Annotated in this window: 46 protein-coding genes and 1 tRNA gene (1 of these 47 running past the window's edge); 26 read left to right on the top strand and 21 right to left on the bottom strand. The window is 63.8% G+C overall.

Translation table 11 applies throughout. The annotated features are described in order from the left end of the window. The 7 genes from glmM to VGH98_00635 form a co-directional block, all read left to right on the top strand. Positions 1–955: the 3' portion of a phosphoglucosamine mutase gene (glmM, locus tag VGH98_00665; protein ID HEY2374458.1), read on the top strand. Its footprint begins 419 nt before the window's first position; only the last 955 of its 1,374 coding nucleotides appear in the window; the start codon falls outside the window, past its left edge; the stop codon is at positions 953–955. A gap of 63 nt (positions 956–1,018) precedes the next feature. Then, positions 1,019–2,848 carry a glutamine--fructose-6-phosphate transaminase (isomerizing) gene (gene glmS / locus VGH98_00660; protein HEY2374457.1) on the top strand — a complete coding sequence of 610 codons (1,830 nt, stop codon included), beginning with the start codon at positions 1,019–1,021 and terminating at the stop codon, positions 2,846–2,848. A gap of 90 nt (positions 2,849–2,938) precedes the next feature. Beyond that, positions 2,939–3,766: a hypothetical protein gene (locus tag VGH98_00655; GenBank protein HEY2374456.1), complete on the top strand. Its 828-nt coding sequence runs from the start codon at positions 2,939–2,941 to the stop codon at positions 3,764–3,766. A gap of 25 nt (positions 3,767–3,791) precedes the next feature. After that, positions 3,792–4,427, top strand: coding sequence for a DUF4129 domain-containing protein (locus VGH98_00650; GenBank protein ID HEY2374455.1), 636 nt, complete (start codon positions 3,792–3,794; stop codon positions 4,425–4,427). Beyond that, positions 4,424–5,824: a DUF4350 domain-containing protein gene (locus VGH98_00645; protein ID HEY2374454.1), complete on the top strand. Its 1,401-nt coding sequence runs from the start codon at positions 4,424–4,426 to the stop codon at positions 5,822–5,824. The genes VGH98_00650 and VGH98_00645 overlap by 4 nt, the downstream gene beginning before the upstream one ends. Then, complete coding sequence (locus VGH98_00640; protein ID HEY2374453.1) at positions 5,821–6,816, top strand: MoxR family ATPase; 996 nt, start codon at positions 5,821–5,823, stop codon at positions 6,814–6,816. Before VGH98_00645 ends, VGH98_00640 begins: the two co-directional genes overlap by 4 nt. Before the next feature lie 10 nt (positions 6,817–6,826). Next, positions 6,827–8,152 carry a DUF58 domain-containing protein gene (locus tag VGH98_00635; GenBank protein ID HEY2374452.1) on the top strand — a complete coding sequence of 442 codons (1,326 nt, stop codon included), beginning with the start codon at positions 6,827–6,829 and terminating at the stop codon, positions 8,150–8,152. A 17-nt stretch (positions 8,153–8,169) separates the two neighbouring features. Here the strand turns inward: VGH98_00635 and VGH98_00630 are convergent, their stop codons facing one another. Further along, positions 8,170–10,104, bottom strand: coding sequence for a stage II sporulation protein M (locus VGH98_00630; protein ID HEY2374451.1), 1,935 nt, complete (start codon positions 10,102–10,104; stop codon positions 8,170–8,172). A 66-nt stretch (positions 10,105–10,170) separates the two neighbouring features. Between VGH98_00630 and dtd the strand changes: the two genes are divergently transcribed. Both dtd and VGH98_00620 read left to right on the top strand, forming a co-directional pair. Then, positions 10,171–10,635 carry a D-aminoacyl-tRNA deacylase gene (gene dtd / locus VGH98_00625; GenBank protein HEY2374450.1) on the top strand — a complete coding sequence of 155 codons (465 nt, stop codon included), beginning with the start codon at positions 10,171–10,173 and terminating at the stop codon, positions 10,633–10,635. After that, on the top strand, positions 10,632–11,267 hold the full coding sequence (locus tag VGH98_00620) for a Maf family protein (protein ID HEY2374449.1): 636 nt from the start codon (positions 10,632–10,634) through the stop codon (positions 11,265–11,267). Before dtd ends, VGH98_00620 begins: the two co-directional genes overlap by 4 nt. On the opposite strand, the gene VGH98_00615 is transcribed toward VGH98_00620, so the two are convergent. Both VGH98_00615 and VGH98_00610 read right to left on the bottom strand, forming a co-directional pair. Then, positions 11,246–12,283, bottom strand: a complete 1,038-nt coding sequence (locus VGH98_00615; protein ID HEY2374448.1) for a glycosyltransferase family 9 protein — start codon at positions 12,281–12,283, stop codon at positions 11,246–11,248. The two genes, VGH98_00620 and VGH98_00615, sit on opposite strands and share 22 nt — an antisense overlap. After that, the gene (locus tag VGH98_00610) at positions 12,280–13,245 is read right to left on the bottom strand and encodes a glycosyltransferase family 9 protein (protein ID HEY2374447.1); all 966 of its coding nucleotides are present in this window, start codon (positions 13,243–13,245) and stop codon (positions 12,280–12,282) included. The genes VGH98_00615 and VGH98_00610 overlap by 4 nt, the downstream gene beginning before the upstream one ends. 56 nt (positions 13,246–13,301) lie before the next feature. Here VGH98_00610 and VGH98_00605 point away from each other — a divergent pair, with 56 nt between their 5' ends. Further along, positions 13,302–14,465 carry a glycosyltransferase family 4 protein gene (locus VGH98_00605; GenBank protein HEY2374446.1) on the top strand — a complete coding sequence of 388 codons (1,164 nt, stop codon included), beginning with the start codon at positions 13,302–13,304 and terminating at the stop codon, positions 14,463–14,465. Here VGH98_00605 and VGH98_00600 read toward each other — a convergent pair. From VGH98_00600 to trpE, 3 genes are all read right to left on the bottom strand, one after another. Further along, positions 14,357–15,172: a lipopolysaccharide kinase InaA family protein gene (locus VGH98_00600; protein HEY2374445.1), complete on the bottom strand. Its 816-nt coding sequence runs from the start codon at positions 15,170–15,172 to the stop codon at positions 14,357–14,359. The genes VGH98_00605 and VGH98_00600 overlap by 109 nt on opposite strands. Next, on the bottom strand, positions 15,169–16,800 hold the full coding sequence (locus tag VGH98_00595; protein ID HEY2374444.1) for an adenylate/guanylate cyclase domain-containing protein: 1,632 nt from the start codon (positions 16,798–16,800) through the stop codon (positions 15,169–15,171). Before VGH98_00595 ends, VGH98_00600 begins: the two co-directional genes overlap by 4 nt. A gap of 80 nt (positions 16,801–16,880) precedes the next feature. Then, a complete protein-coding gene (trpE, locus tag VGH98_00590; GenBank protein HEY2374443.1) occupies positions 16,881–18,473 on the bottom strand; it encodes an anthranilate synthase component I in 1,593 nt (530 codons plus the stop codon). Between the two features lie 198 nt (positions 18,474–18,671). On the opposite strand from trpE, the gene VGH98_00585 reads away from it, so the two are divergent. Both VGH98_00585 and VGH98_00580 read left to right on the top strand, forming a co-directional pair. Continuing rightward, positions 18,672–20,693: a hypothetical protein gene (locus VGH98_00585; protein ID HEY2374442.1), complete on the top strand. Its 2,022-nt coding sequence runs from the start codon at positions 18,672–18,674 to the stop codon at positions 20,691–20,693. Positions 20,694–20,831: 138 nt separating this feature from the next. After that, the gene (locus tag VGH98_00580) at positions 20,832–22,991 is read left to right on the top strand and encodes an ATPase, T2SS/T4P/T4SS family (GenBank protein ID HEY2374441.1); all 2,160 of its coding nucleotides are present in this window, start codon (positions 20,832–20,834) and stop codon (positions 22,989–22,991) included. Between the two features lie 13 nt (positions 22,992–23,004). Here the strand turns inward: VGH98_00580 and VGH98_00575 are convergent, their stop codons facing one another. From VGH98_00575 to dnaK, 9 genes are all read right to left on the bottom strand, one after another. Continuing rightward, positions 23,005–23,850, bottom strand: coding sequence for an acyltransferase (locus VGH98_00575; protein HEY2374440.1), 846 nt, complete (start codon positions 23,848–23,850; stop codon positions 23,005–23,007). A 60-nt stretch (positions 23,851–23,910) separates the two neighbouring features. After that, positions 23,911–24,549: a ribosome biogenesis GTP-binding protein YihA/YsxC gene (gene yihA, locus VGH98_00570; protein HEY2374439.1), complete on the bottom strand. Its 639-nt coding sequence runs from the start codon at positions 24,547–24,549 to the stop codon at positions 23,911–23,913. Between the two features lie 16 nt (positions 24,550–24,565). Beyond that, entirely contained in the window at positions 24,566–27,037 is a 2,472-nt protein-coding gene (gene lon / locus VGH98_00565) for an endopeptidase La (GenBank protein ID HEY2374438.1), read from the bottom strand. A 179-nt stretch (positions 27,038–27,216) separates the two neighbouring features. Next, positions 27,217–28,461: an ATP-dependent Clp protease ATP-binding subunit ClpX gene (clpX, locus tag VGH98_00560; protein ID HEY2374437.1), complete on the bottom strand. Its 1,245-nt coding sequence runs from the start codon at positions 28,459–28,461 to the stop codon at positions 27,217–27,219. A 156-nt stretch (positions 28,462–28,617) separates the two neighbouring features. Continuing rightward, the gene (gene clpP, locus VGH98_00555; protein HEY2374436.1) at positions 28,618–29,253 is read right to left on the bottom strand and encodes an ATP-dependent Clp endopeptidase proteolytic subunit ClpP; all 636 of its coding nucleotides are present in this window, start codon (positions 29,251–29,253) and stop codon (positions 28,618–28,620) included. Positions 29,254–29,264: 11 nt separating this feature from the next. Then, positions 29,265–30,503, bottom strand: a complete 1,239-nt coding sequence (tig, locus tag VGH98_00550; GenBank protein ID HEY2374435.1) for a trigger factor — start codon at positions 30,501–30,503, stop codon at positions 29,265–29,267. Positions 30,504–30,552: 49 nt separating this feature from the next. Next, a tRNA-Leu gene (locus VGH98_00545) sits at positions 30,553–30,636 on the bottom strand. A 130-nt stretch (positions 30,637–30,766) separates the two neighbouring features. Continuing rightward, a complete protein-coding gene (locus VGH98_00540) occupies positions 30,767–32,320 on the bottom strand; it encodes a Do family serine endopeptidase (GenBank protein HEY2374434.1) in 1,554 nt (517 codons plus the stop codon). A 272-nt stretch (positions 32,321–32,592) separates the two neighbouring features. Continuing rightward, positions 32,593–34,539: a molecular chaperone DnaK gene (gene dnaK / locus VGH98_00535; protein HEY2374433.1), complete on the bottom strand. Its 1,947-nt coding sequence runs from the start codon at positions 34,537–34,539 to the stop codon at positions 32,593–32,595. Between the two features lie 164 nt (positions 34,540–34,703). On the opposite strand from dnaK, the gene VGH98_00530 reads away from it, so the two are divergent. From VGH98_00530 to ppk1, 4 genes are all read left to right on the top strand, one after another. After that, positions 34,704–35,483 carry a rhomboid family intramembrane serine protease gene (locus VGH98_00530; GenBank protein ID HEY2374432.1) on the top strand — a complete coding sequence of 260 codons (780 nt, stop codon included), beginning with the start codon at positions 34,704–34,706 and terminating at the stop codon, positions 35,481–35,483. A gap of 60 nt (positions 35,484–35,543) precedes the next feature. Beyond that, positions 35,544–36,167: a DUF47 family protein gene (locus VGH98_00525; protein ID HEY2374431.1), complete on the top strand. Its 624-nt coding sequence runs from the start codon at positions 35,544–35,546 to the stop codon at positions 36,165–36,167. A gap of 13 nt (positions 36,168–36,180) precedes the next feature. Beyond that, positions 36,181–37,224 (top strand): inorganic phosphate transporter, encoded by a 1,044-nt coding sequence (locus VGH98_00520; protein ID HEY2374430.1) that lies wholly within the window; start codon positions 36,181–36,183, stop codon positions 37,222–37,224. Between the two features lie 168 nt (positions 37,225–37,392). Next, complete coding sequence (gene ppk1, locus VGH98_00515; GenBank protein HEY2374429.1) at positions 37,393–39,516, top strand: polyphosphate kinase 1; 2,124 nt, start codon at positions 37,393–37,395, stop codon at positions 39,514–39,516. 83 nt (positions 39,517–39,599) lie between these two features. On the opposite strand, the gene VGH98_00510 is transcribed toward ppk1, so the two are convergent. The 4 genes from VGH98_00510 to udk form a co-directional block, all read right to left on the bottom strand. Then, a complete protein-coding gene (locus VGH98_00510) occupies positions 39,600–41,210 on the bottom strand; it encodes a Ppx/GppA phosphatase family protein (GenBank protein HEY2374428.1) in 1,611 nt (536 codons plus the stop codon). Between the two features lie 102 nt (positions 41,211–41,312). Continuing rightward, positions 41,313–43,013, bottom strand: a complete 1,701-nt coding sequence (locus tag VGH98_00505; GenBank protein HEY2374427.1) for an ATP-binding protein — start codon at positions 43,011–43,013, stop codon at positions 41,313–41,315. Positions 43,014–43,035: 22 nt separating this feature from the next. Further along, positions 43,036–43,782: a response regulator transcription factor gene (locus VGH98_00500; protein ID HEY2374426.1), complete on the bottom strand. Its 747-nt coding sequence runs from the start codon at positions 43,780–43,782 to the stop codon at positions 43,036–43,038. Then, the gene (gene udk / locus VGH98_00495) at positions 43,779–44,441 is read right to left on the bottom strand and encodes a uridine kinase (protein ID HEY2374425.1); all 663 of its coding nucleotides are present in this window, start codon (positions 44,439–44,441) and stop codon (positions 43,779–43,781) included. Before udk ends, VGH98_00500 begins: the two co-directional genes overlap by 4 nt. On the opposite strand from udk, the gene VGH98_00490 reads away from it, so the two are divergent. The 5 genes from VGH98_00490 to VGH98_00470 are packed head-to-tail and all read left to right on the top strand — an operon-like array spanning position 44,338 to position 50,016. Beyond that, positions 44,338–44,550 (top strand): hypothetical protein, encoded by a 213-nt coding sequence (locus VGH98_00490; GenBank protein HEY2374424.1) that lies wholly within the window; start codon positions 44,338–44,340, stop codon positions 44,548–44,550. The two genes, udk and VGH98_00490, sit on opposite strands and share 104 nt — an antisense overlap. Positions 44,551–44,593: 43 nt before the next feature. Next, complete coding sequence (locus tag VGH98_00485; GenBank protein HEY2374423.1) at positions 44,594–47,857, top strand: 5'-nucleotidase C-terminal domain-containing protein; 3,264 nt, start codon at positions 44,594–44,596, stop codon at positions 47,855–47,857. Then, entirely contained in the window at positions 47,854–48,117 is a 264-nt protein-coding gene (locus VGH98_00480; GenBank protein HEY2374422.1) for a hypothetical protein, read from the top strand. The genes VGH98_00485 and VGH98_00480 overlap by 4 nt, the downstream gene beginning before the upstream one ends. Next, positions 48,101–49,174, top strand: a complete 1,074-nt coding sequence (add, locus tag VGH98_00475) for an adenosine deaminase (protein ID HEY2374421.1) — start codon at positions 48,101–48,103, stop codon at positions 49,172–49,174. Before VGH98_00480 ends, add begins: the two co-directional genes overlap by 17 nt. Next, positions 49,171–50,016, top strand: a complete 846-nt coding sequence (locus VGH98_00470; GenBank protein HEY2374420.1) for a purine-nucleoside phosphorylase — start codon at positions 49,171–49,173, stop codon at positions 50,014–50,016. The genes add and VGH98_00470 overlap by 4 nt, the downstream gene beginning before the upstream one ends. Here the strand turns inward: VGH98_00470 and VGH98_00465 are convergent. After that, positions 50,011–50,826 (bottom strand): M48 family metallopeptidase, encoded by an 816-nt coding sequence (locus VGH98_00465; GenBank protein ID HEY2374419.1) that lies wholly within the window; start codon positions 50,824–50,826, stop codon positions 50,011–50,013. The genes VGH98_00470 and VGH98_00465 overlap by 6 nt on opposite strands. Positions 50,827–50,901: 75 nt before the next feature. Between VGH98_00465 and VGH98_00460 the strand changes: the two genes are divergently transcribed. From VGH98_00460 to VGH98_00440, 5 genes are all read left to right on the top strand, one after another. Then, the gene (locus VGH98_00460; GenBank protein ID HEY2374418.1) at positions 50,902–51,690 is read left to right on the top strand and encodes an RNA methyltransferase; all 789 of its coding nucleotides are present in this window, start codon (positions 50,902–50,904) and stop codon (positions 51,688–51,690) included. Beyond that, positions 51,671–52,522 carry a prepilin peptidase gene (locus VGH98_00455; GenBank protein ID HEY2374417.1) on the top strand — a complete coding sequence of 284 codons (852 nt, stop codon included), beginning with the start codon at positions 51,671–51,673 and terminating at the stop codon, positions 52,520–52,522. Before VGH98_00460 ends, VGH98_00455 begins: the two co-directional genes overlap by 20 nt. Before the next feature lie 141 nt (positions 52,523–52,663). After that, positions 52,664–53,875: an AAA family ATPase gene (locus VGH98_00450; protein ID HEY2374416.1), complete on the top strand. Its 1,212-nt coding sequence runs from the start codon at positions 52,664–52,666 to the stop codon at positions 53,873–53,875. Then, entirely contained in the window at positions 53,863–55,113 is a 1,251-nt protein-coding gene (locus tag VGH98_00445) for a hypothetical protein (protein ID HEY2374415.1), read from the top strand. Before VGH98_00450 ends, VGH98_00445 begins: the two co-directional genes overlap by 13 nt. A gap of 11 nt (positions 55,114–55,124) precedes the next feature. After that, positions 55,125–56,375 carry a DUF445 family protein gene (locus tag VGH98_00440; protein HEY2374414.1) on the top strand — a complete coding sequence of 417 codons (1,251 nt, stop codon included), beginning with the start codon at positions 55,125–55,127 and terminating at the stop codon, positions 56,373–56,375. A 111-nt stretch (positions 56,376–56,486) separates the two neighbouring features. Here the strand turns inward: VGH98_00440 and VGH98_00435 are convergent. Next, a partial coding sequence (locus VGH98_00435) for a S16 family serine protease (GenBank protein ID HEY2374413.1) occupies positions 56,487–57,671 on the bottom strand: 1,185 nt, incomplete at its 5' end.

The following is a 57,671-nucleotide window of genomic DNA, read 5'->3' as shown; positions in this document are numbered from 1 at the left end:
TCCACGCGCGACCTGGGATCACCTCGGGCAGGTGACACTCGACGAGCGTGCGGCCGAGCGACACCTCGACCGTGTCCTTTCGATTCCCTATCTCGACGTGCAGGGCATTCGCGCGAGGCGCTTCAAGGTCGCGCTCGACTGCGTTCGCGGCGCCGGAAAGGTCATCATGCCGGCTCTTCTCGAGCGGCTGGGATGTGAGGTCACGGCGATCAATTTGGAGCCCGATGGACGGTTCCCGCGTCCTCCTGAGCCAGTCGCGGAGAACCTCGGTGAACTGGAACGGGTCGTGCTCGAGAGCGGTGCCGCGGTAGGGTTTGCGGTCGATCCGGATGTCGATCGGCTAGCCCTCGTTTCGGACTTGGGGCGGGCGGTGGGTGAGGATTACACGCTCGCGCTCGCCGCGCGGGTCGTGCTCCGGCACAGACACGGCAGGGTAGTCACCAATCTCTCGACGAGCCGGGTAGTAGACGACGCGGCGAGCACGGCGGGAGCCGAAGTCGTGCGAGCTCCAGTGGGCGAAATCAACGTCGCGATTCGCATGCGCGACGAGGGTGCTCCGATCGGTGGCGAGGGGAATGGGGGGGTGATTTTGCGAGAAGTGCATCTGGGTCGCGACGCACCAGTCGGTGCTGCGTTGACGCTGCAACTCATGCACGAAGAGAACAGGTCGTTGTCGTCAATAGTGGGGGACCTGCCGCGGTACGTGATCGTCAAAGACAAACTGGATCGGCCGGCGGCGAGTCTCGATTCCGTTTATGCGGCGTTACGTCAAGCCTTTTCGGATGCGAGTGCCGATACGCAAGACGGGCTGCGGCTGGGATGGTCGGATCGATGGCTGCATGTGCGACCGTCCGGAACCGAACCGATCGTGCGGGTGATTGCCGAGGCGCCGACGGCACGGGAGGCGAATGAGCTGGTGTCGCGGGCGAGAGAGCCGTTGGAGAAGTTGAAGTGAGGGCCTAGGGTCCAGACCCGAGCCTCGAAAAGAGTTCATCGTTCTCATGAGGAGTTTTGTTCCATGTGTGGAATCGTCGGCTACATCGGACCGAAGACCGCGACACCGTTATTGATCGAGGGGCTGAAGCGCCTCGAATATCGCGGCTACGACTCCGCGGGCATCGCGACGATGAATGGCGCGGGCCTCGAGATGCGCAAGGCAAAGGGAAAGATCTCGATGCTCGAAGCCGTTGTGCGAGAGACACCCGTGCACGGCTCGATGGGCATTGCGCATACGCGGTGGGCGACGCACGGCGCGCCTAACGAGTGCAACGCGCATCCACAGCACGATTGCACGAACACGATCGCCGTCGTCCACAACGGGATCATCGAGAACTACGGCGCATTGCGGCAGATGCTCATCCAGCAGGGGCACACGTTCCAGTCGGAAACGGACACCGAGGTGCTCGCTCACCTCATCGAGGCGGCGATGGACGATGATCCCCTCGAGGACGCCGTCATCGACGCGCTGCATCTCGTGGAGGGCACCTACGGCATTGCCGTGATCTCGAGCCGCGATCCGGACAAGATCGTCGCGGCGCGCAAAGGCAGCCCGCTTCTCCTCGGCCTTGGCGAGGGCGAGTTCTATGTCGCCAGCGACGTCGCGGCAATTCTCCAGCACACGCGGCAGGTCGTCTATCTCGACGACGGCGAGATGGGTGTGCTGACGCGCGACGGCTACGAGGTGCTCGATCTCAATGCGCGGCGCGTGCGGAAGGGCGTGAGCCGGATCGATTGGGATCTGGATCAGATCGAGAAAGGCGGCTTCGATCACTTCATGCTGAAGGAGATCTTTGAGCAGCCGACGACGATCCAGAATACGATGCGCGGTCGCCTCGTCGTCGACGAAGGATTCTCGAAGCTCGGCGGACTGAATCTCACGCGTCAGCAGATGCTCGATCTCGACCGCATCATCATCACGGCGTGCGGGACGAGCTGGCACTCGGGTCTCATTGGCGAGCTGTACATCGAGGAGCTGGCGCGTATTCCCGTGGAAGTCGAGTACGCGTCGGAGTTCCGCTATCGCAACCCGCTCGTTACGAAGAACACATTGTGTATCGTGATCTCGCAGTCTGGGGAGACGGCCGACACGCTCGCCGCGATGCGAGAAGCAAAGCGGCGAGGGGCGCGCACGCTGGGTCTGGTGAACGTCGTCGGCTCGACGATGGCGCGCGAGGACGACGGCGGCATCTATCTCCACGCAGGCCCGGAGATCGGCGTCGCCTCGACGAAAGCATTCACGAGCCAGGTCATTGCCCTTGCGCTTCTGACGTTGAAGCTCGGCCGTCTGCGCGAGATGTCGGTCGTAAAAGGCCGCCAGATCGCACAGGCGATGCTACGGCTTCCTGAACAGATCCAATCGATTCTCGATCGTGCCGGTGAGATCGAAGCGCTCGCCGAGCAATTCAAGAATGCGACCAATTTCCTGTATCTCGGCCGCGGGTACAATTTCCCCGTCGCGCTCGAGGGCGCGTTGAAGCTCAAGGAGATCAGCTACATCCACGCCGAGGGCTACCCCGCGGCGGAAATGAAACACGGACCGATCGCGCTCATCGACGAGAACATGCCGGTTGTGTTCGTGGCGCCTCACGATTCGGTGTTCGACAAGATTGTATCGAACATCCAGGAGGTGAAAGCGCGCGGCGGCAAGGTCATCGCCATCACGAGCCAGCGGGAGGACGTGTTGGAGAAGCTGATCGATTACGAGATCCGGATTCCGCAGACAGAAGACATGCTCTACCCGATTCTGTCCGTGATTCCGCTGCAGCTGCTTGCGTACTACGTAGCCGTGAAACGCGGGCTCAACGTCGACCAGCCGCGTAACCTCGCGAAGTCCGTCACAGTCGAATAGAAGTCTGGGGAGACGCCTAGCCCAGCCGGGTGGTCTGCGTCATTTTCAGGCCACCCCGTCGCGCACGCTGGACTTCCTCCTCCGCCGCCCATGTCCGACCTTCGACTCCGCGCACGGTCAGTCACCGAGATCGTCGATGCAGCGTTTCAGTTGTACAAGCGCGACGCACTCGAGTACGTGCTCGTTGCCGGCATCGCCTATGCCCCGCTCGTCGTCGCCCAACTGATTTTCATGCGCGGCATGACGCTCGGCTCCGCCGCCGCGTTCAATGCGACGGTGAGCGGGTCAATCGTCGTCGTGATCGTCAGCATTTTTGCATATTCGCTGATGTCCGCGGTGTTGAGTCGTTTCTCGTCGGACGTGTATCTCGAACGGCCCACGGGGCTCGCTGAGGTGATTCGCGACGTCGTGAAGCTGGTCCCTCGCCTGATCGGGGCAGCGTTCTTGTATGGTCTCGTTTTTGTGCTCGGATTCCTACCCGCGATCATCGGCCTCCGACTGAACAACGGTTTGCTGATTTTCCTCGGCGTCGTGATCGCGATGGTGTGGATTTTCTACGCGTTGGCCCGCTTCTTTGCCATCTATCAGTTGATCGTTCTCGAAAACCGGGGCGTCGTCGAGGCATTTGCGCGGTCAGGGGTGCTCTCGAAGAATCGCAAAGGGCATATCCTGCTCACGCTCACGCTGATCTTCGTGATTTTCGTGATGCTCTCGTCTGCCGTAACGGTGATCGCGGGGATCGTCGGCAGCACCACGGTGAGCGTCGTTCTGCAAACGGTTTACACCGTTGTGGCTTATCCGCTCGTGGGCATCACGCAGATGATCCTCTACTACGACGCGCGAATCCGTGCGGAGGGGTTCGACATCGAGGTCATGACCGGCGCACTGGGAGCGCCGTCGGCCACGAGTCCCACCTGAGGCAGCGAGGGAGCGCGTCGCTTCGATGATCGCGCCACAGGTGCCCTTCGCGACGGTGTGGCCTCGCGCGGCGATTCACGACACCGTGGCTGCGATCGTGAAGCAAGCCCCGTATCGTCGCCAACTCACACGATCGCTGTTCGACCGCATGCTCCAGTGGATCGGCGATACGTTCTCGAGACTCTTCGGCGGGTTCGGCGGCATTCCGCACGGCAGATTCATCGCGACGATCGCCGTGGCGGTCGTCGTGATCCTTGTTGTGGCGCGCGTCCTGTACGCCGCGCGACTGCGCGCCACTCCTGACGGCACATCGATGCCCGCTCGCGGGCGCGCGACGACGGCGTCCGATCCCTGGCGCTCGGCGGAAGATTTGGCCGCGACGGGCCAATTCACCGAGGCCGCGCATGCCCTGTACCGCGCCACGACCTCGATGCTCGCCGTGAAGGGACTCGTGCGGCTGCACGATTCGAAGACGAGCGGAGATTATGCGCGTGAGCTGCGACGTCGCGGCGCCGGCGCTCACGCGCCCTTCCGGCAGTTCGGTCGCCGCTATGATCGCATCATTTACGGCACGGGAACGTGCGACGCCGCGGAGTATGCCGCACTCCTCGATGAAGCGCGGGCGGTCCTGAGCCTGCGCGATACCGAGCGCGCCGCGTGACGCCGCCCATCGTGCCTAACGTCAACGCCGCCGGGCAGTCACTGCGGCAGCGCCGCAGACGTCGATGGATCGCGCTCGCCGCGGTCCTGACGCTAATCGTCGTCGCGGCGTTGCTCACACCAGAGATGGTCACCGGCCGCGGCGGCGATTCCCGCCTAACTACCTATTCGGCGGAGGCACAGGGCGCGCGGCTGCTCTACGAGCTTGGCTCCCGACTGGGCTGGCATGTCGTGCGGTGGACGACCGACGGTATGGTAGAGGCCGGTCCGGGCACCGTCGTTGCCGTTCTCGATCCCGCACAGCCCCTGGGTGCACTCGAAGCGCACCATCTACTCGAGCGTGTTCGCGCCGGTGCGGGCCTGCTCTACGTCATGAGTGGTCACTCCGCGCTCGACGATTCCTTGCATCTGAAACTTGGCCTATCCGGAGGCATCTACGAACCGACCGACGCCGGAACGGCCGAGGCACCAGACGGCAACACCGCGACGGACACGTTGAGGGCGCGGCGGTACGCTCACTCGGCAAGCGACAGCAGGAAGGCCGACGACGAGGAGCCGTCCACGAGCGACGCGTGTTCGAACACAGCGCCTAACGGCGGAGCACTCGCTCTGTGGCCGGACCAGACGGTGCGGCTCTATCGGTTGGCGTGGAGTGGTCCGCGGCCGCCCCGCACGGTCATCTTCGCCCGCTCGGCTCCGGAAGGGCGGCGGAGTGACTCGACGTCGAAGACTTCCTCCGTGGCCGCCGCGGGATACCCCGAAGGACGCGGCCGAGTCGTCGTGATCTCCGATCCCGATCTGCTGCGCAACGACGTTCTGCGCGTGTGTCGATGGGGTATCGACGTGGTTGCTGTACGCATGCTCGAGTACGTCGCGGCGGGCCTACCACATCGCGATTCGCTCGTGTTCGATGAGTATCATCAGGGTTTCGGCGCGCATCCCGGCACCGTGCGCGCGATCTTTGGCTATCTCTCCCGGGCTGCCTCGGGACACATGCTTCTCCAGGCGTTGCTTGGCGGATTGGTACTCCTTCTCGCTCTCGGTCCGCGAACGCTGCCGGCGCGTAACGTGGAACGCATCGAGCGCCGGTCGCCCCTGGAGCACGTGACAGCCCTGGCGCAAGCGTACAGCCGGGTTGGTGCCACGCGGACGGCGACCTCACGTCTCTTGCGAGGCGTGCGTCGGCGCGTCGAGCGCAGTGTTCGCGGCGACGCGCGCCTAACGGCAACCGAGGGCGACGCGCGTTTTCTCGAGGAGGCCGCGAAGGTGCCGGGGCTCGCCGACGAGGTGGCCCTCATTCGCCGCGCGCTCTCCGACCCCCTTGGCAAACGAGATTTCGAAGCTGTGGGCGGCGCGCTCGAGCGCATCGAAGAATCACTTCTCACTCAGCGGAGATGACCGTCACATCGGACCATGGAGCCGCGCCGGTACCAGCGGCACGCGAGGAGGGCGCGGCGCTCCTCGCGCGCGTCCGCGAAGCAGTGGCATCGCGCATCGTTGGCCAGGACGCGGCAATCGAAGACGCGCTCGTTGCGTTTCTCGCACGCGGCCATCTGCTCATCGAGGGCGTTCCCGGCACTGCCAAAACGCTGCTCGTTCGTACGCTCTCGGCAGCGCTTGGCCTCAAGTTCGCGCGCATTCAATTCACGCCCGACCTCATGCCGTCGGACGTCACCGGTGTGAGCATGTTGCGCGATCCAGCAAAGGGATTCGAGTTTCACCCTGGACCGGTATTCACCGACGTCCTGCTCGCCGATGAGATCAATCGCGCGCCCGCCAAGACGCAGGCGGCGCTGCTCGAGGCGATGGCGGAGCGCCAGGTCACCGTCGACGGATGCACGCGGCCACTCGATTCCCTGTTTACAGTTTTTGCAACGCAGAACCCGGTGGAGCACGAGGGCACGTATCCGCTTCCTGAGGCGCAGCTCGATCGGTTCCTCCTCAAGACGGTGATGGGATATCCGTCGGCCGAAGCAGAGCTGGCGATGCTGGCGCAGCATGAGGCCGGTTTCGATCCCGAGCGAGCCACCGACGTCATCGTGCCAACGGTGGTTGGCGACGGGGCTGCCCATCAGATTCGCACGCTCGTCGACGGGGTGAAAGTCGCGCCCGAAGTTCGACAGTATATCGCAGCCATCACGCGCGCCACCCGTGGTGAGACGTCGATTTCGTTAGGCGCCTCGCCGCGCGCATCAGTCGCTCTCATGCGCGCGGCACGCGCCGGCGCCGTGCTCGAGGCCCGAGATTACGTCGTGCCGGACGACGTCAAAGGGCGCGTCGCGAGCGTGTTGCGGCACCGGATCACGCTGGCGCCGGAGCTCGAGGTCGAAGGCCGGACGCCAGACGACGTGCTCGGCGCCTTGGTATCGCGGGTGCCTGCGCCCCAATGAGTGGCTGACGGTGCGGCCGCTGCTGCTGCAGCTCACTCCGGAGCCTCGGCTCGCCCTGATCGTCGCGGTGCTCGCACCGCTCTGGCTCATCCCGGGAACGATCGGCCGGGTCAGCATTCTCGTGACCGCGGTGGCGCTTTTCCTCGCGGTCGTCGTCGACGCGATCGCACTACCATCCTTCAACGACATTGCCGTCGAGCGCACGCTGCCGTCGAGTGTCGGGATCGGCGATCATCTCGAGGGGGAGTATGTGGTCCGCTCGCGCTGGGGCATGCCGTTGCGGGCACGTCTCGAAGACGACCTTCCAGTTGGTGTCGCGGGAGGCGCCGTCACTCACGAGCTCGACGTGCCGGCACGAGGATCCACCCGGCTCACCGTGCCGATTGCTGGCGCGGTTCGCGGGCGGTTCGCATTAGGCCCGATCGCCCTGCGCGTGCGCACGCGCGTCGGTTTGATGGCACGCCGGCTGCGCTGGCTTCCTGACGACTCGATCCTCGTCACGCCATCGGTGGCGAGCGTTCGCCGCTTCCGGCTATTGGCGATTCAGCATCGCCTGTACGAGGCCGGTGTTCGCGCCGTTAGGCGACACGGGGAGGGGCGCAGCTTCGCGAACCTCCGCGAGTACGTGGTCGGCGACGATCCGCGGCACATCGACTGGAAAGCGACCGCGCGTCGAGCGAAGACGATCACGCGGGAGTTCACTGTCGAGCAATCGCAGACTGTGTTCTGCCTGATCGACGCCGGCCGTTCCATGACGCAGCTTGCCGGCACGTTCACGCGATTCGAACACGCGCTTTCCGCGGCGTTGGTCCTCACTGATGTCGCCGCCGGAGCAGGCGACCGGGTCGGCGTGCTGGTTTTCGACGACGAGGTCCGCGCGTTCGTCCCGGCGCAGCGCGGCCAGCCGGCGTTACGCGCTGTGCGAAATGCACTCGTTCCCGTGCAGGCCACCCTCACCGAGCCCGATTACGCCGCAGCGTTCCGTTTTCTCGCGGTGCGACAACGTCGGCGTGCACTCATGGTGTTCTTCACGGACGTGATCGACGCGCGGGCGTCGCGGGCGCTCATCGCCCACGTGGCGCGGAGTGCGGCACGTCACCTGGTGGTCGTCGTCGCACTTCGCAACGACGCCATCGACGTCGCCGCAAAGCCGTCGTCGGCAAATGAGCAAACGCTTTACGAAAGCGCCGCCGCCGAGGAGCTCATCACCGCGCGCGCCGAGGCGCTGGAGCGCATGCGCGCCGCGGGCGTCACCGTCCTCGACGTCTCGCCCGCCACGATGACGGCCGCCGTCGTGAACCGGTATCTGGAGATCAAGGCGCGCGGCACGCTCTGAGCGGCCGTTCCACGCGATTACCCCAACGACAACAATTCCGCCTGCACATCCGCCGATTCGTCGGTCGGAATCGTCACGGTTGGGCGCTCGCGGCCAGAACTGAGATACAACACCAGCAGCACCAATGTCGCCCCAGAGACGGCAAGCTTCGCACTCAGCGGCCACGTCGGAATCGGCGACACGAAGCCCTCGAGCGAGCCGGCGACGAGCAGCAGCACCGCCGCGGCCGCGACGAGGCGAATCGCGCGCTGGCTGTTCTCGACGAGCGCGCGCTTTCGTGTTCGTCGCCCCGGCAACAGCAGCGCTGCCGCCAGCAGGAACCCCGCTCCACCGGCGATACACACCGCACTCAGCTCGAGCACGCCGTGCGGCGCTACGAACGCGAGGATGAGCTTGATGATTCCCTTTGACTGATACAACCCCATCACGCCGCCGAGGCTGACGCCGTTCAGCACGAGCAGGAACAGCGTGCCGATCCCCGCGGTGATGCCGGCAGCGAAGACACCGAAAGTCACCTGCACGTTATTGCTGATGATCTGGCTCGCCATCGTCGGCCTGAAGATTTCCGGATCGCGTATGTAGCCCGTGTGCTCCTTTGCCCGGCGCACACCCTCTTCGGCCCGGTCGAGCATCCCGGACGGGATGAACGTTGACGCGACCGCTGGCTGCCTAACGACCGCCTCGTAGGCGATGAGTCCCGGGCCGAAGAGCAGCGCGGCGGCGAGCAGGATCGGGCGCCAGGAGCGCCGGACCTCCCGGGGCGCTTCGATCGCGACGACCCGCACCACGTCCGTCAGCGTGAGGGCACGTCCGCGATAGAGCAAATTGTGCGCACCGGCGAGTAATCGGCTGAGGTAGAAGAGTTCCGGTGTCTCGCGCCCCTGCGCGGCCGTACGCAGGCGCGCCATATCCGACGCAAGATCCCGGTATTCCGAGACGAACTCGCGCACGCCGTCCTCGCCGAACGATCGCAGGCCGCGACGCTGTGCGTCGGCCAGGCGCGCGGCGAACGCGTTCCAGCGCGGCGAACGCGTGGCCACGAGGACGTTGCGCTCGCGAGCCGCACCACGCTGCTGGCGCGCGGCGGCGCCGCGGGCGCGGGCCGCGCGCTCGGTATCGTACAACCGAGCCAATCGGCCGAGATCAGCGCTTCCGTCGCCGAGCCCGGCTTCGTTGGCCGGCAGGGCGCTCGCGAGCCGAATCGCCAATTGGGATGCCAGAGCAACGCGGCGGTCAGCGTCGAGCATTGTCCGCCGATCCATGAAGCGCTCGAGCACGACGAATTCGTCCTCGGTGAGCGCCGCTTCCAGCGGCGCTGCAGCCTCGGCCGGTGCGTCGACTTCGATCGGCGCGAGCTGTCTCACCAGCGCTTCACGGACGACGATCGTTCCGGCAACGACGTCGCCAAGGCGCTTGCCCTGCTTCGAGAAAATGATGCTGAGCATTCCAACCGCGTACGTGCCGAACGGTTGAATGTCGACCAGCCGAATGAGATTCCGGACTGCCGACGCGCCGAACGTTACCGAGTAGCCACCATCACGAACGACGCGCAGTCGGAGGAGCCGCTTGCCGGGCGTCTGTCCGTCGGCCAGGCCTTCGAAGAGGATGTAATAACCCCAGAGCACGCAGAAGATCGCGATCGACACGATAGCCAGCGCCCAGGCGTCGAACACACCAGACTTTTCCGCAGAACCAGACTCCGACGGTGCGAGCCCGACGAGCGTGAGCATGATTGCGACGATGATGCCGAAGATGATCAGGGTATCGATCAGCGCGGCCAGCGCGCGCGATCCCACACCCGCGATCGTGTACGAGAAGACGACGAGCTCCGGCGTCTCCACATCGACCGTTTGCGAGAGCGATGACGGCGCGCGGCCTCGCTCGGTTCCACGAGCATCGGGCCTGGGTAACGACATGAGCAGGAAGGTGACGTAGCGGTTCGGGCGTGGCAAGCACCCTATACAGGGCAATCGGCGGCCGTCGATCGTACTCGCTATCTTGGCTCAACTGAGCACCGGGTGCCTGACGAATTCATGCGTGTTCTCTTGCAGCGCGTCTCCCGCGCCGAAGTACGAATCCGCGAGGGCGGTGCGATCCGTCAGGCTGGACACATCGGCCGCGGCTTTCTACTGCTTGTCGGCTTCACGCATGCGGACGACGACTCACGCGTTGCCTGGATGGCTGACAAGGTCGTCGGGCTTCGCCTCTTCGCTGATGCCGAGGATAAGATGAACCTCGCGCTTGGCGACGTTGGCGGCGAGCTCCTCGTCGTTTCGCAGTTCACGCTCTACGGCGACGCGGCGAAGGGTCGCCGTCCGAGCTTCATCGATGCCGCGCGGCCGGAGACGGCCATTCCCCTGTACGACCGCTTCGTTGCGCTGCTGCGCGAGAAGGGCGTTACGGTGGCGACGGGCGAGTTCGGCGCAATGATGGACGTCGACCTGGTGAACGACGGTCCGGTCACTCTCTGGCTCGAGCGATGATAAAGCGCCGGTCGTCGCCTAACGGCGATCTGGTTCCCGTCGTTCTTGCCTCGCAGTCGCCGCGGCGACGCGACCTGCTGACGCTGATCGGCATACCGCATGAGGTGCGGCCCGCGAACATCGACGAGCGATATCTCGCCGGCGAGGTGCCGCGTGAGCACGCCGAGCGCCTGGCGCGCGGCAAAGCAGCGGCGATCACCGCGCCCGGCGCGGTGACCATTGGTAGCGACACCATTGTCGTCGTCGATGACGACGTCCTTGGCAAGCCACGAGATGACGGCGAGGCGGCTCGCATGCTGCGACGGTTGAGCGGGCGCTCACACATCGTGATCACGGCCGTCGCGGCGAGCTGGAACGGTCGGATGCTCTCCGACGTCGAGGAAGTGGCCGTGACCTTTCGGACGCTCTCCGATCAGGACATCGCGGCCTACATCGCGACGCGCGAGCCGATGGACAAAGCAGGGGCCTACGGTATCCAGGGGTACGGTGCGACCATCGTCGAGCGTGTCGACGGCGATTATTTCGCGGTGATGGGACTGCCGCTGAATCGGCTCGCCCGGCTGCTCGAGTCGTTGGGGCTCGTTTACGAGTTTGGGCCGTTGCGCGCGGGTCATCGGGACGGGACGGCATAACGAGTCCGCCAGCGCTCGACGCGCTCGAGAACGTCGCGCACCGAGATGCGCGGCATCCGATCCTCGCGATTCTCCATCGAGATCGGGTAGTTTTCGCCAGGCTCGCCGTACGCGTCGATGATGAGATCATGGAAACGTCGATATGGGCCGGTTCGCTTTGGATTTGTGTAACCCATCAAGCTGATCACCGGCCGGTCGAGCGCCACGGCCATGTGCAGTGGCCCGGTGTCTGGAGCGAGGACGAGCGCCGAGCCGTCGAGTATGCCGACCAGGTTCCGAAGCCCGCTTCCGAGCGCGGAGACCGGCTTTTGTCGCGCGTGTTCCATGATCACGCGCTCGGCCGCCAATTCGCGCTCCGTGCGGCCGCCCACGAGCACCGGCTGGAGCCCAAACTCATGGTACAGGGCGTCGGCGACTCCCGCCCAACGCTCGGGCAGCCAGTCTTTCTGCGGCTTGCTCGTCGCAACGACGATCGCCGCGGCTGGCCGATCGAGCGGTGCGAAGAACTCCCGTTGCCACTGACGCTCGCCAGGCCACGGCCCGAGCTCCCAGGCGACGTTCTCGTTAGGTATTCCCAGCGCGGTGAGGAATTCGAGGTACTGGTCCTGGACGTGCTGCGGCGCGTGCGGCGGAATGCGATCGGATGTGAACAGCCAATTGAGGTCACGCGCACGCGCGCGATCGAAGCCGAGCTTCACGGGAGCATTCGTGAAGGATGTGACCATCCCGGCCTTGAAGTACACCTGGAAATCGAGGACGACATCGAACTGCCGCGTCGAGAGCTCACGTCGGACATCGGTGAACGCGCGCCAGCCCTTCGAGCGATCAAAGAGGATAATCTCATCGACGTGCTCATGCCCGCGGACGAGTGTCGCCGGTCCGGGTTGCAACACCCAGGTGACGCGTGTCTCTGGAGAGTGTCGGTGGAGCGCGTGAAGCACGGGAAGCACGTGCACCGCGTCGCCGACGGCGCTCATCATCACGATGCAGATGCGATCCAGATTCACGACCTTCATCGCAGCGCGTCGACTTCGCGGAGGATGTCCTCGGCGGCAATCCCGACCGGCGACGGACGAGCCAACATGCGTGAGGGTCCGATGCCTTGCGGGAAGGTGCGCAGCGGCTCACCAGGAGCGAAGATGCCGACCACGGGCACGCCAAACGCGCCGGCGATATGAAGTGGCCCCGAATCATGTCCGACGAAAAGCGCAGCGCCCGCGACGGCGGCCGCAGTGTCGGCGAGCGAACCATCGCTGTCGCGATCGACGTATCGCCACGTCGGATCGTTGGCCGTGGCGCGAAACGCCTCGAGCTCGCTCGCACTGCCGACCCAGAGAACGTTCGATCCGCGCGCGCCAAGTTGTCGCGCGAGCTCGATCCACACCGGGACGGCGACGCACCGATTCTCCTTGCTGGCAAATGGGTGCAGAGCGGCGTAGGGCGACGCGATCTTCGCGGCAAGACGAGCGCGTCGTGGGCTCAACGACGACGCGTCGAGTCGGTAGCGAAGCGGGCCAGCTCTGATGCCAAGTGGCTCGAGAAGACGCGCGAGCTCGGACATCACCGGCTCGCGTGGATTCTCGTCAGGCAGCGCTTCGGTGAGGAACGCGCGATTCTTTCGGCGACGCAGACCAATGCGCGTTGGAATTCTCGTTGCCGCCACCGCGGCCGCCGTTCGCCACGGTGCGGCGGCGAGCACGGCGACATCGTAGCGTTTGGCGCGCACGCGTTTCATCGCTCGAAAGAACGATGCCTTCGACCCCTTGCTTCGGCCTGGGGCTCGGTCCCAAAACGGATCGGATGCGATCACGTCGGATACTCCTGGAACGAGCCGGGCGACGTCGGCTGCATAGTCTTTGCACCAGATATCGAGTGTTGCCTGCGGAAAGCGCTCACGCAGTGGTGGCGCGAGCGCGGACGCGAACACCGTGTCGCCAAGGTTGTCGAGACTGACGATGAGTATGCGGTCGACGGACATGCGACGACAAAGCTAACTTCAGCCATTCCCCGCTCGCAGCCTGCGATCACACTCTGATGCGCATTCTTCACATCGACACGGAGCGCGGTTGGCGCGGCGGCGAGCGTCAGGCACTCTGGCTTGCAGCGGAGCTGGGGCGGCGTGGCCATCTGTCCATCGTTGCCGCGCGACCAGGCGAGCCATTGGCGCAACGTGCGAGCGAGGCAGGCCTCGAGGTCGTCTCGTGCAATCCGCGCCTCGAGGCCGATCCACGCGCGGCACTGCGTCTCCGCCGGATCATCAGAAATCGTCGCATCGAGCTCATACACGCGCACACCGCGCACGCGCTGGGCCTTGCCGCCGTCGCGAACGTAGGATCTGGTGTCCCGCTCGTGGCGGCTCGACGAGTCGATTTTCATTTGCGCCGCAACCTCGGGACGCAATGGAAGTACGGCCGCGCGGCCGCCGTGATCGCCATCTCGCGGGCCGTGGCCGATATTCTCGCCGCGGACGGAATCGAGCCATCGAAGATCGCCATCGTCCCCGACGGCACCGATGTGCATCGGCGGATTACTCCCGCGTCATCGGACGCGCTGCTCGCGTTAGGCGTGAAGCAGAACGCCCCCCTCGTCGTTCAGGTGGCGCAGCTCGTGCCGCACAAGGATCCGGTCAACTTCGTTCGTGCCATCGCCGCCGGGCGCGAGCGCGTCCCAACGATTCAGGCGTTGCTCGTCGGCGAGGGCGAGCTCCGCATGTCGGTCGAGAACACGATACGCGCGCTCGGGCTCACTGGCGTCCTTCACGTTGCCGGCTATCGTAGCGACGCCGACGGATTGCTCGCCGCCGCCGATGTCGCCGTGCTCAGCTCACGTGAGGAGGGATTGGGGTCCGTTCTGCTCGACGCGCTCCTGCTCGGTAAACCGATCGCCGCGACCCGCGCTGGCGGCATTCCGGATGTCGTCGAACACGACGTCACCGGCCTACTCGCGCCCGTCAGCGATGCCCGAGCGCTCGGTGAAAACATTGCAAAGTTGCTCATCGACCGCTCTCTCGCGCAGCGGCTCGGTGCGGCGGCACGCGCGCGTGCCGCCGAGTTTTCGGTCGAACGAATGGCTGCACGAACGCTGGCCGTCTATGACCGCGTCATCACGCGCGCGCCACTCGACGGCCGCGACGAAACGAAGCGTCTCACCGAAGCGGCCACTCGAACGAGCTCTGCCTCTTCGATTCGCGCGCCATGAAGCTCGCGCCACTTTCGCGCCGAGCGCATGAATCGATCGAGATTTCGTTCGGTGATTCGGCTATCGCCCGGCCGGCCGAACTCCACGCGATCCACATCGAGCACGAATGCAACCAGTGAATCTCCGCGCGCCGCGTCGCGGGCGAGGAGAACGTTCTTGACGTTCAAGTCGTGATGTCGTACGCCGCACGCCGAGATGAGGCCAATGAGGCCGGCAACGCTTTCCAGTGCCGCCCGTCGTTCGCCGGCCGTGCTCGTCGTGAGCACGTTCGCGAGATCCGTGCTCTCATGTATCTCGCGTGACGCCACGTCGCTCCGTCGGAGAAGCGGACCCGCGCGGTACACGACGTAAGCGACGATCTCGGGTGTCGGGATACCGAGCGAGAGCAGCCGTAGCGACGTGTCCAACTCGTAGGGCGCTCGCGTCGGTAGGACGAACCAATCTCTGGTGAGGGGCGCGAGCAACCCACCGTGGCGGTTGTGCCTAACGACCACCCGCCCGCCGCCGGGAAGCGGCGCGGCGTAGGCAACGCCGCGGCCGGAGAGCGACCGAGCCTCCTGGTGCTGCGCCGCGTACTCGTAGAGCGACCCCGACTCGAGGGCGGTGCGTACGGCGCCCAGCTGTTCGCGCTGCGCAACGATGATGGTGCCACGCACCTCGTCGCGCTCATAGCCATCGGGCGCCGCGCCCGAAGCGAGTCGGCTCAAAGGACCACGCAGTAGACCGGAATCGGCTGGCTCTTTCCCTTCAACTCCATCGGCGGGCACGCGGCCAAACGTGGCGGTTTGGCCAGTGCTTGGCGCATCTCTTCGGTGATGAGGATCTGCCCCGCTTCGGCCGCGGAGCACAGACGATACGCCGTGTTCACCGTGTCGCCGATGACCGTGAACTCGAGCCGTCGCTCCGATCCGATGTTGCCGGCAAACGCCTCGCCATAGTTGACGGCAATGCCGTGCTGAAGTTGCGGCCGGCCCTCCGTGCGCCACTTCGCGTTGAGCTTCTTGAGCGCCCGCATCATGTCCACCGCCGCCTGGAGCGCTCGGTCGGCGTCGTCTTCACCGCCGATCGGCGCGCCCCACTGCGCCATGACGGCGTCGCCCATGAACTTGTCGAGTGTGCCATCGTGCCGGAACACGCACTCGACCATTTCCGTGAAGTATTCGCTCAACAAGCTCGCCATGTCGTCCGGGTTCATCGTCTCCGACAACGGCGTGAAGCCGCGAATATCACTGAATAACACCGCGACGGGACGCTTCTCGCCGCCTAACCGCGCCGCCTCACGAGAGCTCGCGATTCGCTCTGCGACTCGCGGCGCGAAGTACCGGGTGAGATTCTCGCGAGCAAGCATCTCTTTCTGGATACGCTGCGCGTACTGCTGATTCTCGATGCCTGCCGCGGCGATACCGGCGAAAGCAATGAGGTACTCGAGATCGTGCTCGCTGAAACGATGCGTCGTCGTCACGTTGTCGACGTACAGCACGCCGAGCACGCGATCCTCGCTTCCGACGAGCGGACAGCAGATGGCGCTCCGAATCTGCTGCATCAAGATGGATTGCCCACCGAAGCGCGCGTCCTCACCAGCGTTGTCCGAGAGAATGGCCACCTTGTCTTCCACCACCTTCCGGGCAATCGACTGCGGTACGGCGCGTGGCTGCTCACTGCCGCGCTTGTCGCGCGCAATCTTCGGCACGAGTTCCTGGCCATCCTCACAGAGCGCGATCGCGACGCGATCGACCTCGAGAATCTGATACGCATACCGCACGATCTTCTCGAGCAGCGCGTCGATGTCCACCGACTTCCCCAATCCTTTCGACACCTCGAGCAGCGTTGCTAGCTTCTGCTGACTCTTGTCTTCGCTCAGCGAGGCGGCGGCGTTGGGCGCGGTATTGATGCGTGGATCGCTCGTGCCGAGTCCGACGAGTCCCTGCGAGTCACGCACCGGCAATTGGCGCACGATCGTCGCCGACTGTCGAGGGTGCCCGTTGTTACCCTCCTCGGCTGGCGACGTGAATCCGCCGGAGGGTGAATGCACAGTGGTCGGGCCAGTCGGCTGAACGCGGAATGCCACCTTGCCGAAGGTCACGGTGTCGCCCGGCTCGAGCTTCACCAAGTCCTGGTCCTCGAGGCGCTCCCCATTTCGAAACGTGCCGTTGCTCGAACCGAGATCGCGTACGCGCAATCCAGCGTCGTCCACGAGCAGCTCGGCGTGCCGGCGCGAGATCGTCGGATCGAAGATCGCAATGTCGCTGGATGGCGCGCGACCGACGACGAGCTGCACACCCGCGCGCAGCTCGTGTTGTTGAAGACCGTCAGTGCTTGTCAGCCTGTACCGCATGAATCCTGATAATCGCCGCTGGAATATGAATCGCCGGGCAAGCCTCGCCTAGCTCAAGACTGTCAGTGCGGGGGTCGTGGTCACACAGACGTCGACACACGAGACGACGCACGTGTGGATTCGGTCCGCTCGCGTTGTGCGCTATCGACGTCGCGCCGCGAACTATCGCGAACGCGCCCAATCGCCGTGAGAAGCGCTCGGGCCTTGTTCTCCGTCTCCTCCCACTCCCGCTCCGGTACCGAGTCGTGGACGATGCCGGCGCCTGCCTGCACCGATGCAATCCCATTCGCGATTACACAAGTGCGTATGGTGATCGCGAGATCCATGCGCTGCGCGCCAGCCGCGATGTAGCCGATCGCACCCGCGTACGCAGCTCGCCGCTCCGGCTCGAGCTCGTCGATGATCTCCATCGCGCGTACCTTGGGCGCTCCGGTCATCGTGCCGGCGGGGAAGGTCGCGCGCAGTGCGTCCATCGCCGTGAGTCCCTCGCGCAGCTCACCCTCGACCTGACTCACGAGATGGAACACATGCGAGTACCGCTCGACAATCATGAGTTCCGTCACCTCCACCGAGCCGTACTTCGCTATACGGCCGACGTCGTTGCGGCCGAGATCGACGAGCATCACGTGTTCTGCCCGCTCCTTCTCATCGGACCGAAGCTCGGCGATGAGTGCGTCATCCTCCTCGGCCGTCTTGCCACGTGGCCGCGTGCCAGCGATCGGACGCACCGTGACGCGTCTGCGCTCGACGCGCACGAGCAGCTCCGGCGAGCTACCGACGATCTCCAGACCGTCGAGCACGAGGTGATACATGTAAGGCGACGGATTGAGTGCTCGCAGTGCGCGGTAGAGCGATGCCGACGAGAAGTCGTGTGGTACGTCGATGCGCCGAGCAAGGAGCACCTGAAATGCGTCGCCGGCGACGATGTACTCCTTGATGCGGTTGACGTCGGCGAGGAATTTCTCGCGCTGGAAGTTGGAGTTTCCCGCCGTCGGTTCAGCCGACAGCGGAAAGTCCACCGCCTGCAACGTCGATGGCTTTCGGATACGTGCGATCGTCGTCGCGATCTCGGCTTCGGCTTCCTCGTGGGCGCGGCGCAGCGCCGCCTCGCTCATCCCGGCATCGATTGGCACGCCGACGACAATGCGTGCCTGTCCTCGCAGATTGTCGATGATCACGAGTGCACTCGTGAAGACGAACAACGCGTCGGGAATGTCGGCCAGCGATGGCGCTCGCGAAGGCGGCTTTGGCAATCGCTCGATATACCGCACCACGTCGTAGCCGAAAAATCCGACGGCGCCGCTCCAGAACTCGCCCAGCTCTGGTAGCTTGGCCGGTTCATAGCGACGCAGAAGCATGTCGAGATCCGCGAGCGGATCCGTGGGACACCGCGCACCGTGCCAGCCGTGATCGGGCGTCCAGTCTTCGACGACGCCATCTCGCAGGCGCCAAGCGCTTCGCGGCGCAGTGCCGAGGAACGTGTAACGCGCCCACGTCTCGCCACCGGCTGGTGCGGACTCGAGCAGAAACGCGAACGGCGGTTCGCGCAGCTTCGCGAACACGGCGACCGGTGTCTCGGTGTCGAGCAGGTAATCGCGCCAAACCGGAACGAGCGCCGCCGTGCTACCTCTTGTCGCGTCGTGTGCGAGCTCGCGAAACGCAGCGAATGTCATGGCAACTGCCCTGTCATCCGTTGCTGCTGAATATCCCGCTGGCGAGATTCACGAATCATGCTGCGTTTGACACCGAAAAAACCATCGAGGGTGATTGTTCCCATCGCGGTGCGCGTCGCTGCGATGCTAATCGCATTGAGCGCCCCTCGGGTGACGGTCGCGCAATTGGTTTGGAACGATTCAACGACGCGAGCGCTCGTGGAGCTTGCCACACGACTTCGCGCGGCGCAACTCGCCGACACCGGCCTTACCGACTATCGTGCCGACGCCCACGGCTATCTCACTTTTCTCGCGCAGGTCGGACAGGGCTTCACCGAGCCGCCGCGAATCGTCAAGGCTGATGAGCTGGCGCTGGAAGTCTACTGGCGCGCGCCCGGTCTCAGCAAGCAGCGAATTGTCGGACGCCGAGACACGTTGCTCCTGCCGACGGACATCGCCTATCACCGCGACCACCTCGGCATCGTCCAGAACAACTTTCCAAACATCATCCGGCTTGGCGAAGGAGATGAAGTGCGCGACGTCCCGCACCCGCTCTCGCCGGCGGGCCTCGAGCTTTACGACTTCGCGATCAAAGACAGCTTGCGCATCCAGCTGCCCGGACGAACCGTCAACGTGTACGAAGTCGGCGTGCGCCCCAAGGATGACCGGCAGCCACGCGTCGTCGGTGCGGTCTACATCGATCGGACCGAGGGACAAGTCGTCCGTATGGCGCTCAGCTTCACGCGTGCCGCGCTCCTCGACAAGCAGCTGGAGGACGTCTCGATCGTGCTCGAGAACCGCCTCGTCGGGACGCGTTTCTGGCTTCCGTCGCGCCAGGAGATCGAGATTCGTCGCACTGGCACGTGGCTCGACTATCCCGTGCGAGGCATCATCCGCGGACGTTGGGAAATTGGCGACTATCAGATCAACAAAGGCGTTCCGTACAGCATCTTCGGCGGTCCGGAAATCGTTCAAGCGCCGGCGTCCGAGCAGCAGCGCCACGCGTGGTCAACGCCACGGGTGCTCGATTCGCTCCCGCCAGACGTTCGCGCAGTGACCGACGCAGACGTGCGTCGCGTTCAGGAGGAGGCGCGCGCTCTCGTACGACAACGCGCGCTGCAGCGAGCGCGGACGCTGGCGCTGTCGGCTCGCGGAGTATCCGATTTTGCGCGCGTCGATCGCGTCGAGGGGCTCGCACTCGGTGGCGGACTCACGCAAGGCATTGGCGGCGGTGTGAGCGTAGCTGGTCGCTTGCGTTATGGAATCGATGACCAGGTTGTCAAATGGCAAGCGCGCCTCGAATGGCAGAACGGTGCGGGACTTTCGATCCGCGCATTCGGCCAGCGCGACTTTCGTGACTTGGGCGAGGAGCCCGAACGTTCGCGCGCGGTAAACAGCATCGCCGCCCAGGAGTTTGGTAGCGATTACTCCGATCCGTATGGGATAGAGGGCGGTGGCCTCACCCTGCAGAATGCGCCGGCGGGAGAGCCCGCATGGACGGTCGAAGTGGCCATCGAGCGCCCGACGACGCTCGCGATTCACGACGCCCCTGTCACGGGGAATTTCTTCGGCCTCGTCGGTGTCCCATCGTCTCGTTATGCGCGAATGACGATTCGCCGCGAGCGGCCGACATCGCTCTGGGTTTTTGGGACCGAGCTCCGCACGCTCGTCGAGCTGCGAGCGCTCAAGGCCGACGGTGACTCTGCCGCACCCTGCTCTGGCTTCGATGCCTGCCCGCTGACCTACACGACGCTGCGCGGCTCGCTCGTCGCCGACCTCGAGCGGCCCTTCGGCAGCCAGCGCCTGGTACTCCACACCATTGCCGGTGCCGTTGGTGGCCAGCACGACGTCATTCCCTCGCAGGAGCTCTTCTACCTCGGCGGACCGGTGAGCGCACCAGGTTACGATTTTCATCAACTGGTGGGGCGCGGTGGGTGGAGCCAGCGTCTCGAGTGGCGATCGCCGATTCCGTTCATCGCGGTTCCGCTTGGCCGCTTCGGAAGGATTCCGGCGTCGGCGACGTTCGCTCCGTATGTTGAGTTCGCCGGCATCGCCGGCCGCCGAGCCACGGTTCAGCGCGACGGACAGCTGTTGACGACCGCTCCTGGCGGCTACACCGCGCTCGGCGCGGGTCTGCTGACGTTCTTCGAGCTGGTTCGCTTCGACGTGTCGCGCGGCCTCCGAACGGGACGCTGGCTCTTCGCCTTCGACGTCAATCCGGAGTTCTGGAGTGTTCTCTAGACGACGCACACACGAAAGTGCTACTCCGTGCGGCGCAACGATGCCGCGTCTCCAGACGCCTAGAGGCATTCTGCTGGCATGTCAGCCAGCTCACCAACTTCGACGGTCGCAGCGCGCGATCGTTGGCTTGTCCCCGCCGTGTCGAAACGTCTCGGCGTAGACGTAGTCGAGCTGCTCGAGAACGAGACTGCGGAAAGCATCTGGGAGCTGATCGTCGAGCGTGGACTGCTGTCCGAGAACGAGCTTCTCCTCGAGATCGCGAGACACTTTCACGCTCCGATCGCCGACCTGCGACGCGTGAGCACGCAAGCGCTCGAGCTTGTGCCGGAACGATGGGCGAGACAGTTCGGCGTGCTGCCGCTGACCATCGAGGACGATACGCTTGTCGTCGCGACGTCGAATCCATGCGACGTCGACTGTGAGCGCGCCCTCGGTTTCGCTGCGGGCCGCCCGATTCGATTTGTCCTGGCATCGCCCAACGTCATCGCGGCGGGTATCGACGCGATCTACGGGAACGCGGAGTTCGAGTCCTCCGAGCAGTCGCTCGAACCGGAGACGCATCGACACGTCGACGTGCAGCTCCTTGCCGCGGAGCCCGAGCGTTACGAACAGGAGGCGGTGCTCACGGACGACAACCAGGCGATCTCGCGACTCGTCGACGAGCTGCTCGGGGCCGGCATCGGCGAGCGTGCGAGCGACATCCATATCGAACCCGAGGAGGAAGTGATCATCGTCAGGCATCGCGTCGACGGCGTCATTCGCGTGGCACGCCGGCTGCCGCGGTCGCTCGCGTCAGCGCTGGCGTCGCGCATCAAGATCATCTCTGGTCTCGATATCGCCGATCGCTTGCGGCCGCAGGATGGCCGCGCGCGCGTTGCAGTCGATGGCGTCGCCGTGGACCTGCGCATCTCGAGTCTGCCTGCCGCGCATGGCGAGAAGATCGTAATTCGTATCCTCGATGGTCGCACAGCGGTTCGGAGCCTCGAATCAATCGGATTCGCGCGCGACGAGCTCGCGCGTATCGAGCGATTGTTGCAAGCGCGCGAGGGACTGCTCCTCGTTACCGGTCCAACGGGTTCGGGCAAGACAACGACTCTGTACGCCGCACTCCGCCTTTTGAAGCGGCGCGGTGTGAACATCGTCACGGTCGAGGATCCAATCGAATACCGCCTGGCCGGCATCGTCCAGGTGCAGGTGCGCGAACGCGCCGGCCTGACGTTCGCCGCGGCGCTGCGCTCGATCATGCGTCAGGACCCGGACGTACTGCTCATCGGTGAGATTCGCGACCGCGAGACGGCCGAGATTGCGATTCAAGCCTCGCTCACAGGACACCTTGTCCTCTCGACGCTGCACACCAACGACGCCGCGACCGCCGTCACGCGTCTGATCGACATCGGCGTCGCACCCTACAAGATCGCGACCGCCGTAAAAGGTGTGCTCGCGCAACGACTGTTGAGGCGCGTGTGCGCGAAGTGCGCCCCGAATCCAACGATCGGTTGCCCCCAGTGCGGTGGCGGCGGCTACCATGGCCGGCTCGCAATCGTCGAGGTTCTCATCGCGACGCCCGAGTTCGAGCGACAGGTGGCCGCCGGAGAGCCAGCGGAGCGAATCGCCGAAGCCGCTCGACGAGACGGCATGCAATCGCTCTGGCAGTCCGGGATGGCTCGCGTTCGCACAGGCGACACCACGAAGGAGGAATTGATTCGCGTTGCCCAGCCGCCGGCGGCGGAAGCTCCTGACCTACTCACAGCCACTGGCCCGGTAGACGACGAGCCGGCACTGCGTTATCTCCCGCAGCGGCAGTCATCGTCCCCGCGACTCGGCGAACCCCGCGTGTCTCGACTCGAGATCGGCACCATCGACGTGTACGTCATTCGTCCCCGGCGCGATGGTTGGCGCGTGCTCGTCCTTCAACGTGCGCTCGACACTCGATGCCCAACGGCGTGGGAGTCCGTGCATGGCCACATCGAGCAAGGCGAGGAACCTGAAGACGCCGCCGTTCGCGAGCTCCGCGAGGAGACGGGGCTCGACGTCGCTCGGCTGTATAACGTCACCGTGCAGCCGTTCTATCTCCATCGCTCGCACACCGTGCAACTCGCGGTGGTCTTCGCCGCCTTCGTCGACGAGCCGGCGACGCTCACGTTAGGCAGCGAACACCAACGCGCCGAATGGCTCAGCGTCGTCGATGCGCTCGAGCGCTTCCAGTGGCCGCGCGAGCGCGAAGCGCTGCGTGAGATCGAGCACCTGTTGAGGAATGGAGATGCGGGGCCGGTCGAGGACGTGCTGAGAGTGAGGTAGGGAATTGTCTCTCTTAGCTTCGCTCTTCCCCCCGCTCGTGCGTGGTCCGCAACACGGTAACATTGGCCGGCGCATTCGGCTTCACGCGCACGCTCTTCGCCGGAATCCCGACATACACGTGATACGGTCGCACGTCCTTCGTCGCGAGTGCCATCGCGCCCACCATCCCCTGTTCGTTCACATGAACGCCCGCGAGCACGGTGGCGTGATAGGTAATGCGAACACCGTCGTCGATTCGCGTACAGGCATTGGTCACGTCTTTCTGGTCGACGATGCTGTGCGTGTGGCTGTAAATGTTGGCGTAATCACTGATCGAGACGTTGTTGCCCAACACGATCCCGCCCCGATCGTCGAGCAGCACGTTGCGGTGGACGACGACATTGTTGCCGACTTCCATGTTGTAGCCGAACGAGAACTCCACATTGTGGAACGCCTTGAAGTTCTCGCCGCACCGCCGGAAAATGTATCGCGCGAGAATACGCCGGAGCTCGACGCCTAACCACACATTCTGCCCGCCTGGTGCAGTGCGGTCGAACGAGTACCAGAGCCAGAGCAGGGGCTTTACCCGTTGAAAACGCTCATGATCGCAGTCGGCATAGTATTCCGGCTCGAGCGTGATGTTACAGGGGTCCATCGTCGACAGCGCGAGTCGCGTCGAACGCGACAATCGCGAGTCGTTGACGGCGGTCTCCCAGTCCTTCGCGTGTTCGGGATACCACAGCTCGGTGAGAATTTCGCGACAGAGCTGATTGCGATTCGCCGACGGATCACGAAGCGTGGCTTCGAGCTGCTCGAGCCAGTCCCGCGCTGCCGACGTTACTGGTCGATCGGCGAGCGCGCGTAGGGGAAGGAGTGCCATGTGACGCGAACGGTTGAGTACGTGGACCTGATACCAAGGTAACGCGGTCGTCCAGCCGGTCTATGACGTCGCCACTGCACGCCAGGCGGGCTGCTCGACGAGCGAGAGCACGGCTTCGGCCAGTTCGTCGCGTCCGTCGCCCGTGACCGCGCTGAACGGGATCACCTGGTCCTCGGCGACGCCCAGAACATCCACGAGCGCCTCGATTCGGGACTTCCGCTGCGACGACGTGAGCTTGTCGATCTTCGTGAGCGCGAACAGCGTGGGGACGCCCAGCGATGCGAGAAAAGCGAGCATCTGGCGGTCATCCCCAGTCGGATCATGCCTAACGTCGAGCAGCTGAACGATGCCGCGAAGCTCCGTGCTCGAGCGAAGATAGCCCTCGATCAGTGGCTTCCACTCGGCGCGCCGCTCCTTGGAGATGCGCGCGTATCCGTAACCCGGCAAATCCACGAGCACGAATGAGTCATTCACGAGGAAAAAGTTCACCTCGCGCGTGCGGCCCGGCGTGTTACTCACGCGGGCGAAACGTTTGCGACGCACCAGGCGGTTCAGCAGGGATGACTTCCCGACGTTCGAGCGCCCCGCAAAGGCCACTTCGGGCCACTTGGCTTCCGGACGCCAGCCAGTGGGAGTGGCCATCGGGCCAATGAACTCGAGCCGTCGAATGACGAGCGGATCATGTGTGGATTCTGTCATCGACGCGTGCAGCGCTTCAGTGCGTGACCATTCCCGGTGCCGGAACCACCAGCTTGTCCGCATCCTCCCGGCCCGTGCCCTCCCGCTGTTCCAGCGCGAGCTGTAGTACTTCGTCCATTGTGCGAACGGGGTGGAAGCTCACCGAGGATCGCACCTCGGGCGGAATATCGTCGAGATCCCGCGCATTCGCGTGCGGAATGAGTACATGCGCAACTCGGTTGCGATGGGCGGCGACTGCCTTTTCCTTGAGCCCGCCGATGGGCAGCACGCGGCCGCGCAAGGTGATCTCGCCCGTCATCGCGACGTCGCCACGCACCGGCAGGCCGGTGAGAGCGCTCACGATCGCCGTGGCGATGGCGATTCCCGCCGACGGGCCATCCTTCGGCGTGGCGCCCGCAGGAATGTGCACGTGCAGATCACGATTGCGGTGGAACTCGCGATCGATGCCCAACGCTCCGGCGCGCGATCGTGCGTAGCTCAGCGCCGCCGAGGCAGACTCCTTCATCACGTCACCCAGCGTGCCGGTCAGCTGCAGCTTTCCACGCCCGCCGACGACGCTGACTTCTATCTCGAGCACCTCGCCGCCGACGCTCGTGTAGGCGAGGCCTGTCGCCACGCCGACTTTACTCTCCAGCGTCAGCTCCGATGGATCGTACGGCGCGTTCCCGAGCAGATCCTTCAAGTCCGACACTGCGACGCGCGCGATCGCGCTCGGCGTCGCAGCGGCGTGCTCGTTAGGTTCTCCAGGTGCCGATTCGACAACAGGCCGCTCGGTGCTGTTCTGCTCCGCTCGTCGGCGCGCGAGCTTCCGCGCGATCCGGGCGATCCGCCGCTCGAGCTCGCGAACGCCCGCCTCGCGTGTGTAGCCCTGAATGACCTCGCCGAGCACGTCATGCTCGATCGTCACGCTCTCCGGCGCCAGCCCGTTTTGCCGCAACTGCCGCGGAACCAGGAACTGTCGTGCGATCGCGAGCTTTTCCTGATCGAGATATCCGGAGAGACGAATGATCTCCATGCGGTCGCGCAACGGCTCGGGGACCTGCGGCAGGTAGTTCGCGGTCGTGACGAACAGAACTTGTGAGAGGTCGTAATCGACCTCGAGAAAGTGATCGTTGAAGGCGCGATTCTGCTCTGGGTCGAGAACTTCGAGCAATGCGGCCGACGGATCGCCCCGATAGTCTTGACCGAGCTTGTCGACTTCGTCGAGCAGGATGACGGGATTGACCACCTCGGCGCGCCGCATTGCCTGGATCACGCGTCCCGGCATCGAGCCGATGTACGTTCGTCGGTGACCCCGGATCTCCGCCTCATCACGGACGCCCCCGAGGGACATGCGCACGAACTTTCTGCCCAGCGCACGCGCGATCGAGCGTCCGAGTGAGGTCTTGCCGACGCCAGGGGGCCCCACAAGGCAGAGAATCGGACCCTCCATGCGCCCAACGAGCGACAATACTCCGATATAATCGAGAATTCGATCCTTGACCTCATGGAGGCCGTAATGGTCCTCGTCGAGTACGCGCCGGGCGTGCGCGACGTCGAGCACGTCGTCGCTCCGCTCCGTCCACGGAAGGGACAGCAGCCAGTCGACGTAATTGCGCGCCACCGTCGACTCGGGTGACAGCGGAGACATGCGGCGGAGCTTGCGCACTTCGCGCAGCGCGCGCGTCTGCACCAGCTCGGGCATGTGCTTCGCCGCGATCTGTGCTTCGAGCCCTTCCACGTCTTCGCCGTCGTCCGTGCCGAGCTCGCGATGGATCGCTTTGAGTTGCTCCTGCAGATAAAACTCGCGCTGGTTCTGGAAGAGCGACCCACGGACCTCGTCGTCAATCTTCCGCTCGAGGCGCAGCAGCTCGGTCTCCGAGCGTAGCACCTCGGCGAGCATGCGAAAGAGCGCCAGCAGCGACGACGTCTCGAGCAGTGCCTGACGAGTCTCGACGCGCACGCTGAGGTGCGCGGCAATCCCGAACCCCTGACGAGCCGTACTGTCTGCGCCCTGAATCAGCGTCACGACTTCCGGCGGTATGCGACGGTGCAGGGAAACGTATTCCTCGAATAGCGCCACGACGCGCCGTGCGAGCGCTTCGACCTCGTCGATCTCCTCGGGAGACGTTTGCTCCTCGACGGCGACCACCTGCGCGCGCAGATGGTCGCCCGTTGGCACATAACGAGTCACACGCACCCGTGCGAGTCCCTCGACGAGAATCTTTGCGGCACCGCTCGGCGCTCGTGCGAGCTGCACAATCCGAGCGACGACACCGCCACGGTAGAGATCTGCCGCCGCCGGCTCGTCGGTATCGCCGCTTCGCTGCGTCACGAGAAGGATGAAGCGATCCTCCGCCATGGCGCTGTCGACGGCGGCGAGCGACGCCGGTCGCCCGACCAGAAGCGGCATCGACACGTGCGGAAAGATCACGACGTCCCGAAGCGCGAGGACGGCGAGTCGATCCGGTACGTTGAAGATTTCGGCGTCGCGCCGAAGGGTAGGCATGCCGTGGGTAGGGTACGGAGGGTAGTGGGTAGCGGTTCGAGCGTAATGGGTAGTGGGTACAGCGTAGTGGCGGAAAGATAACGGTGCGCGCACACGACAAACGAAAAAGCCCGGCGAAATGCAATTCGCCGGGCCCTCCGCAACCAACCCTCCGCGCTCTAGTCACTACCCGCTGCCCACTACGCTTCCTTCTTCTTCCTCTGCGGCGAAATCTCGAGCAGTGGCGGCGTGCCGTGGATCACGGAGCCCTCCGTGATCTTCACTTCCTCGACGTCTTCGCGCGTCGGAAGATCGAACATCACGTCGGTGAGAATCTCTTCGACAATCGCGCGAAGACCACGAGCTCCCGTACCGCGCTTGAGCGCCTTCTGAGCGACCGCGCGCAGCGCGCTCTCGTCGAAGCTGAGCTTCACTTCCTCGAGCTCAAATAGTTTCGCGTACTGCTTCGTGAGCGCGTTCTTCGGCTCCTTGAGAATGCGGACGAGCGAGTCTTCGTCGAGTGCCTCGAGCGCGACGACGACGGGCAGTCGTCCCACGAGCTCGGGAATCAACCCGTAGCGCAACAGATCGTCCGGCTCGACTTCGGAGAACGGATTCTTCTTCTTCTCAGCCGTCTTGCTCGTGTCGACTCCGGAGAAACCGATCTGGCGTCGTCCGGTGCGCGACTCGATGATCTTCTCGAGACCGTCGAAGGCCCCGCCGCAGATGAACAGAATGTCCTTCGTGTTGATCTGGATGTATTCCTGCTGCGGATGCTTTCTTCCACCCTGCGGTGGCACGGAAGCAATGGTGCCTTCGAGAATCTTCAGCAATGCCTGCTGAACGCCTTCGCCCGAGACGTCTCTCGTTATGCTCGGATTCTCCGATTTGCGTGCGATCTTGTCGATCTCATCGATGTACACGATGCCGCGCTCGCACTCAGCGACATTGAAGTCGCCCGCTTGAAGGAGGCGGACTAAAATGTTCTCGACGTCCTCGCCGACATATCCGGCCTCGGTGAGCGTCGTTGCATCAGCAATTGTGAACGGTACGTCCAGGATTCGCGCGAGCGTCTGCGCGAGCAGCGTCTTGCCGACGCCTGTCGGACCGATGAGCAGGATGTTCGACTTGTCGAGCTCGACGTCGTCGTCGCGGACCGAGGACGAGTTGATGCGCTTGTAGTGATTATAGACCGCAACCGAAAGCGCCTTCTTCGCTCGCTCCTGACCGATCACGTACTGGTCGAGGACGTCCTTGATCTCCTGCGGCGTCGGGACCTGAGTTATCGCTTCAGCAACCTCGCGCTCCTCGTCCTCGGCCAGAATCTCGTTGCAGAGTGCAATGCACTCGTTGCAGATGTAGACTGACGGACCGGAGATGAACTTCCGGACCGAGTCCTTCGACTTTCCGCAGAACGAGCAGCGCAGGTGTTTGTCGTGCGACATAACGAATCCCTACAGAGAACGCGGAAGCCCGAAGGCGGGAGCCGGCTCGGCCGGACGGACAACATGCGAGGTCCTAGAGAATAAGGAGCGGCGCGTCGCGCGGTCAAGCAACATCATTTGACGACCGATCCTCGTGAACGTTTTCACGAGCGGCACTTAGCGAGCTGCCGCCGCCGCCGCAATCACGCTCTCCGCGACGACCTCGCCGCGGTGCGTAATCACGTGGTCCACAATACCATAGTCCTTCGCTTCATTGGCCGACATGAAGCGATCGCGATCGACATCGCGCTCGATCTGCTCGAGCGGACGACCCGTATGACGCGCCATGAGCTCGTTCATTTTGCCGCGCAGGTACAGTATCTCTTTCGCTTGAATCTCGATATCGGACGCAGTGCCCTGGGCTCCGCCTGAAGGCTGGTGAATCATGATGCGCGAATGTGGCAGAGCGTGGCGCTTTCCCTTGCGACCCGCCGTGAGCAAGAAGGCTCCCATGCTCGCGGCGAGACCCATACAAATTGTGTTAATCGGCGACCTCAGGTACTGCATCGTGTCATAAATCGCCAATCCCGAGGAAACGCTACCGCCGGGCGAATTGATGTACACGTGGACGTCGCGCTCGGGGTTATCCGCCTCGAGAAACAGCAACTGCGCGATGATGATGTTCGCGACATCGTCGTTGATTGGCGTCCCGAGAAAGACGATGCGATCCATAAGCAGCCGCGAGAAGATGTCGTAGCTCCGCTCGCCGCGGCTCGATCGCTCGATGACATAAGGGGGATACAACGTTGGCATGGATTCAGACCTCACTCGACCGTGTTTCTCTCCAACAACCACTTGAACACTTTCTCCTCAGTCAACCCGTGCTCGATCTCTTTCAGGCGGCCCGCCTTCTGTAGCGAAGCGTAAACCTGTCCGGGCTCAGCGTTCCGCTTCTTGGCGAGCTCGGCGATCCGATCGTCGAGGTCCGCTTCCGACGCGCGAAGTCCCTCGCGCTCAGCGATGGCATCGATGATCAGGTCGCGACGAACCTGTCGCTCCGCGATCGGGCGAAATTCCCCGGCAAACCGATCACGCTCTTCGTCAGGAACTCGATAGGCTTGCACGTAGCCGTCGACGAGCTGCTTCACCCAGCTTGGCGGAACGGCAAACGGATTCGCGCTCGCGATCTCGTCGAGCAGCTTCTGCCGCACCGTTGCATCGGCATCTCGGCGCGCACTCTCTTCGAGATCCGTGCGCACCGAGGAGTGAAGAGCGTCGAGGGACTCGAAGTCACCCACTTCGCGCGCGAGCGCGTCGTCGAGAGCAGGCAATTCCTTCCGCTTCACATCCTGCAGCGTTACGCGAACGTCCTTGCTCTTTCCGCGCTGAGATTCGTCGGGGAAGTCGTCAGGCCATCGCACAGCACGCTCGACGGTCTCTCCCGGGGCGAGCTCCATGATGAGTTCTTCGATACCGGGGATCGCCTGTCCCCCGCCGAGCACGAGGCGATAATCCTTCCCGTCGGGCATCGACCCGTCTTCGTTCGATGTTGCTAACAGTACGGTGACCATGTCGCCAGGCGCGGGCTTGCTCTCGACCGGATGCCAGCTGGCCTTCTGCTCGCGCATCTGCTCGATCTGCTCGCGCACTTGCTCATCCGTGACTTCGCCCAACGGACGGGCTACGCGAAATCCTTGCGTGCGTCCCAGATCGATCTCGGGACGGACCTCGACGTGCAGTTCGAACGTGAGCGGCTCGCCCTCGTTGAACTTCAGATCATGAACGTGTGGCTGCGATGCGACCTTGAGCTGCTCGCGATCGACGACTTCCTGAAACGCTTCCTGGACGAGCGACTCGATCACCTGCTGCCGGATCGCATCCTTGAATCGCTTCTTCACCAACTGCGGCGGCGCCTTGCCTGGACGAAATCCAGGGAGGCGAACGCTCGTCGCATAACGGCGCGCGGTCTTCTCCTCTGCCTCACGAATGGCCTCGACCGGCACCTGGACTTCGAGGAGCCGCTCGACGCCATCGCTTTTCTTCGTCGTGATCTGAATATCCATGTGTCTAAGCTAACTCTCTTCTGTCATCCTCAGGGATGACAAACGCCGATGCGGAAGCGGGGATTTGAACCCCGAAGCCCTTTCGGGCACTGGATCCTAAGTCCAGCGCGTCTGCCAGTTCCGCCACTCCCGCGCGCCGACGAAACCTAAGACCGGCGACTGAGCGGGGCCACTCTGATCAGATGGGGCAGACGACCCTACCGCAGTCGTAAAGCAAAAAAGGCCCGGTGCAGCGATGCACCGGGCCTCTTTGCTCGGGAATGTTACTGTGCTTTCAGCGTGATCGATGTCGTGCCCTGCGCGCGTACCTCATAGACCAACAAGGTGATAAGATCGCCGCGCTTCAGGCCGGATAGCGCCTCTTCGAGATCCGCCGTCGAGCGAATATCGCGCTTCTTTGGATACAGCACGCTAATGATGATCGAGCTGTTTTCATTCAGCTCGTGATATGCCGGACCGCTCGGCGAAACGTCGGTGACGAGGAGACCGCGACGCCACTGGTCACTCAGTTTTGCCTGTTGGGCGAGTTCCGAGGGCACGGATTGAACCGAGATGCCGAGCTTGTCGTAGCTGCGCTCAGTCCCGCGCGACGCCGGTTGGCGGCTGTCATCTTCCGCCGACGCCACGTCGCTGCTGCGATCGGCGGGTGGCTCCCCGAGCTTGACGTTGAGTGTCTTCTTATCGCCGAAGCGCATCACATCGATCCCCACGCTCTGTCCAGGCTTGAAGCCCCTGATCACGCGCTGCAGCGTGCTCACCCGATCGATCGACTGGCCGTTCACGGCGACGATGACGTCGCCGACTTCCACGCCGGCTCGCTTCGCCGGACTCGCATCTGGATCGTCTGGCGGATCGAAGCCGCTGACCTTCACGCCGTGGATGTCCTTGAGGCCCGCAACCTGCGCGTCGTTAGGATCGACATCCTGGATGTTGATGCCAAGTACGGCCCGCCGAACTTTGCCGTACTGGATGATGTCGTCCATCACCTGCTTCGCGAGCGTCACGGGGATCGCGAAGCCGTAGCCCGCGTAGAAACCAGTGTTGCTCGCAATCGCGCTATTGATGCCAATCACTTCGCCGCGAATGTTGACGAGCGGCCCACCCGAGTTGCCCGGATTGATTGCGGCGTCGGTCTGGATGTAGTCCTGAATCGCGTATCGCGTATTCAGCAGAGCGCCCAGGGAGCGTCCGCGCGCGCTCACGATGCCCGCGGTCACCGTGAAGTCGAGGCCCAGCGGATTGCCGATCGCCACGACCCACTGTCCGACTCTCGCGTTCGCATCGTCGCCCAAGGCAACCGTTGGCAAATCATTGGCGTCGACTTTGATGACCGCGACGTCGGTGGTCGGATCGCGGCCGACGACTTTCGCGGTGAAGGTTCGATTGTCCAGCAGTCGCACGGTGACGCGATCGGCGTCGGCGACGACGTGATTGTTGGTGAGGATGTACCCGTCTTTGCTGACAATGAAGCCGGAGCCGCTGGCCTCGCTCGGCTGATCCTGTTGTTGGGGATCGAACTGCCGGAAGAAATCTTCGATGCCACCCGGACGTTGACTGCGGGGTCGCGTGTTGGTGCGGTTGCGGGCGAAGCGCTCCGTCTGGATCGAGACCACCGCAGGAGTGACGTGATCAGCAATCGCCTCGAACGCGTTCTGCGTCTCGACCAGAGGCTGTACCTGTTGAAGCGTCGGCTTTGGTGGGGTTTTCGACTGAGCCCAACCCAAGTGCGTCAGGTTCGAGCTGGAAGCGAACACCAGGCCGCAAAGGAATGCCACGACGACGGCCGCGGTCAGTCGGGCACGGGGGTACTTGGTCATACGCTGCCTTCCCACGTCGGGTGAGTTTTGGGACCGTACACGAATCCAAACTGCAAGTTCCGAGGGCCTAGGGGTCTAGGGGCTAGAGACTAGACGCTTATGCCTCGCTTTCGAATGACACGAATGTACAAGTGAAAGGTTGCTTCGGGACACGTCGGAGTGAAGTGAAGAAGTGGTAAGCATTCTGACCACATACGCAGAGCGCCGGGGGCTTGTTGCATGCCGCCGGCGCTCTCCCTCACCCCTAACCCTCAGCCGCTAGCCCCAGCCCCTCATTTTTTCCCCTCGTCCACAATCTCGTAGTCCGCCTCGACGACGTCCTCCTTCGGCTGCTGCTGGCCCGTCGGACCTTGCTGACCGGCGCCGCCTTCAGGCTCGCCGCCCGGTGTTCCGCCCGGTTGCGCCTGCGACTGCGCGTAGAAGGTCTGGCCCGCCTCGCTATACGCGCGACTCAGGTCTTCCTGGGCAGCGCGGATCTCGTTCATGTCGTCGCCGCGGAGCGCCTTGCGTGCGCGTTCGATCGACGCGTCGAGCTTCGCCTTCGCTTCAGCAGGCAGCTTGTCGCCCCACTCCTTCACGTTCTTCTCGACGTCGTACGTCATGCTGTCGAGCCGGTTGCGAGTGTCGATCTCCTCGCGCCGCTTCTTGTCTTCCGCGGCATGCGACTCCGCGTCCTTGACCATGCGTTGGATGTCGTTGTCGGACAAACCGCTGGAAGCCTCGATACGGATCTTCTGTTCCTTGCTGGTGGCCTTGTCCTTCGCCGACACGTGCAGAATGCCGTTCGCGTCGATGTCGAACGTGACTTCGATCTGCGGCATGCCCCGCGGAGCGGGTGGAATGCCAGTGAGCTGGAACTTGCCGATGGTGCGATTGTCCCGCGCCATCTCGCGTTCGCCCTGCAGCACGTGGATCTCGACCGTGGTCTGATTATCGTCCGCCGTCGAGAAGGTCTCGCTCTTCTTGGTCGGGATCGTCGTGTTCCGCGGAATGAGCACCGTCGTCACGCCGCCTAACGTCTCGATGCCGAGCGAGAGCGGAGTGACGTCGAGGAGCAGCACATCCTTCTGCTCGCCTGTGAGCACCGCGCCCTGAATCGCCGCGCCGATGGCGACGACCTCGTCAGGATTCACACCCTTGTGCGGCTCTTTCTTGAAGAAGCTTTTAACTATTTCTTGGACCTTTGGAATACGCGTCGAGCCACCGACCAGAATGACCTCGTCCACTTCCTCGGGCTTCATCCCCGCGTCCTTGAGCGCCTGCTGCATCGGGGGGATGGTGCGCTGAATCAGGTCGTCGACGAGTTGCTCGAATTTCGCTCGTGAGAGCGTGTAGTTCAGGTGCTTCGGACCCGACTGATCGGCGGTGATGAACGGCAAGTTGATGTCGGTCGACATCGTGCCCGACAGCTCCATCTTCGCCTTCTCCGCCGCCTCCTTGAGCCGCTGGAGCGCCATCGGATCCTTCGAGAGATCGATTCCCTGATCGCGCTTGAACTCACCGACGATCCAGTCGATCACCCGTTGATCGAAATCGTCGCCACCGAGGTGCGTGTCGCCATTGGTGGATTTGACTTCGAACTGCCGCGACCCTTCGACGTCGTAAAGCTCGAGGACCGAGATGTCGTAAGTGCCGCCGCCGAGGTCGAACACCGCAACCTTCTCGTCCTTCTTCTTGTCGAGTCCGTACGCGAGCGCCGCCGCCGTGGGCTCGTTGATTATTCGCAAAACGTCGAGGCCGGCGATCTTGCCTGCGTCTTTCGTCGCCTGACGTTGTGAATCGTTGAAATAGGCCGGCACCGTGACGACGGCCTTGGACACCCCGTGTCCGAGGTAGTCCTCCGCCGTCTGCTTCATTTTCTGGAGAATCATCGCCGAGATCTCGGGTGGGGAATACCGCTTGCCTTGCACCTCCACCATGGTGAGATCGTTCGGTCCGGAGATGACCTTGTACGGGACGCGCTTAATCTCCTCCGGAACCTCGGAGATCTTGCGCCCCATGAACCGTTTAATCGAAAAGATCGTGTTCTGGGGATTGGTGACCGCTTGACGCTTCGCGACCTGTCCAACGAGTCGCTCACCGTCTTTCGTGAAGCCGACCACCGAGGGTGTAGTGCGACCCCCTTCTGAGTTTGGAATGACGACGGGGTCGCCGCCTTCCATCACCGCGACCACTGAGTTGGTGGTACCCAGGTCGATACCGATGACTTTATCCGCCATTGCTACCTCGAGAGTTGAGTCGGGCGGAGACCATATCGTGACGCCAATTCGCTCCGCCGATGCTTGTCACGCAAGGCAAGTCGAGGACCCAGTGCTTGCGCCAAGTTGGCAGCGGTGCCAACCGGTCCGGTTACATTTCTGACGCAAGCGCGCCATCCAGGCCAATGCTCCCGATCAGCGACGAAAACCCGACGCTTCATCCGCCGGTGATGACTTGGGCACTCCTAGGCGCCATGTTCGCCGTTTGGCTCACCGCTCAAGGCGCCGGCCTAAACGAGCTTCGGCTCGCGACCAGCATCTGCAACTGGGGAATGATTCCAGGCGAGCTCACGCATCGGGCGGCTCTCGGGATGAGTGTACCGATCGCTCCGCATCTAGCCTGCGTCGTCGACAACGATCCGATCAACAAGTTCACGCCGCTGACATCGATGTTCCTGCACGGCGGCTGGTTACACATCCTTGGCAATGCGCTGTTCTTCTGGGTTTTCGGCAACAACATCGAAGACAGCATGGGCTCGATTCGCTTCCTCGCCTTCTATCTCATCTGCGGGCTCGCCGCAGCAGCAACGCACGTTCTCATGCAGCCCGCCTCCCCAGTGCCGACCGTCGGCGCCTCGGGCGCCATCTCGGGCATCCTCGGCGCTTATCTCGTGTTGTATCCCAGAGTGCGCGTCAACATGCTTTTCATTTTCATCATCATCATTCGCGTGATTCCAATTCCCGCGTGGTTGGTGCTGATCTGGTGGTTCGGGATCCAACTCATCACGGCGTTGCCATCGCTCTCACAGGTCTCCCCTGACGTGTCGAGTGGCGTCGCCGTTTGGGCGCATGTCGGCGGATTCGTCACTGGAATGGTGTTGATCAAGCTATTCGAGAAGCCAGAGCGCGTCGCCGAACGTCAAGCGGCTGCACGGCCGCCGCAGGTTTGGTCCTTTCCTCGCTGAGCGGTCTTTGACGGTACACATGGGCCGGGTATCTTCCGGCGCCATTGCTGGGAGGCCGAAGTGGGAGTGCTGGCGAGGCTGATTCCGCGCGACGAGCTGTTTTTCGATCTGTTCGACCAGCTGACTGCGCACCTGACGCAAACGGCGCGCATGCTCGGCGAGCTGTTCGACGATCCGGAGCACGTCGCCGATCACGTGCGCGCGATCAAGGATGTCGAGCACAAAGCCGACGTCCTCACGAGCACGATCAATCAGCGAATCGATAAGAGTTTCGTCACACCGATCGATCGCGAGGACATTCACATGCTCGCCTCGCGTCTCGACGATGTCATCGATCTCATCGACGGAACCGCTCGCCGATTCGAGATGCTGCACATCGACGTCGTCAAGAAGCCCGCCCGTGAGCTCGCGCGCGTGCTCGTCGAAGCGGCGAAGCACATTCAAACCGGCGTGTCGTCTATTCGCCAGACGAAGCGAGTGACCGAGCAGGCCGCGTTCATCAAACGCCTCGAGGAAGAGGCCGACGCCATCTACCACTCCGCCGTCGGTGATCTTTTCAGCGGGCGTCCCGATCCGTTGGAAGTCATGAAGTGGAAGGAGATGTACGACACTCTCGAGCGCGCGACGGACAGCTGCATGGGCGTCGCACAGGTGCTTCAGAGCATTTCGCTGAAGAACGCGTGAGGCGTCGCGACGCGTGATTCCGTACGTCATCACGATCGTCCTGATCGCGTTCGCCTTCGACTTCATCAACGGCTTTCACGATTCGGCGAACTCGATCGCCACGATCGTCGGCACGCGCGTCCTCACCCCCATCACCGCCGTGTTGTGGGCGGCGACCTTCAACTTTGCAGCCCTGTTCACGGTCGGAACCGCGGTCGCGAGCACCATCGGCAGGGGGATGATCGACGTCGCGTTCGTCGACGCCAACGTGATCCTCGGCGGATTGATCGGCGCCATCGCATGGAATCTCATCACGTGGTTCTTCGGTCTTCCGTCCAGCTCGTCGCATGCGCTCATCGGCGGCTACGCTGGCAGCGCCATGGCCAAGGCGGGAATGGCGGCAATCTTATGGGGGCGGAAGTGGATCGAGACGCTGGAATTCATCGCGCTGTCGCCGATCATCGGTCTGCTTGCGGGATTTGGACTGATGGTCGCCGTATACTGGATCTTTCGGCGCGTCTCGCCACACCGCGTCGATCGCGTATTTCGCGTCGCGCAGTTGGGTAGCTCGGCGCTCTTTTCCTTCTCGCATGGCGCCAACGACGCACAAAAGACGATGGGGATCATCGCCGGTCTGCTTGTGTCGACGAAGGAGATGTTTCGACTGCAGCCGGGCCTCCTGCATCATCTTTACCTGCAGTCGGTCGATCACATCCCGCTCTGGGTGGAAATCGCGGCGTACATCATGATCTCGCTGGGGACGCTATTCGGCGGGTGGCGAATTGTCCACACGATGGGGTCCCGCATAACTCGGTTGCGACCCGTCGGTGGATTTTGCGCCGAGACGGGCGGCGCGTTTGCTATCCTGTTCGCCACCAGGTTGGGCATCCCGGTGAGTACGACGCATACGATCACCGGTGCGATCGTCGGGGTTGGTGCAACGCACCGGCTCTCGGCGGTCCGGTGGGGAATCGCCGGCCGAATCGTCTGGGCTTGGATGCTGACGATCCCAGCCGCTGGAATCATGGCTGCGATTGCTTACCAGATTTTGAGCCGGCTCGTGCATTTGGGCTGTTAGAGGGGCTAGGGGGTAGGGAGTAGGGATTTGCCCTCGCCCCTACGTCCCTAGACCCTAGCCCCTTCTCAGCCGGGCAAGACAGCCGACCTCGCGTCCGCGTGACCCACCCGTGACAACTGGGTAGTCTAGGAGCTATACCTTTGGTAGTTCCTCCCGGACTTCACCCCGATGCCAGAAGTTGCGCAGAGCTCGCTGTTCATCAACCGCGAGTTGAGTTGGCTCGCGTTCAACGGCCGTGTGCTTCAACAGGCAGTCGACGCGCGTACGCCGCTGCTGGAGCGGGTGAAGTTTCTGTCGATCTTCAGCACCAATCTGGACGAGTTTTACATGGTGCGGGTCGCCGGTGTTAGGCGACAGGTCGCTGCGAACGTCCAGCAACCGCCGGTGGACGGTCTCACGCCGCAGGAGCAACTCGACGCGATCGACCGCGTGGTGCGCGAGCAGCACGCAGTGCAGCGTCGCTGCTTCGACGAGGTGCTCGAGCAACTCGCTTCGCAGGGCATCCGTCTGGTTGGCGTGTCAGACCTCAGCGCGCGGGAATGGGGCGCGCTCGACGAATACTTCGAGGCGCAAGTCTTTCCGGTGCTCACGCCGCTCGCGGTCGATCCCGGGCACCCATTCCCGTACATCTCGAATCTTTCGCTATCGCTCGCTGTCGAGATCCGCGATCCCGAGACGGGCGAAGACCATTTCGCGCGGGTCAAAGTTCCGAAGAGCCTTCCGCGGTGGGTGCCCGTCGTCGGACGGCTCAATCACTTCGTTCCTCTGGAGGAAGTGATCGGCGCGAATCTCGGTGCGCTGTTCCCGGGAATGGAAGTCCTTCGCTGGCATCCGTTCCGGATCACGCGGTACTCGGATCTCGAGCTACCCGTCGAAGAGCCGGAAGATTTGCTGGCCACGATCGAAGAGCAGGTCTTCAAGCGGCGATTCGGCGAAGTCGTTAGGCTCGAGGTCGAGGACGCGACGCCTCAGCACCTCCGCACGCTACTCCTCGAGGAGTTGCGCAGCGAGGACGTGACGCTGAGTACCGCCCTCACCGAGCGCGATGTCTTCGAAGCCGGAAAGCTGCTTGGCCTCGGCGACCTGATGGCGCTCGCCGCGCTCGATTGCCCGGTTCTCAAGGATCCGCCGTTCACGCCGTCTATTCCGCCGGAATTGCGCGATCCGCGCCGGTCGATCTTCGAGGTGATCCGCGAGCGCGATCTCCTCGTGCATCATCCGTACGATTCATTCAGCGCCAGCGTCGAACGGTTCCTCGAGACCGCGGCGGAAGACGACAACGTGCTCGCGATCAAGCTCACGTTGTATCGCACGTCGGGCGACACGGCGATCGTGGACGCACTCATCGACGCGGCGCAGCGCGGCAAGCAGGTGGCGGTGCTGGTCGAACTGAAGGCGCGTTTCGACGAGGCGAACAACATCACGTGGGCGCGCCGGCTGGAGAGCTTCGGCGTGCACGTCGCCTATGGCTCGGCGACACTGAAGACGCACACGAAGCTCGCGCTGGTGGTTCGGCGCGAAGCGGACGGCATCCGTCGTTACGTGCATCTGGGCAGCGGCAATTATAACTCGCGAACCGCGCGGCTGTACAGCGACATCGGTCTGTTCACCTGCAGCCGGTCGATCGCCGCCGATGTTACGGATCTTTTCAACTCACTCACTGGCTACTCGCGCCAGCGGCTATATCGCAAGCTGCTCGTCGCGCCGGCGAACATGCGCCCTCGCGTCCTCGACCTGATCGATCGCGAGGCGGAGCACGCGCGCGCCGGCCGAACGGCTCGCATCGTCGCGAAGATGAACTCCCTCGTCGATCCGGAGACGATCGAGGCCTTGTATCGCGCGTCGCGAGCAGGCGTCGACATCGAGCTCATCGTCCGCGGTATCTGTTGCTTGCGGCCAGCCGTGCCTGGGGTAAGCGATAACATTCGCGTCATCAGCATCGTCGGGCGCTTCCTCGAGCATTCTCGCCTATTCTCCTTTGCGAACGGCGGTGCCGAGGAGTTTTATATCGGCTCGGCGGACTGGATGCAGCGCAATTTCGACCGCCGTGTCGAAGCCGTCGCGCCGGTCGAGGATGCAACGTTGCACGATCGGCTGCGTAGCCTGCTGCGCACCTGCCTCGAGGACAACCGTCAGGCGTGGGAGCTCGCCGCCGACGGCAGCTGGACCCAGCGCACACCCAATGGTGTGGTGCACTCGACGCATGACATTCTCCTGCGCGAATCGTGGGGGCTCACATCGCCGGACGGACGTACGTCGGGTGAGATGAGAGGGGTGGGCGCACTGGTGTAGTCGGTCGCTGGTACTTGGTGGTCGGTTGATGGTCGTTCGTGATTGGTTGCTGGTGCTGTTTCGCACCAACCACCAACCACGTTTCACTCCGCGTTCGTCTCCGTGTCGTGAGACGACAGCACCGTGCCGTCTGGAGCGACGATCTCCACGGGGACGCCGGCGACCTTCGCCAGGAGCGCCGACTTTCGGTGCGCACCCCAGCACTCGAGGCGGAGTGTAGCGCGCGAATCGCTAGCGACCGGGGTGACGCGAATTGCGCGCTTGACCCAGCGAACGCGGAGCGTTTTCACGGCTCCAGTGTGCCCGCGATCGAAACCGTCGGCGATGCGAAGAATGGCCGCAAGCCGGCGCACCCTGGCGCGCAGCTCGCGATCGAGCGATCCGTAATTGCGATGCTTCTTCTTCGGCGGCGCGCCCCGATGATAGCGCGCGACGTTCGCAATGACGACTTGCTCCGCGGGCGGAACGCCGAGTAGCTCGGCGTGCACGATGATGTGATAGGAGTGCTTGTGGTGCCGATCGTAGCTGATGTGATAGCCGACGTCGTGCAGCAAGGCGGCGTCCGCGAGCTGCGGACGTTCGGCAGCGGTGGCGCCGAGACGTGCCCCTAGCGAGTCGAAGAGACGAACGGCGAGCCGTTGCACATTCGTGGCGTGCCGCTCCTCGTAGTGACAGCGCGCCGCCAACTCGCGGACGGATCGCTCACGTGCCTCACCCGGGTCGGCGACCACCGGTCGGACGCGCGCCGCCTCCAGCAGCAGCCCTTCGCGAATGCCGTAGCGCGACACCTGGACATCGCGCGCCTCTAGACGCGCCATGACCTCCGCGACGACGGCAAGACCGGCGACGATGATGTCGGCGCGGTCTGCATTCAAGCCCTCGACGTTGCGTCGTTCGGCGGGACTCATCGCATGCAGCATCTCGAGCAGATGCTCGACATCCCCGCGGGGGATCCGCGCGGCATGCACGCTCCGCGCCGTGAAGATTCCCTGCCTCGTTAGGTGGAGTCCGGCCAGGTTCGTGAAGGTGCCGCCCGAGCCAATCAGCGGCGCACCGCGCCAATCGCGAACCGGAAGCTGCGGCCGCAGCTGCGCCCGAACCTCCTTGCGCAGGGCGCGAAGCGCTTTTGGACTCGTCGTTGCGTCAGGGAGAAACCGCTCCGTGAGTCGCACGGCGCCCAACGGCAGCGAGGAAAGCCGCTCGATGACCCCATCGGCGCTGAGCACGAGCTCGAGGGAGCCGCCGCCGATGTCGGCAACGACCGCGCGTCCGGCGCCGAGCTCGAAGTGCGCGAGCGCGCTGCGAAAACTCAACCGTGCTTCCTCCTCACCGTCGAGCACGCGGACGTTGAGTCCCGTTTGGCGATGCACGCGGCGGAGAAACTCGTCGCCATTACTGGCGTCGCGAACGGCGCTCGTGGCGACCGCCTCGATTCGCTCGGCGCCGAGCTGCCGCGCAAGCGTCGCCATGCGGGCGATGTCGTCGGCGGCACGGGTCATCGCGCCGTCATCGAGCAGTCCGGTGTCGACGAGACCAGCCGCGAGACGCGGGGCGGCCTTCATCTCATCGACGACTTGAATTCCCCCAGCACCAGACACGTCGGCGACGATCTGGCGAATGGAGTTGGAGCCGATGTCGATCGCCGCGATGCGACGCGCATCGGCCTCTCGCAATGCAGAGGAAATCGCAGCCACGCGCGGAAATTTAGTGGTGACTCGTTGGTGGTGGTGGATCGGTGATTGGTTGTTGGTTGTTGGTGACTTCGGAATCACCAACCACCAATAACCGACGACCAACTACGCGTCGGGAAAGAACACGGCGATCTCCGTGCCCGATCCAACCGTGCTCGTCGCTCGCACGGAGCCGCCATGTGCCTCGGCCAAATGCTTCACGATGGCGAGACCGAGACCCGTGCCGCCCACTTCGCGCGAGCGTCCCGCATCGACGCGGTAGAAGCGTTCGAAAATGCGCGGCAGATGCTCACGCGGTATTCCGACGCCGGTGTCGCGCACGCCGACGACGGTTCCGCTGTCTCTGCGTTGCGCGAACACGGTCACGCTTCCGTTCGCCGTATAGCGCACCGCATTCTCGACCAGGTTCTGCAGAATCTGTCGTAATGCCGTCGGGTCGGCGGTGGCGCGCCCGGCGCCAGCAGAGATCGACGTGCGGAGGTCGAGCTTCTTGCGCGTGGCTTCCGACTGAACGATCGCGAGCACTTCGCCCGCGGCGGCGTTGAGATCGACGGAAATCGGATTGGGTGCCCAGCCGCCGGATTCGTAACGCGCCAGATCGAGCAGGTCGTCTACGATGCGCTGCATGCGCACGACGTTCGCCTGAATCGTGCCGACGAATTGACGGCGATGCTCGGGGCTGATGTCCGCGTCGAGAAGCGTTTCGGCGAACCCGCTGATCACCGTGAGCGGTGTTTTCAGCTCGTGTGAGACGTTGGCAACGAAATCGCGCCGAATGGTCTCGAGGCGACGCCGAGTCGTTAGGTCCAAAAGCGCGAGCACGGCACCGCCATCTGGCAATGGCCGGGCCGTGAGCGCAAGCGTGCGGCCCGCGAACAACATCTCGCGAAGCTCGGTGGGCGCGCCCGACATTGCGTCGCGCAGCGCGGCACGAACCGCTGGCTCCTGCGGAAGCCGATCCGCGGGGAAGGGCACCGCGCTCTCCACGCCGAGGAACGCGCGCGCTCTCTCGTTCAATCGAACGACGCTCCCGCGCCCACTGACGGCGACCACGCCTTCGTTGATCGATTCGACGAGCGCCGACATCAGCGCGTCGTCGGCTTCGAGCGCGTGCAGTCGCGTCGCCAATTGCTCGGACATCCGATGTAACGCGAGCGCCAGATCGCCGACTTCTCCGGGAGCCGAGAGCGACGGCCGCCGGTCGAGATCACCAGCAGCGATCGCTCGCGCCACGTCACGCAGCTCGACGACGGGACGCGTCACACTGCGCGAGAAGAGATACGCCAGCAGCAGCGTGCCGACGACTGCGATCAGGCCCGCGACAAGCACGTCTCGCCGAGCGCCGGACACGATATCTCGGAGCGTGGCGGTGCTGATCGATACCCGTACGAAGCCTAACGGGTGCCGGATCGCAACATAGAGCTCGTCGTCGCCAGCAGACGCGCTGCGCCGGTGACCGACGCCGATGCCCTGCGAACGTGCCGCGATGATCTCGGCTCGGGTCGAGTGGTTCTCGAGGTGTTGCAACTCCTCGCCGTCGAAGTGCGAATCGCCACGGACAACGCCCAACGAATCAATCAAGGTTACGCGGCGCTGGAGCGCCGCACCGGCCGAATCCGCCAACGCGTCGGTATCGAAGCCTGGCCGCCACAACATTCCAATCACCCGTGCTTCACGAGTCAGCTCTGCTGTCGTCTCTTCGACGAGGCGCGTCTCGAGGCGATTCCCGGACAGCACGACGATAGCTGCGACGAGCAGAAAGACCAGGACGAGCGAGCCCAGGACCAGCCGCTTGGTGAGCGTCACGCGTGCCCCCCGATGAAATGCCTCACGAGGAGCGCGCGGTTTCTGCCCGCAACCGGTAACCGAAGCCACGCACGGTTTCGATCAGCGCACCTGCGTGACCGAGCTTCGCGCGGAGTCGCTGAACGTGCATGTCGACGGTGCGTGTCTGAATGTCGGGCGCCGCTTCCCAGACTGTCTCGAGTAAGTGCCCGCGCGCCTGCACGCGTCCTCGACGCTCCGCGAGCATCAGGAGCAGTTTGTATTCGGTCGGTGTGAGGTCGACGACCGAACCCTCGACGAGCACGCGGTGCTCGCTTCGATCGATGTGGATCGGTCCAATTGCAAGCACATCGGACGGCGCACTGGGACCGGCAGCCATGCGTCGCAGAATGGCGCCGACGCGCAGCACGAGCTCCTGTGGGCTGAAGGGCTTCGTGAGATAGTCGTCGGCACCAAGAGCGAGACCACGTACCCGATCTGCTTCCTCGACGCGCGCCGTGAGCATCAGGACACCGACCGTCTCCGTCGCCTCTGAGCCGCGCAACTGCTCGAGGACGTCGTAGCCGGAGACATCCGGCAACATCAGATCGAGAACGATCAGCAAGGGTTGCTCACGCCGCGCGGCGTCGAGCGCATCGGTGCCGGTCGCCGCCGTCGACACGCGATATCCAGCCTTGGCAAGATGGTACACGATGAGCGCGACGATGTCGGCTTCGTCGTCAACGACGAGGATACGCTGACCTGCTTGTGTTGTCGCCTCGCCTGTCCCGCCGCCGGCTCCGAAGGTCACGCGCGCGTGCTCTCGCCCGCATGCGCGGGCTGGTCGATGCGGGTTGAGGCGAGTCGACGCTCGATCTTCGCGACGATCATCTCGATGGCCACGGGATTATGTCCGCCACGAGGCACGATGACGTCTGCGTACCGCTTGCTCGGCTCGACGAACTGCAGATGCATCGGCTGAACTGTCGTTAGGTACTGTTCGATGACGTCGTCGAGCGCGCGGCCTCGCTTGGCGACGTCGCGACGAATGCGCCGGATGAGGCGAATGTCCGCGTCCGCATCGACGAAGACTTTCACGTCGCAGAGATCGCGAACGCGCGCGTCGACGAACAGCAGAATGCCGTCGATGACGATGACCTCGGCCGCGGCAATCGATGTCTTCTGTGCGCTTCGCGCGTGTGAGACGAAATCGTAAATCGGCTTGTCGATCGACTCGCCGTCGAGAAGCGCGGTAAGATGAGTGAGGAGGAGCTCCCAGTCGAATGCATCGGGATGGTCCCAGTTGATGTGTCGTCGCTCCTCGAGTGGTACGTGCGCGAAGTTGCGGTAATACGCATCCATGTCGATGAACGCCACCGACGACGTGGAGAGTGCCTTCGCCACGTTTCTCGCGACGGTGGATTTGCCGGACCCGGTACCGCCTGCGATGCCGATGATGAGCGGCTTCACTGGTGATTGCCCGATCGAGTCACGCCTGGGCCCGGACGACGACATCGCGCAGAAGTTGACGTGGGCCGCGGTGGGAATGAAGCGGCCGCTCTGTCACGATCATGTATAAGCATACACTGCCACCTCCTCCGTCGTGCCGCTAGCTTGTCGCCATGATGCATCCCCTCTCGCTCGGCGCGGTGCAGCGCCGCGCGCCGCTTCTCGCATTTGCTGCTCTCGCGATCGGCTGCGCGACGCCGACATCGCGCTTCGACCTTCGCTCGACGCGCCTCACGCGGATCAATGTGCCGCCGAGCCCCCATCGCTCGGAAGTCGATTTAGTCGTCGCGGCCACGACGGACACACATGGGCGGCTTCGCAGCTGGGATTACTACGCCAACGCGCCCGAGCCCGAGCGCGGACTTACGCGCCTCGCGACAATCGTCGATTCGCTACGCGGTGCGAATCCCGGACGCGTTGTGCTCGTTGATGCGGGCGATCTGCTCCAGGGGAATCCGCTGACGTACGTGGCCGCTCGATTACCGAGCAGTTCGCTGCGACCCCATCCGGTGGCGGCGGCAATGAACGCGATGTCGTATGACGCGGCGGCGATCGGTAATCACGAATTCAATTATGGCGTGCCGACGCTGCGTCGCATGATAGCAGATGCGCGCTTCCCGATGCTGGCAGCCAACGCATATTCGTCTGACGGGCACCACGCGTTCACCGCGTGGAAAATGATCGTGCGCGAGGGGGTGAGGATCGGGCTCGTCGGCGGAACGACGCCCGGCTCCAACGTTTGGGATCGCGACAACCTCGCCGGTCGAATCGTTGTGCGCGACATCATCCCATCCGTTCGCGAATCGGTCGCCGCGGCGCGCGCCGCGGGCGCGGACGTCGTGATCGTGATGCTGCACTCGGGGCTCAACGAACCGTCGAGCTACGACACGGTGAGCACCAAGGTCGCGAGCGAGAATGTGACTGCGCGCGTCGCGCGTGAGGTGCCGGGGATCGATCTCATCGTCTATGGCCACTCCCACAAAGAGCTCGCCGATTCCATGATCGATGGCGCGCTACTCATGCAGCCGAAGAATTGGGCGACGAGTCTCGGCGTCGCGACGCTGCGACTGGCGCGAGAAGGCGCGCACTGGCGCGTCGTGGAGAAGCATAGCACGCTCATTCCTGCGGCCGGCCACGCCGAGAATGCGGTGGTGATCGCCGCGACGGAGGCAGCACACAAGGCAACGCTTGCCTATGCGACGCAACCGGTCGGCACGACGATCGTTGCGTGGCGCGCTGATTCGGCGCGCGTCCTCGATACACCGCTCATCGACTTCATTCTCGACGTCGAGCGCAAAGCAACCGGCGCGCAGCTCGCGTCGACGGCGGCCTTTTCGCTCGACGCGAATCTCGCGGCCGGGCCGGTAACCGTCGCGCGAATTGCGGCGCTGTATCCGTACGACAACACATTGCGCAAGATCCGAATCTCCGGGCGCCAGCTTCGCGATTATCTCGAGTTCAGCGCACGCTATTTCCGAACCGATGCACACGGCGTCGTTGGTGTCGATCCATCGATTCCAGGGTACAACTTCGACATCGTTGGCGGCGCCAACTACACAATCGACGTCTCGAAGCCGATCGGCGCGCGCATCACGAGACTCGAGTATCAGGGCCGACTGGTCGCGCCGACGGATAGCTTCACGTTCGCGCTCAACAACTATCGTCAGACGGGCGGCGGCGGCTACGCAATGCTCGCCGGCTCGAAGAATCTCGACGACCGCCAACTGGAGATTCGCCAGCTGCTCATCGACGAAGTACGCGCGCGGAAGACGCTGGATCCGTCGGAGTACGCTCGTCACAGCTGGGAGATCGTGCCTAACGCTGCCGTTGCGACGGCGTACGCGTCGATGCACCGCATTCCGGGCGAAGGCGCGACGCGGACGGCGGCGCGACCAGCGATAGCAGGCCGTCGTCTTCGCCTGATCGGCACGAACGACGTGCACGGCGCGCTCGAGCCGCGTCCGGACGCGAACGGCGTACTGCGCGGAGGCCTGGCGTACGTCGCCGCCGCGATTCAGCGCGCCGAGGCGGAATGCAAGCTGCCGCAGTGCACCGCGCTGCTGCTCGACGGCGGCGACGAGTTTCAGGGCACTCCGGCGTCGAACTTCGCCTTCGGCCGTCCCGTCGTCGATGTCTTCAATCAGCTCGGGCTGGCCGCGGGCGCCCTCGGCAACCACGAGTTCGATTGGGGACAGGATACGCTGCGCGCGCGCATGCGTCAGGCGCACTACGCGATCCTAGGCGCGAACGTCCGCGACACGCTGGGCCACGCCGTTCCGTGGATTCGGAGCGACACGCTGATTAGGCGCGGCGGGATCGAGGTCGGCGTCATCGGCCTCGCGACGAGATCGACGCCAACTTCGACACGTGCGTCGAATGTCGTTGGTTTGCGGTTCGATGATCCCGCGCCGATCGTCGACAGCCTAACGCGGCGGCTGCGAGCGAACGGGGCCGACGTTGTCGTCGTCGTGGCCCATGCCGGCGCTTTCTGCGACCGCACGGGCCGAAGCGGTTGTGCGGGCGAGATCGTCGACCTCGCACAGCGACTGAGCCAGCACGTGGACGCGATCATCAGTGGCCACACGCATTCCCTCGTGAATACGCTCGTACATGGCACGCCGATCGTTCAGGGACGTTCCCAGGGGCAGGCGATCGACGTCGTCGATTTGCCGCTCGATGCGCCTGAGGGGACGATGCCGGCGCACGACGTGCGCGACGTCCTGCCCGACTCCATTGCCCCGGATTCGGCGATCAATGCGCTCGTCGCTCAGGCGACGAGCGCAGCAGCGCCACGGGCCAATCGGCCCATCGCCCGAGTTGCGGAGTATATGAAGAAGTCCGCCACGGGCGCCGAAGAGCAAGTGGCGTTAGGCAATCTCATCGCGGACGCGATGCGCGTCGAAGGGAACGGCGACATCGGCATCATGAATAACGGCGGCATCCGCGCACCCTTGCGCGCGGGCACGGCGACGTACGGGGATCTCTTCGAGGTGCAGCCGTTTGGGAATATCCTCTATCGCGTGACCGTCGGCGGTCGCGACCTGCGGAGTTACTTCGAGAATCTTCTCGGCAAGCGACGGCCGATCGTCCACATCAGCGGAGCCGTGCTCGAGTACGATACGACGCGAGCGCCTGGCTCGCGGCTGGTCTCGGTCCGGATCGGCGATTCGCCGCTGGACGAGAATCGGAGCTATACCGTCGTCCTCAACGATTTCGAGTATACAGGCGGCAGCGGTCTCGGTTTCGGCAGCGCCGTTAGGCGGGCCGAAAACCTGGACCTCGTCGACCTCGACGCGTTCATCAGGTATCTCCAGCATCAACAACAGCCTGTGGCGTCACCCAACGACAAGCGCTTCGTGATTGCGCCTCGTCCATGAGCGCTGAAGTGCCGCGCTCCGTGCGCGTCTTCGTGAATGCCGTGGGCGTCGACGTACCGCCGGGTGCGTCCGTGCTTGACGCCATCCGCAGCTGGAGCGCCGACGAAGCGGCAGCAGTGACGCGTGGCGAGCGAGTCGTCACCGACAGCCGCGGACTCCCGATCGCCGCGGACGTGCGTGTCAGTGCCGGTTCGATCTTTCGTCTCATTCCGGCGCGAAAGCGCGACGGCGACGAGGTGACCGGTGGCTCCGACGCCTGAGCGCCGCACGTCGCCGACCATCGATCGCGAACTGCTGCGCCGTCTGCCCAAGGCAGAGCTGCACTGTCATCTCGATGGCTCGCTGCGGCCGGCAACACTGCTCGAGCTTGCGCGCGAATACGACGTGACGCTGCCGCGAACCGATGTCGATTCGCTCCGGTCGTACATGCGTGTGCACGATGCATCCACACTGGAGCAATATCTCGAGCGCTTCGACGTGACGCTCGCGGTGATGCAGACGGCCGATGCGCTCGAGCGAATCGCCTACGAGCTTGCTGAGGATGCCTCGGCCGACGGCGTTCGATACATCGAGGTGCGCTTTGCACCCATTCTCAATGTGCGTGGTGCGCTCGATCTCGGCGCGGCTGTCGAGGCGCCGTTGCGCGGCCTCGCGCGGGCGGCGAGCGAGATCGGCATCGTGGGCAAGGTGATCATCTGCGCATTGCGCACGATGGAGCCCGACGTCTCGCGCGAGCTCGCGCACCTCGCCGTCGCGTATCGACATCGCGGAGTCGTCGGTTTCGATCTCGCTGGCGGCGAGCACGGCCATCCGGCAACGCTTCACGCCGACGCGTTCCGTTACGCGAGAGAGCACGACCTCGCCTGCACGTGCCACGCAGGGGAAGGTGATGGCGCGCAATCAATCCGGCAGGCGGTCCACGTCTGTGGCGCGCATCGGATCGGGCACGCGACGCGCCTTGCCGAAGATGAATCGCTCACGCAATACGTCAACGATCGCCGCATTCCGCTCGAGATCTGCCTAACGAGCAACGTCCAGACGAGGGCAACGGAACACTTCGAGACGCATCCGCTGCGCGAGTACTACGATCGCGGGCTCAACGTCGTGCTCAACACCGATAATCGGTTGATGAGCGACACGACGCTCACGGACGAATACGAGGCCGCGGCAACGCACCTTGGCTTCACCCTGGCCGAGCTGTGCAAGGTGGCGCGAAACGGCTTCGCCGCGGCGTTTCTTCCCTGGGAAGAGCGGCGTCTGCTGCTCGCCGACGCCGATCGCGACATCGCGGCGCTCGAAGCCGGATGTCCAGAATGAACGCGATCCAGGTGCCTCGTGTGGCCTACGGCGCCAGCGACGCGACCGCCGCTGCGGATCACGTACGCTCGGTCCTCGGCGACGTCAAGCCCGTCGCCGCACTGATCCTCGGATCAGGGCTGGGCGGTCTCGCCAATCGAATCACTGACGGCGCGCGAATTCCGTTCGGTCAGATTCCCGGCTTTCCGTCCGCCATGGTGGCGGGACACGCGGGGGTCCTGATCGCCGGCAGGCTCGCCGGGCGGCCGGTCATTGCGCTCGCGGGGCGCTTTCACATGTACGAAGGACACGCCGCCGCGCTCGCGGCGTTTCCGACTCGCGTTCTGGCAGCGTTAGGCGCAAAGACGCTCATCGTCTCGAACGCAGCTGGCGGCATTCGCCCGAATCTCACGCCCGGCGACCTGATGCTCATACGCGATCACATCAATTTCATGTTTCTCAATCCTCTCATCGGCCCGGTCACGGGCGACGAGGTCCGGTTCCCCGACATGTCGTCGCCCTACGACGATGCGCTCTGTGTGGTGGCGCGAAACGTTGCGCGCGACGAGGGCATCTCGCTCACCGAAGGCGTATACTGTGGGCTGCTTGGTCCGACCTACGAGACAGCGGCCGAAGTGCGCATGCTCTCGTTTCTGGGTGCGGATGCGGTCGGGATGTCAACGGTACCCGAGGCGATCGTCGCTCGCTCACTCGGTTTGCGCGTCCTCGGTGTGAGCTGTGTGACCAATCTGGCCTGCGGGCTCTCGACGACGCCGATCACGCACCACGAGGTCATCGAGACGACCGCCCGTGCCGCCGCGAAGTTCGAGCGTCTGGTGAGCGGCGTCGTCGCCCGCTTATGAACCGCGACTGTTCGTGCGCTGCGGTGGCGGAGCCGGTAACGCCCTCACGCGCTGCTTGAAGTCGTGAAAGCGCGGCGAGTCGTACGTCAGCGAGCGGAGAATCGCCGGATCGATCTTGTCGATGATCGCCTGAGTGTCTGCAATTCGGCTCTCCTCGGTCGGGTGCGTGCCGAACCAGAGGTCGACGGCGCCCGGATTCGACTGTCGCTCGTCGATGAGAATCTGAAACATCTCGGGAATTCCCTTGGGGCTGATCCCCGCGCGTACGACGTTCGCAATACCCACTTCGTCGGCCTGTGCTTCGTCATTGCGGCTGAATTTGGCGAAGAGCGCGCCGCCGGCGACGTTGATTCCTGCCTGCGCGATCTCGCTCCCACACGCGTTGAGCAGTACGCAACCGAGGGTAACTCCGACTTGCGCGCCCTGCTGTTGCTGCATCTGCTTGATCGTGTGACGCTCGACGACGTGGCCGATCTCGTGTCCGAGCACGCCGGCCAGCTCGCTCAGATTCCGTGCGCGCTCGATCAGCCCACGATTGACGTAGATGTAACCACCCGGTACGGCGAACGCGTTGACTTCCGCGCTGTTGACGACGAAAAACTGCCACGGTAGGTCGCCCCGCGCGGTGAGCCGCGCGATCGAATCGCCGAGTACGTTGATGTAGCGATTGACCTCAGGGTCCTGAATGATGGGAAGCTGCGCGTTGATTTGTTGACTGTATTGCGCGCCGAGTTCCACTTCCTGCTGCGTGGAGACGCTGCACCCCGCGGCCGTGACGGCCAACAGTGCACCGGCTAGAATTCGTCTCATGATCGTTCTCGCATATCGTGGTTAGGCTCGCCGAAAGCAAACCCTGATTCGCCGTCCCGTTCAAGGCCTACTCGCGTGCGCGTGCTGAGCATAGCCCGGGACCTGCAGCGCCGACACGCGCGCGAGCGCCACGGGCTCTTCATAGCCGAAGGCGTTCGCACCGTAGCCGAGCTTCTCCATTCCCCCCTCACTATTCGCGGCGTCCTCGCCGCACCAGCACCTGATCTCACTCACACGGAGCCGCTCCTTGTAGCAGTGCGCGAGCGCGGGATTCCGGTGCAAGAGGTCACGTCCGCCGAATTCGCGTCCGCGTCAGGAACCGAAACACCCCAGGGAATCCTCGCCATCGCCGAAGTCCCCCAATGCGATCTCACCACTCTGCAACTGACCGAGCCGTTTCGCCTCCTGGTACTCGACGGCGTGCAGGATCCTGGCAACGTCGGAACAATCGTACGCACGGCGGCGGCTCTGGGAGCTGCCGCCATCGTCAGTCTGCCCGGAACCGTTGACCTCTGGAATGCCAAAGTCGTCCGTAGTTCAATGGGGGCTTTGTTCCACCACCCTACGCTTGCTTGTACCTGGGAGGAGCTGACCGCGTTCCGTTTCGAGCGTCAGTTTTCGCTTTGGGGCGCCGATGCCGCGGGCGAGTCCCTGTTCCGACTCGTTCAGGGAGGCGACGCCATCCCGGCTCGGCTGGCGCTAGCGGTTGGGAACGAAGGAGCAGGACTCTCAGCCCGAACGCGAGAAAGCGCCGACAAGCTCGTGTCGGTCGAGATTGCGCCAGCGGTGGAGTCGCTCAACGTCGCCGTTGCGACAGGTATCCTTCTTTATGAGCTACGATTGAATGATCGGAATAAGTCCTGAACTAGCGCCAGCATTCGCGTTCCTGTTCGGAGCCTGTATCGGCTCTTTTCTGAACGTGTGCATCGTTCGGTGGCCGCGAGAGCAGTCGGTGATTCGACCACGCTCTCGCTGCCCGCAGTGCGGGCATCGCCTCGCTTGGTTCGAGAACATTCCGATCGTGAGCTGGCTCGCGTTGCGCGCGCGTTGTCGCTGCTGTGCGGAACCGATTTCTCCCATGTATGTCATCGGTGAGCTGACGGTTGCTCTGGGATGGCTCGCCTGCGTGCTTGCATTCGGTCCAACATTCACGGCCATTCGCGTCGCCGTGTTCGGGACGGTCTTGCTCGGTGTCGCGCTGACCGACGCGCAGACTTATCTCATACCCGATGGGTTCACACTCTTCGGCCTCTTCTGGACTCTGCTCACCGCAATCGTCGCGTTCTTCCTCGGACAGGGTTCGCTCTTCGCAGGTCCCTACGAAGCGCTGATCGGCGCCTGCGCGGGAGCCGGCATGATCGCGATCGTTGGATGGCTGGGTGAAGTTGCGCTCAGGAAGGAAGCGATGGGTCTCGGGGACGTCACTTTGATGGCGTTCATCGGCGGCGCGCTCGGTCCACAGCGCGCGATCATGACGGTGTTCGTCGCGTCGGCTCTCGGTGCGGTCACTTTTTTAGGCGTCGTGTATCCGATTACGTGGTTTCGCCGTACGCATACACGTGAGCAAACCGAGCTTGCTCTGGGCGGCGGCCCATTCGCAGCGCCGCTCGTTCCATTCGGCGTCTTCCTTGCGCCTGCTGCGATGCTGACGTTGCTTTGGGGAGAGACGTGGCTCGGGTGGCTCCTGAGGAGCTGAGGGGTAGAAAGGAGGGGCTAGAGATTAGGGGCTAAGGGCTAGGCGCGGCGTTCAAAGGCGCCCATCGTCGATGTCCCTCGGCCCTAGCCCCAAGAGCCTAGCCCCTTCGCTTGTGCCCCTAGCCCCTAACCCTTTTTTGTCGTGATTGGAGATTTCCTGGCGCCAGAGGGTGATGCGCTCAAACGCTTCACTCGCGATCTCACGACGGACGCACGCGGCGGGCGCCTCGAACCCGTTCGTTGTCGCGACGCCGAAGTCGATCGGGTGATCGATATCCTGCTGCGGCACGGCAAGAACAATCCAGCGCTCGTCGGACCGGCCGGTGTGGGAAAGACCGCAATTGCCGAAGGTCTGGCGCAACGCATTGCCGAAGGGCGCGTGCCGCTGGTCCTGCGCAACGTGCGCCTGCTCTCGCTGGATCACGTTGGGCTGCTCGCGGGCACGACCTATCGCGGACAGTACGAACAGCGCATCAGCGCACTCGTCGCCGAGACGACCGCTGCACGCAACGTGATCCTCTTCATCGACGAGTTGCACAATCTGATCGGACAGGGCACCGCGCTCGGCGCCGCGATGGATGCCGCCAACATGCTCAAGCCGGCGCTCGTCCGCGGCGACTTCCGCGTTATCGGCGCGACGACGAACGACGAATACGAGAAGTGGATTCTCGGTGATCCAGCGCTGGAGCGCCGCTTTCAGAAGGTCGCCGTGCGGGAGCTAGGCGCCGTGGAGGCGCTCGAGATTCTGCAAGCGCGTAAGGAGCGACTCGAGCGACATCACAATGTGCTCATCTCCGACGAAGCGCTCCGCTCGTCGGTGACGCTCACCGACGAGTACGTGACCGATCGGATGCGTCCCGACAAAGCGATCGACGCGCTGGACGAGGCGTGTGCGCACATGCAAGCGGTCGCGAGCTATCCGCCGCGAGCCGAGGAGCTCATGCGGCGCCGCGTGTCGTTGCTGCGCCGTGAAGCGGCGAAGAACGAGTCGAATGACCGACGTAGCGTTAGGCAGGAAGCAGTCGCGGAGGACGAGCGGGACGCCGCCGAGCGGACTGAGGATCGCTACCCGCAGGATGGCTTCGGCGCGCTCGAGCGGTTTGGCGCGGAGCTCGAGGCGCTGTTCATGGGGCCTCCGCCGAAACGTCCCGCGCCAAGCGCGAGCGCGAGCGCCAGCACGGAGGCAGCGGCGCCGACCAGCGCAGCTCCGGCGACACCGAGCACGGCGTCGCTCTCCGAAGTGGAGTCCGAGTTGAGTCGGCTCCTGATGGAGCAGGGAATCGTCGTCCGCGGGCACGACATCGCGCGTGTCGTGAGTCTGATGTCGGGAAAGAGCGTGGCGTGGACCGATTGAGGCAGTTCGCGACGCTAGCGCTGCTGCTCCCTGCGGCCGCCTGCCGCCGCGGCGCTTCGGAACAGTCGTACGCCGATCACGTCAAGGAAGACATTCCGAGGATCGAGAAGGCGGTCGGTGTCCGGTTCAAGCAACCGCCGAAATTCGAGGTCAAGTCGAGGGCGCAGGTGCGCGCTTTTCTGCTCGCTCAGCTCAGCGATTCGGCGACACAACGCGATCTCGCTGGAAAGGAAGCTGCGTACAAGCTGCTCGGGTTGATCCCCGACACGATGAACGTGCGAAAGCTGCTCGTGGATCTGCTCACCGAGCAGATCCTCGGCTTCTACGATCCGAAGACGAAAGTGCTTTACATCATGAACGGCGCGCCGGACGACGTTGTCGGCGTGACGATCTATCACGAGCTCGTGCACGCGCTCCAGGATCAGTATTTCAACCTCGACTCGTTGCAACATCAAAGCGGGGACGATGATCGGCAAACTGCCGCACAAGCGGTGATCGAGGGTGAAGCCACATACGAGCAGATGACCTGGATGCTGGGCGCACGTGCCAGCCTCGCGACCCAACTGCCGGGCGGCCAGGATCGCATGCGCGACTTGATCCGCGACTCGCAGAGCTCACCGATCTTCAGTGCGGCGCCGATGGTGATCCAGGAGGAATTGCTGTTCCCCTATATCAACGGCGCGGAGTTCGTGAGGCGCTTCAAGGAGCACGAGCCTGGACGACTGCCATTTCAGGATATGCCGCAGTCGACCGAACAAGTGATGCATGACCGCGCGTTCTTCACAACGCCCCGAGACGCGCCCATTCGCATTACAGTACCCAGGATTCCAGGCACGATCTACGAGAACACCCTGGGTGAGTTCGATACCCGCCTCTTTTTGTTCGAGCACCTCGGAGATCAAGACGTGGCGTCGCGCGCGGCGATTGGCTGGGGCGGCGATCGCTACGCGATAGTGCATACGTCCGGTGGCAATGGTCTCGCCTGGGTGTCGGCGTGGGATAGCGCGATCGACGCGGCAGAGTTCGTGAATGCGTTAGGCGAGGCATTCGAGAAGCGCTACCGCGCCCCGGCGGCAAAGAGCGGTGCCGGCGGTGTGCGCACCTACAACGGCAGCGGGCGAACGGTTGTCGTGACTCCGCGCGAGATCGACGGCAGGAACGTCGTGCTCGTCGTCGATGTCCCAACGGGCACGTCGACGCAGTTGGTCGATTTGGCTCGCCTGACTCTGGGCGGCTGAGCGGCGCACGAATGCAACTCCTGCAGGACGAAGCGACTCGTCAGGCGCAGCTCGACCGCATGAAACGCCGGGCGACGGCGTTGCTCGTGCTGGCAACCGTGATCTTCTTCGTCACGCGCTTGCTGGTGACGCGCTACCCGTGGCTCGACGTCATTCGAGCAACGGCGGAAGCGGCAATGGTTGGCGGCTTGGCCGACTGGTTCGCGGTGACCGCGCTCTTCCGTCATCCGATGGGGATTCCGATCCCGCACACCGCGATCGTGCCGGCTCGAAAAGACCGTGTGGGGCGTACGCTCGGCGCGTTCGTGCAGAAGAACTTTCTCACGCGCGACGTGATCGCGAACCGGCTGCGAAGTCTCGACGTGGCACCGCGACTGGCGGAGTGGCTCGCGAGTCCGGACAACGTGCGACAGATCGCGCGACACGCGGCGTCATCGCTCGCCTCGGCTGCTCAACTGGTCCGCGACGAGGACGTCGAGGCATTCATCGATCGGGGCGTGGCCGAGCGTGTCCGTGCCATCAAGGCTGCCCCATTGCTCAGTCGATTGTTGTCGATCATCACCGCCGACAACCGACATCAGGAGTTGCTCAACGACGCGATACGGCTGGCGGCCAATGCCGTGGAGGACAGTCACGCGCTCATCCGACTCCGTGTCGAGGAGGAGACGCCGTGGTGGGTGCCCAGCGCCATCGACGACAAGATCTATCGCAAGATCGTATCGGCCATCGAGCGAACTCTCATCGAGGTCCGGGACGATTCGACGCACCCACTGCGCGAGCGCTTCGACATCGCGATCGACAACTTCATCGAGAAACTGAATAATTCGCCGGCCGTCGCCGCGCGCATCGAGGCACTCAAGGAAGAGTTGCTCCTGAGCGATGCGGCGCGGCGATTCTCGTCTGGGCTGTGGGGCCGCGCCAAGACGGCGCTCGTTCGCTACGCAGAGGCGCCAGAGGAGGTTGCGCCGGGAACGATCGAGCGCGCGATCAACGCGTTCGGCGAAGCAGTGGTGAAGGATCCCGAGCTGCTTCAGAAGATCGACGACTTTATCGTCGATGTCGCGATGTTCCTCGTCGACCGGTATCAGAGTGAGGTGGCTGACCTCATCGCGCACACCGTTGCGTCGTGGGACCCGGATGTCACGTCGCGGCGCGTCGAGCTGGCCATTGGGCGCGATCTTCAATTCATTCGCATCAACGGTACGCTCGTCGGGGGACTCGCGGGGACGGTGATTTACTTGATTTCGAAGTGGATGAAGTAGCTGGGGATTGGTGGCCTGGTCGTTGGTGGCTCGTAATACCGAAGGCCGGCGCGTGGTGCGCGCCGGCCGTTCCGAATCACAAGCAACCAACCACCAAGCACCAACCACCAATCACGCCCCGCGCGCCGCCACCGAATCTTCGCGATCCACTCTCGTTGACGAGCCCGCGATACCTGGCGACGGCTCCGGCTCGGTGACGTCGGCGACGCCTAACGGTGCTGGGAGCAATGCCAGGTGCAGCACCTCGTCCATGCGCTCGACGAAGGTGAACGCCATGTTTTGCTTCACTTCGGCGGGCACGTCGCGAAGGTCCTTTTCGTTCGACTTTGGGAGAATCACCTCGCGCAAACCCGCTCGATAGGCAGCCAGGATCTTCTCCTTCAAACCGCCGATCTCGAGCACTTTTCCACGGAGCGTGACCTCGCCGGTCATCGCCACGTCGCGTCGCACCGGCCGGCCGCTGAGCGTGCTGGCGATCGTGAGCGTGAGCGTGATGCCCGCGCTCGGTCCGTCCTTCGGGATCGCACCAGCAGGAAGGTGAATGTGTAGATCGTATTCGCGGAAATCCGAATCTGGAATCCCGAGTTGGCCGGCGCGCGATCGCACGTAGGAGTAGGCCGCATCGACGCTTTCGCGCATGACTTCGCCGAGCTGACCCGTAACCGTCAGACGGCCGGTACCAGGCATCTTCAGCGCCTCGATGATCATGAGATCGCCGCCCGTCGCCGTCCAGGCGAGGCCCGTGGCGACACCGACTTCGGGGACCTTCTCCGCTTCCTCGACTGCATAACGAGGAATGCCGAGGATCTCTTCGACTTTTTCGAGGTCGATCACCCACGCGCCCTCTTCGCCCTCTGCCTTGCGGCGCGCCCGCTTCCTCATGATCGCCGCGAGATTGCGCTCGAAATTGCGCAGGCCGGCTTCTCGTGAATACCGATTCGAGATGAAGGAAAGCGACTCGTCGGTGAACTGTATGTCTTTGTCGGTGATGCCGTGCTCCTCGAGCAGGCGGGGAAGCATGTACCGCCATGCGATCTCGACTTTCTCCTCGACGGTGTAGCCGGCGATCTTGATGACTTCCATGCGGTCGCGGAGCGGCGCGGGAATGTCGTACAGATTGTTCGCCGTGCAGACGAAGAGCGAGGAGGAAAGGTCGAAGGGCAGGTTGAGATAATGATCGACGAAGGCGTTGTTCTGCGACGGATCGAGGACCTCGAGCATCGCCGCCGTCGGGTCGCCGCTCGGGCCCCCGCCGGACATCTTGTCGATCTCGTCGATCATGAGAATCGGATCGCG

Source organism: Gemmatimonadaceae bacterium (assembly GCA_036496605.1).
Classification (GTDB): domain Bacteria; phylum Gemmatimonadota; class Gemmatimonadetes; order Gemmatimonadales; family Gemmatimonadaceae; genus AG2.
Note: the sequence above shows the minus strand (reverse complement) of the source record. Positions and strands in the feature narration are given on the sequence as shown.

What these genes read in the sequence shown, in the direction of transcription:
- glmS (HEY2374457.1), top strand. Translation starts at nt 1,019, where the DNA reads ATGTGTGGAATCGTCGGCTACATCGGACCGAAGACCGCGACACCGTTA.
- VGH98_00655 (HEY2374456.1), top strand. Translation starts at nt 2,939, where the DNA reads ATGTCCGACCTTCGACTCCGCGCACGGTCAGTCACCGAGATCGTCGAT.
- VGH98_00650 (HEY2374455.1), top strand. Translation starts at nt 3,792, where the DNA reads ATGATCGCGCCACAGGTGCCCTTCGCGACGGTGTGGCCTCGCGCGGCG.
- VGH98_00640 (HEY2374453.1), top strand. Translation starts at nt 5,821, where the DNA reads ATGACCGTCACATCGGACCATGGAGCCGCGCCGGTACCAGCGGCACGC.
- VGH98_00620 (HEY2374449.1), top strand. Translation starts at nt 10,632, where the DNA reads ATGATAAAGCGCCGGTCGTCGCCTAACGGCGATCTGGTTCCCGTCGTT.
- VGH98_00615 (HEY2374448.1), bottom strand. Translation starts at nt 12,283, where the DNA reads ATGAAGGTCGTGAATCTGGATCGCATCTGCATCGTGATGATGAGCGCC.
- VGH98_00610 (HEY2374447.1), bottom strand. Translation starts at nt 13,245, where the DNA reads ATGTCCGTCGACCGCATACTCATCGTCAGTCTCGACAACCTTGGCGAC.
- VGH98_00605 (HEY2374446.1), top strand. Translation starts at nt 13,302, where the DNA reads ATGCGCATTCTTCACATCGACACGGAGCGCGGTTGGCGCGGCGGCGAG.
- VGH98_00595 (HEY2374444.1), bottom strand. Translation starts at nt 16,800, where the DNA reads ATGCGGTACAGGCTGACAAGCACTGACGGTCTTCAACAACACGAGCTG.
- trpE (HEY2374443.1), bottom strand. Translation starts at nt 18,473, where the DNA reads ATGACATTCGCTGCGTTTCGCGAGCTCGCACACGACGCGACAAGAGGT.
- VGH98_00575 (HEY2374440.1), bottom strand. Translation starts at nt 23,850, where the DNA reads ATGGCACTCCTTCCCCTACGCGCGCTCGCCGATCGACCAGTAACGTCG.
- yihA (HEY2374439.1), bottom strand. Translation starts at nt 24,549, where the DNA reads ATGACAGAATCCACACATGATCCGCTCGTCATTCGACGGCTCGAGTTC.
- lon (HEY2374438.1), bottom strand. Translation starts at nt 27,037, where the DNA reads ATGCCTACCCTTCGGCGCGACGCCGAAATCTTCAACGTACCGGATCGA.
- clpX (HEY2374437.1), bottom strand. Translation starts at nt 28,461, where the DNA reads ATGTCGCACGACAAACACCTGCGCTGCTCGTTCTGCGGAAAGTCGAAG.
- clpP (HEY2374436.1), bottom strand. Translation starts at nt 29,253, where the DNA reads ATGCCAACGTTGTATCCCCCTTATGTCATCGAGCGATCGAGCCGCGGC.
- tig (HEY2374435.1), bottom strand. Translation starts at nt 30,503, where the DNA reads ATGGATATTCAGATCACGACGAAGAAAAGCGATGGCGTCGAGCGGCTC.
- VGH98_00540 (HEY2374434.1), bottom strand. Translation starts at nt 32,320, where the DNA reads ATGACCAAGTACCCCCGTGCCCGACTGACCGCGGCCGTCGTCGTGGCA.
- dnaK (HEY2374433.1), bottom strand. Translation starts at nt 34,539, where the DNA reads ATGGCGGATAAAGTCATCGGTATCGACCTGGGTACCACCAACTCAGTG.
- VGH98_00530 (HEY2374432.1), top strand. Translation starts at nt 34,704, where the DNA reads ATGCTCCCGATCAGCGACGAAAACCCGACGCTTCATCCGCCGGTGATG.
- ppk1 (HEY2374429.1), top strand. Translation starts at nt 37,393, where the DNA reads ATGCCAGAAGTTGCGCAGAGCTCGCTGTTCATCAACCGCGAGTTGAGT.
- VGH98_00490 (HEY2374424.1), top strand. Translation starts at nt 44,338, where the DNA reads ATGAACGCCACCGACGACGTGGAGAGTGCCTTCGCCACGTTTCTCGCG.
- VGH98_00485 (HEY2374423.1), top strand. Translation starts at nt 44,594, where the DNA reads ATGATGCATCCCCTCTCGCTCGGCGCGGTGCAGCGCCGCGCGCCGCTT.
- VGH98_00480 (HEY2374422.1), top strand. Translation starts at nt 47,854, where the DNA reads ATGAGCGCTGAAGTGCCGCGCTCCGTGCGCGTCTTCGTGAATGCCGTG.
- VGH98_00470 (HEY2374420.1), top strand. Translation starts at nt 49,171, where the DNA reads ATGAACGCGATCCAGGTGCCTCGTGTGGCCTACGGCGCCAGCGACGCG.
- VGH98_00465 (HEY2374419.1), bottom strand. Translation starts at nt 50,826, where the DNA reads ATGAGACGAATTCTAGCCGGTGCACTGTTGGCCGTCACGGCCGCGGGG.
- VGH98_00455 (HEY2374417.1), top strand. Translation starts at nt 51,671, where the DNA reads ATGATCGGAATAAGTCCTGAACTAGCGCCAGCATTCGCGTTCCTGTTC.
- VGH98_00440 (HEY2374414.1), top strand. Translation starts at nt 55,125, where the DNA reads ATGCAACTCCTGCAGGACGAAGCGACTCGTCAGGCGCAGCTCGACCGC.